The organism is Pseudomonas sp. WS 5146 (assembly GCF_012985495.1).
Taxonomy (GTDB): Bacteria; Pseudomonadota; Gammaproteobacteria; order Pseudomonadales; family Pseudomonadaceae; genus Aquipseudomonas; species Aquipseudomonas edaphica.
Window position 1 is genome coordinate 287,210 of record NZ_JAAQWL010000002.1, and the last position, 56,810, is coordinate 344,019.

52 protein-coding genes (2 of these 52 running past the window's edge) are annotated in these 56,810 nt (G+C 60.8%); 28 read left to right on the plus strand and 24 right to left on the minus strand.

Going from position 1 to position 56,810, the window contains the following annotated elements:
* Together livH and HBO41_RS05810 are read right to left on the minus strand one after the other, a co-directional pair.
* Nucleotides 1-117, minus strand: the start of a protein-coding gene (gene livH / locus HBO41_RS05805; RefSeq protein WP_017137212.1) for a high-affinity branched-chain amino acid ABC transporter permease LivH. The gene continues 807 nt to the left of window position 1, outside the view; only the first 117 of its 924 coding nucleotides appear in the window; the start codon lies at nucleotides 115-117; the stop codon falls past the left edge of the window.
* Nucleotides 118-345: 228 nt separating this feature from the next.
* The gene (locus tag HBO41_RS05810; RefSeq protein ID WP_017137213.1) at nucleotides 346-1,473 is read right to left on the minus strand and encodes a branched-chain amino acid ABC transporter substrate-binding protein; all 1,128 of its coding nucleotides are present in this window, start codon (nucleotides 1,471-1,473) and stop codon (nucleotides 346-348) included.
* Nucleotides 1,474-1,611: 138 nt separating this feature from the next.
* Here HBO41_RS05810 and HBO41_RS05815 point away from each other — a divergent pair, with 138 nt between their 5' ends.
* Together HBO41_RS05815 and HBO41_RS05820 are read left to right on the plus strand one after the other, a co-directional pair.
* Nucleotides 1,612-1,818 (plus strand): hypothetical protein, encoded by a 207-nt coding sequence (locus tag HBO41_RS05815; protein ID WP_138453093.1) that lies wholly within the window; start codon nucleotides 1,612-1,614, stop codon nucleotides 1,816-1,818.
* Complete coding sequence (locus tag HBO41_RS05820) at nucleotides 1,815-2,135, plus strand: DUF2288 domain-containing protein (RefSeq protein ID WP_017137214.1); 321 nt, start codon at nucleotides 1,815-1,817, stop codon at nucleotides 2,133-2,135. Before HBO41_RS05815 ends, HBO41_RS05820 begins: the two co-directional genes overlap by 4 nt.
* Nucleotides 2,136-2,511: 376 nt before the next feature.
* Here the strand turns inward: HBO41_RS05820 and HBO41_RS05825 are convergent, their stop codons facing one another.
* Nucleotides 2,512-4,776, minus strand: coding sequence for a bifunctional diguanylate cyclase/phosphodiesterase (locus tag HBO41_RS05825; protein WP_169985430.1), 2,265 nt, complete (start codon nucleotides 4,774-4,776; stop codon nucleotides 2,512-2,514).
* A 138-nt stretch (nucleotides 4,777-4,914) separates the two neighbouring features.
* Nucleotides 4,915-5,280: a YkgJ family cysteine cluster protein gene (locus tag HBO41_RS05830; protein WP_017137216.1), complete on the minus strand. Its 366-nt coding sequence runs from the start codon at nucleotides 5,278-5,280 to the stop codon at nucleotides 4,915-4,917.
* Nucleotides 5,281-5,531: 251 nt separating this feature from the next.
* On the opposite strand from HBO41_RS05830, the gene HBO41_RS05835 reads away from it, so the two are divergent.
* The gene (locus HBO41_RS05835; protein ID WP_017137218.1) at nucleotides 5,532-6,878 is read left to right on the plus strand and encodes an MFS transporter; all 1,347 of its coding nucleotides are present in this window, start codon (nucleotides 5,532-5,534) and stop codon (nucleotides 6,876-6,878) included.
* 128 nt (nucleotides 6,879-7,006) lie between these two features.
* On the opposite strand, the gene rapA is transcribed toward HBO41_RS05835, so the two are convergent.
* Complete coding sequence (rapA, locus tag HBO41_RS05840) at nucleotides 7,007-9,853, minus strand: RNA polymerase-associated protein RapA (protein ID WP_169985432.1); 2,847 nt, start codon at nucleotides 9,851-9,853, stop codon at nucleotides 7,007-7,009.
* A 217-nt stretch (nucleotides 9,854-10,070) separates the two neighbouring features.
* Between rapA and HBO41_RS05845 the strand changes: the two genes are divergently transcribed.
* Nucleotides 10,071-10,412 carry a hypothetical protein gene (locus HBO41_RS05845; RefSeq protein WP_017137220.1) on the plus strand — a complete coding sequence of 114 codons (342 nt, stop codon included), beginning with the start codon at nucleotides 10,071-10,073 and terminating at the stop codon, nucleotides 10,410-10,412.
* Here the strand turns inward: HBO41_RS05845 and HBO41_RS05850 are convergent.
* The 3 genes from HBO41_RS05850 to HBO41_RS05860 all read right to left on the minus strand — a co-directional run bounded on the left by HBO41_RS05850 (nucleotide 10,409) and on the right by HBO41_RS05860 (nucleotide 13,020).
* Nucleotides 10,409-11,590: an aminotransferase class V-fold PLP-dependent enzyme gene (locus HBO41_RS05850; RefSeq protein ID WP_169985434.1), complete on the minus strand. Its 1,182-nt coding sequence runs from the start codon at nucleotides 11,588-11,590 to the stop codon at nucleotides 10,409-10,411. The two genes, HBO41_RS05845 and HBO41_RS05850, sit on opposite strands and share 4 nt — an antisense overlap.
* On the minus strand, nucleotides 11,587-12,057 hold the full coding sequence (locus HBO41_RS05855) for a RidA family protein (protein ID WP_099548591.1): 471 nt from the start codon (nucleotides 12,055-12,057) through the stop codon (nucleotides 11,587-11,589). The genes HBO41_RS05850 and HBO41_RS05855 overlap by 4 nt, the downstream gene beginning before the upstream one ends.
* A gap of 90 nt (nucleotides 12,058-12,147) precedes the next feature.
* Complete coding sequence (locus HBO41_RS05860) at nucleotides 12,148-13,020, minus strand: LysR substrate-binding domain-containing protein (RefSeq protein WP_169985436.1); 873 nt, start codon at nucleotides 13,018-13,020, stop codon at nucleotides 12,148-12,150.
* A gap of 158 nt (nucleotides 13,021-13,178) precedes the next feature.
* On the opposite strand from HBO41_RS05860, the gene HBO41_RS05865 reads away from it, so the two are divergent.
* The 3 genes from HBO41_RS05865 to ccoM all read left to right on the plus strand — a co-directional run bounded on the left by HBO41_RS05865 (nucleotide 13,179) and on the right by ccoM (nucleotide 14,187).
* Nucleotides 13,179-13,664, plus strand: coding sequence for a lipocalin-like domain-containing protein (locus HBO41_RS05865; RefSeq protein ID WP_017137224.1), 486 nt, complete (start codon nucleotides 13,179-13,181; stop codon nucleotides 13,662-13,664).
* A 68-nt stretch (nucleotides 13,665-13,732) separates the two neighbouring features.
* Nucleotides 13,733-13,927, plus strand: coding sequence for a hypothetical protein (locus tag HBO41_RS05870; RefSeq protein WP_138452551.1), 195 nt, complete (start codon nucleotides 13,733-13,735; stop codon nucleotides 13,925-13,927).
* 143 nt (nucleotides 13,928-14,070) lie between these two features.
* On the plus strand, nucleotides 14,071-14,187 hold the full coding sequence (gene ccoM, locus HBO41_RS29660; protein WP_017137226.1) for a cytochrome c oxidase subunit CcoM: 117 nt from the start codon (nucleotides 14,071-14,073) through the stop codon (nucleotides 14,185-14,187).
* 198 nt (nucleotides 14,188-14,385) lie between these two features.
* On the opposite strand, the gene HBO41_RS05875 is transcribed toward ccoM, so the two are convergent.
* A complete protein-coding gene (locus HBO41_RS05875; protein WP_017137227.1) occupies nucleotides 14,386-15,861 on the minus strand; it encodes an inorganic phosphate transporter in 1,476 nt (491 codons plus the stop codon).
* 334 nt (nucleotides 15,862-16,195) lie between these two features.
* Nucleotides 16,196-16,396 carry a hypothetical protein gene (locus HBO41_RS05880; protein ID WP_003189295.1) on the minus strand — a complete coding sequence of 67 codons (201 nt, stop codon included), beginning with the start codon at nucleotides 16,394-16,396 and terminating at the stop codon, nucleotides 16,196-16,198.
* A 505-nt stretch (nucleotides 16,397-16,901) separates the two neighbouring features.
* Here HBO41_RS05880 and pcaR point away from each other — a divergent pair.
* The 11 genes from pcaR (at nucleotide 16,902) to pcaC (ending at nucleotide 27,903) form a co-directional block, all read left to right on the plus strand.
* Nucleotides 16,902-17,744, plus strand: coding sequence for a pca regulon transcriptional regulator PcaR (gene pcaR / locus HBO41_RS05885; protein ID WP_017137228.1), 843 nt, complete (start codon nucleotides 16,902-16,904; stop codon nucleotides 17,742-17,744).
* 144 nt (nucleotides 17,745-17,888) lie between these two features.
* A complete protein-coding gene (locus HBO41_RS05890; RefSeq protein WP_017137229.1) occupies nucleotides 17,889-19,229 on the plus strand; it encodes an MFS transporter in 1,341 nt (446 codons plus the stop codon).
* A gap of 243 nt (nucleotides 19,230-19,472) precedes the next feature.
* The gene (locus HBO41_RS05895) at nucleotides 19,473-20,330 is read left to right on the plus strand and encodes a CoA transferase subunit A (RefSeq protein ID WP_017137230.1); all 858 of its coding nucleotides are present in this window, start codon (nucleotides 19,473-19,475) and stop codon (nucleotides 20,328-20,330) included.
* Nucleotides 20,330-21,109 (plus strand): CoA-transferase subunit beta, encoded by a 780-nt coding sequence (locus HBO41_RS05900; RefSeq protein ID WP_017137231.1) that lies wholly within the window; start codon nucleotides 20,330-20,332, stop codon nucleotides 21,107-21,109. The genes HBO41_RS05895 and HBO41_RS05900 overlap by 1 nt, the downstream gene beginning before the upstream one ends.
* Nucleotides 21,106-22,308: a 3-oxoadipyl-CoA thiolase gene (gene pcaF, locus HBO41_RS05905; protein WP_169985849.1), complete on the plus strand. Its 1,203-nt coding sequence runs from the start codon at nucleotides 21,106-21,108 to the stop codon at nucleotides 22,306-22,308. The genes HBO41_RS05900 and pcaF overlap by 4 nt, the downstream gene beginning before the upstream one ends.
* Nucleotides 22,309-22,325: 17 nt before the next feature.
* A complete protein-coding gene (gene pcaH / locus HBO41_RS05910; protein ID WP_017137233.1) occupies nucleotides 22,326-23,030 on the plus strand; it encodes a protocatechuate 3,4-dioxygenase subunit beta in 705 nt (234 codons plus the stop codon).
* 1 nt (nucleotide 23,031) lies between these two features.
* Complete coding sequence (gene pcaG, locus HBO41_RS05915) at nucleotides 23,032-23,598, plus strand: protocatechuate 3,4-dioxygenase subunit alpha (protein ID WP_169985438.1); 567 nt, start codon at nucleotides 23,032-23,034, stop codon at nucleotides 23,596-23,598.
* Nucleotides 23,599-23,787: 189 nt separating this feature from the next.
* Nucleotides 23,788-25,083 (plus strand): MFS family transporter, encoded by a 1,296-nt coding sequence (locus HBO41_RS05920; protein WP_017137235.1) that lies wholly within the window; start codon nucleotides 23,788-23,790, stop codon nucleotides 25,081-25,083.
* Nucleotides 25,084-25,092: 9 nt separating this feature from the next.
* Complete coding sequence (locus HBO41_RS05925; protein WP_169985440.1) at nucleotides 25,093-26,457, plus strand: 3-carboxy-cis,cis-muconate cycloisomerase; 1,365 nt, start codon at nucleotides 25,093-25,095, stop codon at nucleotides 26,455-26,457.
* A gap of 10 nt (nucleotides 26,458-26,467) precedes the next feature.
* Complete coding sequence (gene pcaD / locus HBO41_RS05930; protein ID WP_017137237.1) at nucleotides 26,468-27,259, plus strand: 3-oxoadipate enol-lactonase; 792 nt, start codon at nucleotides 26,468-26,470, stop codon at nucleotides 27,257-27,259.
* A gap of 245 nt (nucleotides 27,260-27,504) precedes the next feature.
* Nucleotides 27,505-27,903: a 4-carboxymuconolactone decarboxylase gene (gene pcaC / locus HBO41_RS05935; RefSeq protein ID WP_017137238.1), complete on the plus strand. Its 399-nt coding sequence runs from the start codon at nucleotides 27,505-27,507 to the stop codon at nucleotides 27,901-27,903.
* Nucleotides 27,904-27,930: 27 nt separating this feature from the next.
* Here the strand turns inward: pcaC and HBO41_RS05940 are convergent, their stop codons facing one another.
* The 8 genes from HBO41_RS05940 to HBO41_RS05975 form a co-directional block, all read right to left on the minus strand.
* Nucleotides 27,931-29,526: a M91 family zinc metallopeptidase gene (locus HBO41_RS05940; RefSeq protein ID WP_169985442.1), complete on the minus strand. Its 1,596-nt coding sequence runs from the start codon at nucleotides 29,524-29,526 to the stop codon at nucleotides 27,931-27,933.
* Between the two features lie 110 nt (nucleotides 29,527-29,636).
* Nucleotides 29,637-30,524 (minus strand): polysaccharide deacetylase family protein, encoded by an 888-nt coding sequence (locus HBO41_RS05945; protein WP_169985444.1) that lies wholly within the window; start codon nucleotides 30,522-30,524, stop codon nucleotides 29,637-29,639.
* A gap of 83 nt (nucleotides 30,525-30,607) precedes the next feature.
* Entirely contained in the window at nucleotides 30,608-31,858 is a 1,251-nt protein-coding gene (locus HBO41_RS05950) for an OprD family porin (RefSeq protein ID WP_169985446.1), read from the minus strand.
* Nucleotides 31,859-32,008: 150 nt separating this feature from the next.
* Nucleotides 32,009-33,694, minus strand: coding sequence for a J domain-containing protein (locus HBO41_RS05955; protein WP_169985448.1), 1,686 nt, complete (start codon nucleotides 33,692-33,694; stop codon nucleotides 32,009-32,011).
* An 11-nt stretch (nucleotides 33,695-33,705) separates the two neighbouring features.
* On the minus strand, nucleotides 33,706-35,403 hold the full coding sequence (locus tag HBO41_RS05960; protein WP_017137245.1) for a molecular chaperone HscC: 1,698 nt from the start codon (nucleotides 35,401-35,403) through the stop codon (nucleotides 33,706-33,708).
* Between the two features lie 164 nt (nucleotides 35,404-35,567).
* Nucleotides 35,568-37,025, minus strand: coding sequence for an AdeC/AdeK/OprM family multidrug efflux complex outer membrane factor (adeC, locus tag HBO41_RS05965; protein WP_017137246.1), 1,458 nt, complete (start codon nucleotides 37,023-37,025; stop codon nucleotides 35,568-35,570).
* Complete coding sequence (locus tag HBO41_RS05970; protein WP_017137247.1) at nucleotides 37,022-40,183, minus strand: efflux RND transporter permease subunit; 3,162 nt, start codon at nucleotides 40,181-40,183, stop codon at nucleotides 37,022-37,024. The genes adeC and HBO41_RS05970 overlap by 4 nt, the downstream gene beginning before the upstream one ends.
* Before the next feature lie 3 nt (nucleotides 40,184-40,186).
* Complete coding sequence (locus tag HBO41_RS05975) at nucleotides 40,187-41,335, minus strand: efflux RND transporter periplasmic adaptor subunit (protein ID WP_017137248.1); 1,149 nt, start codon at nucleotides 41,333-41,335, stop codon at nucleotides 40,187-40,189.
* Between the two features lie 265 nt (nucleotides 41,336-41,600).
* Here HBO41_RS05975 and HBO41_RS05980 point away from each other — a divergent pair, with 265 nt between their 5' ends.
* Complete coding sequence (locus HBO41_RS05980; protein ID WP_017137249.1) at nucleotides 41,601-42,233, plus strand: TetR family transcriptional regulator; 633 nt, start codon at nucleotides 41,601-41,603, stop codon at nucleotides 42,231-42,233.
* Between the two features lie 358 nt (nucleotides 42,234-42,591).
* Here HBO41_RS05980 and HBO41_RS05985 read toward each other — a convergent pair whose 3' ends face one another.
* The 3 genes from HBO41_RS05985 to HBO41_RS05995 are packed head-to-tail and all read right to left on the minus strand — an operon-like array spanning nucleotide 42,592 to nucleotide 45,185.
* Nucleotides 42,592-43,647, minus strand: a complete 1,056-nt coding sequence (locus HBO41_RS05985) for an alkene reductase (protein WP_017137250.1) — start codon at nucleotides 43,645-43,647, stop codon at nucleotides 42,592-42,594.
* Nucleotides 43,648-43,678: 31 nt separating this feature from the next.
* Nucleotides 43,679-44,845, minus strand: coding sequence for an MFS transporter (locus tag HBO41_RS05990; RefSeq protein WP_017137251.1), 1,167 nt, complete (start codon nucleotides 44,843-44,845; stop codon nucleotides 43,679-43,681).
* A 13-nt stretch (nucleotides 44,846-44,858) separates the two neighbouring features.
* Nucleotides 44,859-45,185 (minus strand): helix-turn-helix transcriptional regulator, encoded by a 327-nt coding sequence (locus tag HBO41_RS05995; RefSeq protein WP_017137252.1) that lies wholly within the window; start codon nucleotides 45,183-45,185, stop codon nucleotides 44,859-44,861.
* 154 nt (nucleotides 45,186-45,339) lie between these two features.
* On the opposite strand from HBO41_RS05995, the gene HBO41_RS06000 reads away from it, so the two are divergent.
* Nucleotides 45,340-45,924 (plus strand): ACP phosphodiesterase, encoded by a 585-nt coding sequence (locus HBO41_RS06000; protein ID WP_017137253.1) that lies wholly within the window; start codon nucleotides 45,340-45,342, stop codon nucleotides 45,922-45,924.
* Nucleotides 45,925-45,950: 26 nt separating this feature from the next.
* On the opposite strand, the gene HBO41_RS06005 is transcribed toward HBO41_RS06000, so the two are convergent.
* Both HBO41_RS06005 and olsB read right to left on the minus strand, forming a co-directional pair.
* Complete coding sequence (locus HBO41_RS06005) at nucleotides 45,951-46,742, minus strand: lysophospholipid acyltransferase family protein (RefSeq protein ID WP_017137254.1); 792 nt, start codon at nucleotides 46,740-46,742, stop codon at nucleotides 45,951-45,953.
* On the minus strand, nucleotides 46,742-47,497 hold the full coding sequence (olsB, locus tag HBO41_RS06010; protein WP_017137255.1) for an L-ornithine N(alpha)-acyltransferase: 756 nt from the start codon (nucleotides 47,495-47,497) through the stop codon (nucleotides 46,742-46,744). Before olsB ends, HBO41_RS06005 begins: the two co-directional genes overlap by 1 nt.
* Nucleotides 47,498-47,682: 185 nt before the next feature.
* Between olsB and HBO41_RS06015 the strand changes: the two genes are divergently transcribed.
* Nucleotides 47,683-48,765 carry a serine hydrolase gene (locus HBO41_RS06015; RefSeq protein WP_017137256.1) on the plus strand — a complete coding sequence of 361 codons (1,083 nt, stop codon included), beginning with the start codon at nucleotides 47,683-47,685 and terminating at the stop codon, nucleotides 48,763-48,765.
* A complete protein-coding gene (locus tag HBO41_RS06020) occupies nucleotides 48,762-49,076 on the plus strand; it encodes a hypothetical protein (protein ID WP_017137257.1) in 315 nt (104 codons plus the stop codon). Before HBO41_RS06015 ends, HBO41_RS06020 begins: the two co-directional genes overlap by 4 nt.
* Before the next feature lie 179 nt (nucleotides 49,077-49,255).
* On the opposite strand, the gene HBO41_RS06025 is transcribed toward HBO41_RS06020, so the two are convergent.
* Complete coding sequence (locus HBO41_RS06025; protein WP_099548603.1) at nucleotides 49,256-49,549, minus strand: DUF3077 domain-containing protein; 294 nt, start codon at nucleotides 49,547-49,549, stop codon at nucleotides 49,256-49,258.
* A gap of 804 nt (nucleotides 49,550-50,353) precedes the next feature.
* On the opposite strand from HBO41_RS06025, the gene HBO41_RS06030 reads away from it, so the two are divergent.
* The 6 genes from HBO41_RS06030 to HBO41_RS06055 form a co-directional block, all read left to right on the plus strand.
* A complete protein-coding gene (locus HBO41_RS06030) occupies nucleotides 50,354-51,529 on the plus strand; it encodes a M20 aminoacylase family protein (RefSeq protein ID WP_099548604.1) in 1,176 nt (391 codons plus the stop codon).
* Between the two features lie 59 nt (nucleotides 51,530-51,588).
* Nucleotides 51,589-52,899, plus strand: coding sequence for a citrate-proton symporter (locus HBO41_RS06035; RefSeq protein WP_099548605.1), 1,311 nt, complete (start codon nucleotides 51,589-51,591; stop codon nucleotides 52,897-52,899).
* Nucleotides 52,896-54,338 (plus strand): amidase, encoded by a 1,443-nt coding sequence (locus HBO41_RS06040; RefSeq protein WP_169985450.1) that lies wholly within the window; start codon nucleotides 52,896-52,898, stop codon nucleotides 54,336-54,338. Before HBO41_RS06035 ends, HBO41_RS06040 begins: the two co-directional genes overlap by 4 nt.
* A gap of 64 nt (nucleotides 54,339-54,402) precedes the next feature.
* A complete protein-coding gene (locus HBO41_RS06045) occupies nucleotides 54,403-55,161 on the plus strand; it encodes an IclR family transcriptional regulator (RefSeq protein ID WP_017137263.1) in 759 nt (252 codons plus the stop codon).
* Between the two features lie 173 nt (nucleotides 55,162-55,334).
* On the plus strand, nucleotides 55,335-55,916 hold the full coding sequence (locus HBO41_RS06050; protein ID WP_017137264.1) for a YceI family protein: 582 nt from the start codon (nucleotides 55,335-55,337) through the stop codon (nucleotides 55,914-55,916).
* 1 nt (nucleotide 55,917) lies between these two features.
* Nucleotides 55,918-56,810 carry the 5' portion of a phosphatidylserine/phosphatidylglycerophosphate/cardiolipin synthase family protein gene (locus tag HBO41_RS06055; RefSeq protein WP_099548607.1) on the plus strand. It continues 265 nt past the right edge of the window, so the window shows 893 of its 1,158 coding nt (coding positions 1-893); the start codon lies at nucleotides 55,918-55,920; its stop codon lies beyond the right edge, outside the window.

The window sequence follows — 56,810 nt, forward strand, 5'->3', positions numbered from 1 at the left end:
GTTGATCATTCCAATGATGCCGTAAACCATTGTGTAGCCAATGGCTATCAAGGCATAGGTGCTGCCAACGGTCATGCCGTTAACCAGCGTTTGGAAAAAATGATAGATCTCAGGCATTACAGCGCTCCTAAAAACCCGATACGCATTTCACTGGTGGAGTCATTTCCGGCTCGGTGCCCTGCTCTGTGATCAGGTTGCACGAAGCGTTTGCCAGCGAACCGCTGGTGACGGTTTTAAGATTTTCAGGTGAGCCAGCGCCCGGATCGCGGGTGACATGGCCCATAAACCTCGTAAAACAAAGCCCACTGCTCTCACAGTGGGCTTGTTGGACCAGTAACGCCTGGCTTACTGAGGGGAAACTTCGGTTTTTGGTTTACCGAAGTGCCATTCGTAGACCACGAATTTGAAGTCCTTCAGGTCGCCCTTGGCGTCGAAGCTCAGGTCGCCAGTTGGGGTCTTGAAGGTGCCGGCGTGGATAGCAGCAGCCACTTTGGCGGTGTCTTCGCTTTTCGCGGCGGCGATACCGCCGGCGATCACTTCAACGGCCGAGTAGGCCGGGAACACGAACGGACCGGTTGGGTCCTGCTTGTTCTTGGTGAACTCTTCAACGATGGCCTTGTTGGCCGGGTCGGTGTCGAAGGATTTCGGCAGGGTAACCAGCAGGCCTTCGGAAGCGCCCTGGGCGATTTGCGAGATGGAGTCGTTACCCACACCTTCTGGGCCCATGAACTTGGCGTTCACGCCTTTTTCCTTGGCCTGGCGCAGGATCAAGCCCAGCTCTGGGTGGTAGCCGCCGTAGTAGACGAAGTCGACGTTGGCTTGCTTGAGCTTCTGGATCAGCGAGCCGAAGTCTTTGTCGCCAGCGTTGATGCCTTCGAACAGGGCGACTTTCACGCCTTTCTTCTCGAGGGTCTGCTTGACGGCGGTGGCGATGCCTTCACCGTACTGCTGTTTGTCGTGGATAACAGCAACGACTTTCGGCTTCACGTGGTCGGCAATGTAGTTACCGGCCGCTGGGCCTTGGGCGCTGTCCAGGCCGATGGTACGGAACACCAGCTTGTAGCCACGGGAAGTGATTTCCGGGCTGGTAGCCGCCGGGGTGATCATGATCACGCCTTCGTCTTCATAGATGTCGGACGCTGGCTGAGTGGAGCTGGAGCAGAGGTGACCGACCACGAACTTGACGCCGTCGTTGACCACTTTGTTCGCTACGGCAACGGCTTGTTTTGGATCGCACGCATCGTCGTATTCTTTCGCTTCAAGCATTTTGCCGTCGACACCACCCTTGGCGTTGATGTCAGCGATTGCCTGCTTGGCACCCATGAATTGCATGTCGCCGTATTGCGTCACTGGACCTGTCTTAGGCCCGGCGATACCGATCTTGATGGTGTCGGCTGCGAACGAATGGCCGGCAACCCCAGCCAGGACCATAGCGGCAAACAGTTTGGAAATCTGCTTAGTAGCCTTATTCATAGTGCTCCACTCTTACTGTTGTATTTTTTATAGTTCTAGCGGCCTTGTGAGCTGCAGAACCGGATCAGATATCGCGGATATCCCCCCGGCATCGCCCTGGCAACTGTACCGGTACAGTGTAGAGCGCCGGTTGATCGCTTGAAAAGCTGGCTGCTGGGGGCAAACCTTGGGTGTGTCGCTTTAATGAAAGAAAAAGACAGAATTGCGGCGGGCTTATGCCAGAGTTTCGGGCAATCCTTGGCTTTCCTGACACTTTCGTTCGGTGCCTCATTTGCAACTGGGTTTTTCTGCCTGACGCCTGACGCTATGATTGCGCCGATTTTTTCTTCAGGTGAATTCCCATGACGCAAGAACCTAGCACCCTCTATGCCAAGCTGCTCGGTGAAACCGCCGAAATTTCCTGGAAGGAGCTTGAACCGTTCTTTGCCAAGGGTGCCCTATTGTGGGTCGACGCCGGCCTGGATTTGATCGAAGCGGCCGAAGGAATGGCCGAGGATAACCGCGACAAAGTCGCTGGTTGGCTGGCCGCAGGGAGCCTTGGCGAAGTGTCTGCGACGCGGGCGTTGGACTTGGTTGAGCGTGATCCGAGCCTGTGGGCGGTCGTGGTTTCGCCGTGGATTCTGATCCAGGAAAGGGCGGCGCAAGAAAGGCTCGCACTATAAAGGTGCGCGTTTTCTTGCCGAGCAAGTGTGTAGCCGAGTAACCGCTGGCGCCATGATGGCATCTTGCCGTAGAGAAAGGTCACAGGTGACGGTGACGTAAGCGTCACGGGAACAGTTTTAAAGTGGGCGGAACATCGGGGGAATTGTTTCCGGGTGTGGCAAAGCCAGAGCGTTCCCACGCTCCGCGTGGGAATGCATCCGGCGACGCTCTGCGTCACGAAGAGCGGACGCAGAGCGTCCAAGGCGGCATTCCCACGCAGAGCGTGGGAACGATCAACCCTGACTTTTCAAGAGGAGTACCCGGCGTACTCCGATGATTCGGCCGCTCGTCGGCGTTCATCCAAGTAGATGATGGCTAAATCCCAAAGATACGACGTCATCGAATGGGCCTGACAATCGACGGCGGGCCGATGCGGCCTGCACCAGGGTCCTTCGGCGCGATGGCGTCCTTATTGCCCTCGATGCTGAACGGGTAGAGTGGGTTGCGCATCTGGATGCCCTGGATCACACCCACCACATCGCTCAAAGGCACCGCCGGGCTCAGCAGGTAACCCTGGATAAAGTCGCAGCCGTGCTTGAGCAGCAGTTCAAATTGCGCCTGGGTTTCAACGCCTTCGGTGACCACCTGCAAGTGCAGGGTGTGGGCCATGCCGATGATCGCCTGGACGATCTCGACATCGGCGGTGGACTTGGGAATGTCCTGGATAAACGACCGGTCTATCTTCAGGGTATTGAGCGGCAGGCGCTTGAGGTAGGCCAGGGATGAATAACCGGTGCCGAAATCATCAATGGCCAGCGAAACGCCCAGGGCGCGGATCTGGCGCAACAGTGCCAGGGTGCTGCTGATATTGCCCATCAGCGCGTTTTCGGTGACTTCCAGTTCCAGGCGGCTGGCGGCGATCCCGGCAAAACGCAGGGCGGCTTCGATCTCATCGGCTAGCTCGTCACGGGCCAGGTTCAAGGCCGAGCAGTTCACGGCCATGGTCAGCTCGGTGTAACCGCGGTCAGACAGCAGGCTCAAATCGTGACAGGCCTGACGCAATACCCAGTGGTCGAGTTCGGCAATCAACCCGTTGTTTTCGGCGATGCCGATAAACCGGTCCGGGGCCAGCAGCCCATGTTGCGGATGTTGCCAGCGCACCAGTGCTTCCAGGCGGGTGACCTTGCCCAGCTTCATGTCGAAGATCGGCTGGTAGAACAGCACCAATTCATTGCGGCCGCGCAACGCAGCGCGCAATTGCTCCTCCAGTTGCAGCTCGAGGAAGGCGCGGGTTTTAAGGTTGGAGCTGAAGAAGTTCAAGCTGTTGCGACCGGCATCCTTGGACTGGTACAGCGCCAGGTCAGCGGTTTTAAGCAACTCTTCGCAGGTCAGTCCGTCATCGGGGAACAGGCTGATGCCAATGCTGGTGGTCATCACCATGCGCCGGCCGGCCAGTTCGATTGGTTCTTTCATCTTATGCATGATGCGCTGGGCCAGGTGCCGCGCTTCGTCGCGATGGTGAATGTTGATCAGGATGCAGAACTCGTCGCCGCCAAACCGCGCGACCACATCGCTATGGCTGCGCACCGACCCCTTGATATGCCCGGCCAGTACGGTGAGCAGTTGGTCGCCGGCATCGTGGCCGAGGCTGTCATTGATGCGCTTGAAGTGGTCGATATCGAGGAAGATCACCGCCATCATGCCGTGGCCGGCGGTTTTTTCGGCGACCTTCTCGGCAAAGATCTGGTTGAAGCCGCGACGGTTGAGCAGGCTGGTCAGCGCATCGAAGTGCGCCACTTGTTGCAGCGAGGCACGGGCTTGGTCCAGCTCACTGAGCAGGGCGTTGACCCGGCGCAGGTCACGCTCCTTGTGCTGCAGTTTTTTGTCGGCGAGGGCGGCGCTGACGCTGCTGCCAATCACCAGCAGGGTGATCACGGCCACCGACAGGCCCAGTTGAATCGGGTTGTTATCCAGTGGCAACGACAGGTCAGCACGGGCCGGTACCAGCATTCGCATGGCCGCCATGCCGGTGAAGTGCATGCTGAGGATGCCGGCGCCCAGCACGAGGCTGGCGGCGTACTTGAGCAGTTGATGAAACACGCCGGCGCCAGTGCGCAGGTAGCTCGACAGCAACAGCGCGGCCAGGCTGGCGCCGATGGCAATCGCCACGGAGGCCATGAACAGGTCGGTCTCGAAGTACACATCGGCCTGGGAGCGCATGGCCGACATGCCCACGTAATGCATCAGCGCGATACCCAGGCCCATCCATACCGACGCCAGCAGGTATTGATGGAATCGCAGATGGGTATGACTCAGGGTTTGCATGGCGAACAGCGAAGCGATCAAGGCGATCACCAGCGAGGCGAACGTCATGATCAATTCATAATGAATGGCGATAGGTGCCTGGAAGGCCAGCATGCTGATGAAGTGCGTCGACCAGATGCCACCCGCCAGGCAACCCGCTCCCAGCCAACGCCAATGACGGCGGGCGGTAGGGTCTTCGACATGGCCGACGCGCTCAGCCATGTCCAGCGTGCCGAAGCCGGCCGCGCAAGCAACCAGATACGCCAGTAGCACCAGAAAAGGGTTATGACTGCAATTGAGTAATAAGTGCCCGTTCTCTGGCAGGTCGGTAAAAAAATGCAGACCCAGCCATTCCATAGCAAGCCCCGTCATAGCGTCACGTCACAGCCAACGGCGATGACCTATGAAGTCGAGTATAGAAGCCGCGCAGGATTTTCCATGGATAATGGCACTTTGCTTTCAACCATTTTGGCATGCCTGCCATAGCGTTTGATGCTAAGCGCTGATCGGCAGGTCCAGTTCAAAAGGTGCTTCTAATGGCGGCAGGCCAAAGGCGGCGCGAGCGGTATCGCAGTCGACGTTCTGCTCGCCCTGGCTCCACGACGCATCGAACTCTCGGCAGGGGCTTGAGCGTTGTTCATAGATGGTGCAACGGGTGCCCTTGCCTACCTCACCCTCGAGGCTGCAACACCTGGCGGGTTTCTGGTCGGTACCAATCATCGCCACGCGTGTGGGGTTGATCTGCACCACCAGTTCATCGGGCACCGTGCCGCCCGATGAGGCGCACTCGCCCCAGAAGAAAGACACGCGAAAGTGTGAACAGCAGGCACCGCAACTCAGACACGGACTGGCTTCGGACATGGGCGTCATCGATAAGAAAAGTAGGATGTGGGTGTTACGGAAGGCTCGCCATTCTATCCGTGCCATGGCGGTTGGGAAGGGGGGCGCGAACTTATATTTTCGTAGGGAAAGTCCCGTCGCTGCGGGTGAAATCATGCCCTATCAGCTTTACGAATCATTACAGACAAGCGTGCCTGGCCTGATTATGTTGCAGGTACCGGGCAGGATGCATCGGGCATCGCAGCTCTCATAACAATAAAAGAGACGGACCCATGCAGAACTCGACCCAAGCGGCGAATGCCTGGCGCATTCTGTTCCTGCTGTTCCTCGCCAACCTGTTCAATTTCTTCGACCGCACCATCCCCGCCATCATCATCGAGCCAATCCGCATGGAATGGCACTTGAGCGACTTCCAGCTCGGTATCATCGGCACCGCCTTCACCATCGTCTACGCCATCGCCGGCCTGCCGCTCGGGCGCCTGGCCGATACCGGCTCACGCAGCAAACTGATGGGCTGGGGCCTGTTTGCCTGGAGCGGGCTGACGGCGGTCAACGGCATGGTCGGCAGCTTCTGGACCTTTTTGCTGGTGCGAATGGGCATCGGCATCGGTGAAGCCAGCTACGCGCCGGCGGCCAATTCGCTGATCGGCGACCTGTTTCCCGCCCACCGCCGCGCCCGGGCCATGGGCATTTTCATGTTGGGCCTGCCGTTGGGCCTGCTGCTGGCGTTCTTCACCATTGGCGCGATGGTCAAGGCGTTCGACAGCTGGCGCGCACCGTTCTTTATCGCCGCCGTGCCGGGGCTGATCCTCGCGATCTTTATGTTCTATATCAAGGAACCCAAGCGCGGCGCAGCGGAAACCGTGCAAGTCTCCCAGGAGCGCGTCGACCGCCCGATTCGTCGCGTTCTGGCGGTGCCGACCTTCCTGTGGCTGGTGCTGGCCGGGTTGTGCTTTAACTTCGCCACCTATGCGTGCAATTCATTTTTGGTGCCGATGTTGCAGCGTTACTTCCTGATGCCGTTGCAGGACGCCGCGGTGGCCACCGGCGTGATCGTCGGCATCACCGGGCTGGTGGGCCTGACCCTGGGCGGCTGGATTGCCGACAAGATCCATCAGCGCGTCGCCAACGGCCGGCTGCTGTTTGCCGCGTGCAGCTTGATTATCTCGACCATTACCACTGCCTGGGCCTTGCACGCGGGGCGCATTGAGATTGGCGTGTTTGTGGCGCTGTTCAGTGTGGGCTGGTTGTTCGCCTATAACTTCTACACCTGCGTGTACACGGCGATTCAGGACGTGGTTGAGCCACGCCTGCGCGCCACGGCGATGGCGCTGTTTTTTGCCGGGTTGTACTTGCTCGGCGGTGGCATGGGGCCGGTGGTGGTGGGCGGCCTGTCCGACCATTTTGCCCATTCGGCGATGTACGCCGATGGCGCCTCGCAGATGACCGAGGCGTATAAAGCGGTTGGGTTGCACGACGCCATGTACCTGATTCCGGTGGCGCTGTTCTTGACCATGCTGTTTCTGTTCCAGGCCTCGCGCAGTTTTGTGCGCGATGCCAAGAAGATGAAAGATGGGTTGGGGGCGGTTGAGGTGCCGGCTGCTGCCGCTGTAGCTTGATCGTTCCCACGCTCCGCGTGGGAATGCATCCTGTGACGCTCTGCGTCATGCTTCTAGGAGCGGACGCAGAGCGTCCAGGGCGGCGTTCCCACTCAGAGCGTGGGAACGATCAAAGGCCCGCATGTTGATCAACCCGCCACCAACACTCGAATCGCCTCCAACCGCAGCGCAGCCTTGTCGAGCATGGCCAGGCCTTGCTCGCGTTGGTTGCGCAGCGCCACCAGTTCGCTGTCGCGCACGGTCGGGTTGACCGCTTGCAACGCGGTCAGGCGCGCCAGTTCTTCGTCGGTGTCGGCTGCCAGACGGCGTTTCGCCTCGGCCACACGCTCGGCGTGACGCGGGGTGATCTTCTCTTCGCCGGCGTTGATGCGCGGCGTCAGCTGATCGCGCTGGGCCTGCACGAACTTGTTGGCACTGGCGCGTGGCACGCTTTCCAGTTGGTCGTTCAGGGTTTCAAACGACACGCGGCCGGACAAGTCATTGCCGTTGGCATCCAGCAGGCAGCGCAAGGCGGCCGGTGGCAGGTAGCGGCCCAGTTGCAGCGAGCGCGGCGCAACCACTTCACTGACGTAGAGCAGTTCGAGCAACACGGTGCCTGGCTTGAGCGCCTTGTTCTTGATCAGCGCCACGGCGGTGTTGCCCATCGAGCCGGACAGCACCAGGTCCATGCCGCCTTGCACCATCGGGTGTTCCCAGGTGATGAACTGCATGTCTTCACGCGACAGCGCCTGGTTACGGTCGTAGGTGATGGTCACACCTTCGTCGTCGCCCAGGGGGAAGCTGGCGTCGAGCATTTTTTCGCTGGGCTTGAGGATCAGTGCGTTTTCCGAATGGTCCTCGCTGTCGATGCCGAAGGCGTCGAACAGGGTTTCCATGTAGATCGGCAGGGCGAACTGGTCGTCTTGCTCAAGAATGTCTTCCACCAGCGCATCGCCTTCACCCGCGCCGCCGGAGTTGAGCTCCAGCAAGCGGTCGCGACCGGTGTGCAGTTCCTGTTCCAGACGCTCGCGCTCGGCACGCGCTTCGTCGATCAGGGCTTGCCACTCGCCGTCGTCGGCGTTTTCCAGCAGCGGCAGCAGGCGTGGGCCGAACTGATGCTGCAAGGCGTTGCCGGTCGGGCAGGTGTTGAGGAACGCGTTCAACGCTTCGTGGTACCACTGGAACAGGCGCTCTTGCGGGCTGGTTTCCAGGTACGGCACGTGCAGTTCGATCACATGCTTCTGGCCGATCCGGTCCAAACGGCCGATCCGCTGTTCCAGCAGGTCGGGGTGGGACGGCAGGTCGAACAGCACCAAGTGGTGGGAGAACTGGAAGTTGCGGCCTTCACTGCCGATTTCCGAGCAGATCAGCACCTGGGCGCCGAACTCTTCGTCTGCGAAGTAGGCAGCAGCGCGGTCACGCTCGAGGATGTTCATGCCCTCGTGGAACACCGTGGCCGGGATGCCGGAGCGCACGCGCAGGGCGTCTTCCAGGTCCATGGCGGTTTCGGCGTGGGCGCAGATCACCAACACTTTGGTGCGCTTGAGCATTTTCAGCTGGTCGATCAGCCACTCGACGCGCGGGTCGAAGCGCCACCAGCGGTTTTCTTCTTCAACATCCGGTTGCGATTGGAAGCTGACTTCCGGGTACAGCTCGGCGTGTTCGCCCAGCGGCAGTTCGAGGTATTCGTCCGGGTTCGGCAGCGGGTAGGCATGCAGCTTGCGCTCCGGGAAACCCTGCACGGCGGCGCGGGTGTTACGGAACAGTACGCGGCCGGTGCCGTGGCGGTCGAGCAGCTCACGCACCAGGCGTGCGCTGGCTTCGGTGTCGCCATCGTTGACGGCGCTGAGCAGTGCTTCACCTTCGTCACCGAGGAAACCCTGGATGGTTTTGTGCGCTTTTGGCGACAGGCGGCCCTTGTCCAGCAGTTCCTGCACGGCTTCGGCTACCGGGCGATAGTTCTCGCTTTCGGCGCGGAAGGCATGCAGGTCGTGGAAGCGGTTCGGGTCCAACAGGCGCAGGCGTGCGAAGTGGCTGTCCTGGCCCAGTTGTTCCGGGGTGGCGGTGAGCAGCAGCACGCCAGGGATCACTTCGGCCAGTTGCTCGACCAGCGCGTATTCCGGGCTGGCTTTTTCTTCATGCCACACCAAGTGGTGGGCTTCGTCGACCACCAGCAGGTCCCAGCCGGCGGCGAACAGCGCGTCCTGGGCCTTCTCGTCGTCCACCAGCCATTCGAGTGCAACCAGTGCAAGCTGGGTGTCTTCGAACGGGTTGGCGGCATCGCTTTCGATAAAACGCTCTTCGTCGAACAGCGCAACCTGCAGGTTAAAGCGGCGGCGCATTTCCACCAGCCACTGGTGTTGCAGGTTTTCCGGCACCAGGATCAGCACGCGGTTGGCGCGACCCGACAGCAACTGGCGATGAATCACCAGGCCGGCTTCGATGGTCTTGCCCAGGCCCACTTCGTCGGCCAGCAATACCCGTGGCGCGATACGGTCAGCGACTTCGCGAGCGATGTGCAGTTGGTGAGCAATAGGTTGCGCACGCACGCCGCCCAGGCCCCACAGCGAGGACTGCAACTGACGGCTGGTGTGTTCCAGCGTGTGATAGCGCAGCGAGAACCAGGCCAGCGGGTCGATCTGCCCGGCGAACAGACGGTCGCTGGCCAGACGGAACTGGATGAAGTTCGACAGTTGGGTTTCCGGCAGGGTGACCTGCTCGTTCTGCCCATTGAGGCCGTGGTAGACCAGCAGGCCATCGACGTCGTCGACTTCCTGTACGGTCATTTTCCAGCCTTCGAAATGGGTGATGCTGTCACCCGGCGAAAACCTCACGCGAGTGAGGGGCGCATTCCGTAGCGCATACTGACGAGTGTCGCCAGTGGCCGGATAGAGCACGGTCAACAAGCGCCCGTCCTGTGCCAGAACGGTGCCTAACCCCAGCTCTGCTTCGCTGTCACTAATCCAGCGTTGCCCCGGTTGATACTGCTGCGCCATGCTGCCTGACTCCCGCCGTGAAAAAGCCGACTATTCTAACGGAACACGGCTTCCAGACCAAAAGGAATAGCTGCAGCTTCAAGCTTTAAGCTCCAAGCGGCAAGAAAAAGGGCGATATGTTCGTCGGATAGATGACGATTGGTTCACAAGTTGGGGGCTTGATGCTCAAGTCGCCCCTCCCGCAGCCGACAGTCTGCGCAATAGGAGACTAAAAACCATGCTGCCACCCATACTGCCCTTGAGCGTTGTGCCGGTCACGTCGCAACTTGATCCGGTGCGCCAGAAGCCGGATATCCCGCCCGTGGTGCCCGTGCAGGCCGGCTCCAACGAAAGCACCATCGACCTGAAAAAGGGCGATGCCGAGCAGTCGACCTTGTTACTGCGCGAAGAACAACGCCGCCAGCAAGAACAGCAGAAACGCCGGCGCGAAGCGGATGAAGACCCTGACGCGCACTTGGCGATCCCCGGCGATGAGCTCAACGCCGACAACACCGTGCCGGTAGCGCCGCTGATCGAGGACGCGCCGCGCCAGGGTTTGTGGGTGGACGTCGAGGTTTAATCGCGCAATTCGCGCAGCGCGGCGATCAGCAACTCGATGTCGTGTTCGGTGTTGAGTGGGCTGACAGAAACCCGCGCGATGCTTGTAAGACCCCGCGCCTGCATATCCAGAGGCGTGTAGGCCACACCATTGGCGCCGATGTTGATGCGCTTTAATCCCAGCCGACGTTTGAGTTCAAACGCCTCCCAGCCGGCGAGGTTAAAGGCGATCAATCCTGAGTGAACCGTGCCCAGATCGTGCAGGGAAACACCCGGAATCTGACGCAGCGCGTCGCGGATTCGTCCGCTAAGCTGCAAGACCCTTTCCCATGTCCGCTCCACGCCCAGTCGGTTAACTTCCTGCAACGCATTGCCCAACCCCGCTAATAAGGCGTAGGACACTTCGCTGGTTTCAAAGCGGCGGGCATCGTTACGCAGGTCGAACCCTTCAACGGTCCAGGGCGCCGAGAACACGTCGCGCTGGGCGGGGTTCAGGCGTTGCAGAAAGTCTGGTCGCACATACAGCAGCGCCGTACCCCGCGGCCCGCGCAGGTGTTTACGCCCGGCCGACTTGAGCACATCGCAGTGCAGCGCCTGCACATCCACCGGCAACTGGCCGACCGCTTGGCCGGCGTCGATGAAGTAGGGGATTGCGTGGCGCCTGGCCACTTCGCCGATGGCCTGGGCAGGGTTGATCAGGCCGCCGTTGGCCGGCAGCCAGGTCAGGTCGATCAGCTTGACGTTGGCATCAATCATTGCTTCCAGCGCCAATGGGCAGACTGCGCCGGTTGCATCGCAGGGAATCACCTCCACTCGGGCACCCGCTTGCACGGCCAACTGCATACTCGCCAGGTTGCCGCCCCATTCATGGCGCCCGACCAGGATGCGATCGCCCGGCTGCCACGGCCCCAAGGCCTGGAACGCCAGGCTCCAGGCGGTTGAGCCGCTGCTGGCGAAGGCAATCGAGGAGACGGGCGCATTGAGTAATTGCCCAGCTGCGCGCCGGGCTTTTTCTACCAGGATCGCGCCATGCTCGCCGGCCTCCATCGGGCCATCGCGGGCTTCGCGTTGCAACTGGTCGATGATCGCGTCGAGGGTGGCTTGGCTCGGCAGCGAGGCACCGGCATGGTTGAAGTGCACGATGCCTGATTGGCAGCCAGGTGTGTCGTCACGCAAATGCTGGACCTGCAGCGGGCTCACGACAGCAGCTCGAAAATTGCGTCCACCTCCACGGCGACGCCGGCGGGCAGGCTCGAGACGCCGACGGCGGTGCGCACGTGCCGGCCTTTGTCGCCCAGGGCATTGACCACCAGATTGGATGCGCCATTGGCAACGACGCTTTGGCGCGTGAAATCGCCGCTGCTGGCGATGAACACGCCCAAGCGGAGAATGCGCACTACACGCGACAGGTCATCACCGACGGCAGCACTTAACTGGCCGAGCAAGCCCAACGCCGCCAGCTCTGCTGCCTGGGCACCTTCTTCATCGCTGAGGGATTGCCCCAGCCGGCCGATGTAGGCGGGTTTGCCGTCGAGCATAGGAATTTGCCCGGAGATAAACAGCTGGTTCTGGCTGACCACATGATTGATGTAATTGGCCGCCGGCTGGCTAGGGGTTGGCAGCGTCAGGCCAAGGGCTTGTACGCGTTGGCGGATGGAGTCGCTCATGTTGGATCCTCTTGGGTTAAGAGGTTTGAGCATGTTTGTTGTATCAATGGGCGACAAACGGATAGATCTCACTCGACGTATCGAAATAGCTCATGCATCGGCGCAGGTGTCTTTCAACCATTGACTGAAGCATTCGACCGCTTGGCTCGCAGGGCCTTGAGGCACGATCAGCCAGTAACCGATTTCGCTGTGGTAGGGCGGCCAGTCAAAGGCTTCCACCAGGCTGCCGTCCTTGAGCCTGCGCTCTATCAGGCGGTGACGGCCCATGGCGATGCCTTGGCCAGCCACGGCGGCTTCGACCACGATGTTGTAGTCGTGCAGCAGCACGCGGGAATGGTGGTCGAGGTTGACCTGGTAGTGCGCCGACCAATCCGTCCACTCGAAAGGGCGGTGCGAGGTGGCCATCAACAAGGGCGCATTGTGCAGTTGGCTGGCCTTGAAGGCCGGGCTGCACACCGGTGAAATGACTTCCGCCATCAAACGCGTGGCCTGTACATCGGGCCAGTCGCCCTTGCCATAGCGGATGGCCAGGTCGACCTCGGCGGTGGCGACGTTGGCTAATTGAATCGCGGGCAGCAGTTCCACCTGGATATGCGGGTAGCGGTTGAGAAACCCGGCCAGACGCGGGGCCAGCCACAGGGTGGCAAACGAGGCCAGCAGGCCCACGCGCAAAATTGTGGTCGTGGGGGCGACTTTCTGCGCGCGGGTGGCGGCGGCGATCATATCGAGGGCCGGGCGGATTTCGTCGTAGTAACCTTGGCCGTCGGCGGTCAGATCGATCGCGCGGGTGCGTCGGATAAACAGTGGTTTGCCCAGATACTGTTCGAGCTTTTGCACTTGGTGGCTGAGTGCGCTCTGGGTAACCGACAACTCATTGGCGGCCTTGATAAAACTCAAGTGCCGCGCCACCGCCTCAAAAGCGCGCAGGGCCAGCAGCGGCGGAAGGTCATTGTGCAGTGCCAACTGAGTGCGCCTACAGGGTAAGTTGGAAAGTGTCGATTTTGGGCGATGTGCTTCCTTTTGTCGCCCGCAGATTCTCCTGTCGTAGTTTGGGGATATGCCCTACATCTCCCCGGGCAGCCGTGCGCAAAGCTCTGTGTCTTTTTTGAGACGGTAGAGCGATGAAATTCCCTATAAAGGCAAATGTGATCGGGTTGGCTGTTTCGATGGGCCTTTGCGCGGGCGCAGCAGCGAATGAGTCACCGCTGGTCGGGGCCTGGAAGCTGGTCGGCTATCAGGTCGAGTCCCAGGATACCCGTGAGAAAATTCCGGCAATGGGCAGCCGTCCTTCCGGGCGCGTTATTTTTACCGCGGATCATCGAGTGGCTTTCGTGTTGACCGGTGAGGGAAGAAAGCCCGGCGCTTCCGACGCTGAAAAATCAGCGCTGTTGAATACGCTGGTGGCTTATACCGGTATTGAGCGGGTCGAGGGCAATCAATGGTGCACAGAGGTTGATTCTGCCTGGAATCCGGCGTGGGTGGGGACGGTGCAATGCCGCGATTTTCAGGTCAGGGGCGATACGCTGGAAGTGCTGACGCCCTGGCGCCAAATGCCGAATTGGCCGGGGACTACACGTTCCATCATTACGTTTGAGCGGGATAAATAAGCGCCAGGAAAGAGAAGTACGAGGATTTTCACCCTGGCATTTGCCGTCGAGCGGGAGAGGCCGCATTATTGAGCCATTCCCGCCACGACGTAAGCCCAGCCATGAGTGAAGACGACAAACTGATCGACCTGAATGCCGAACGTGCCAAACGTGTGCATGACTTGAATGACAAGCGCCTGAATGAAGTTCGCCAGGCATTTGAGCAGGCGATGCCGCTTGGCAAAGTTAAGAAAAAACCCAAGAACAAGCCGAAAAAGCGTTGAAACAGCCTGCATTTGTTGATGCAGGTCAGTTATTACCCTTCTTTAAGCCCCGTTGCGGGCGACATTGATCCCGGTCAATTTTCCACTCCGCCTTCTCCATTAACTTAGCCCTATCGCAACAGGGCATGAGCAGGAGGCCGGTCATGTTTTTCGATAATGTGGTGTTTGCCGGGGTGCTGACTGTCAGCCTCATGGTGCTGTTTTTTGTAGGGTTTGGGATTTTTATCTGGAAGGACGCTAATAAGCGTAAAGAACCGTAAGTTCTTCTGGGTTACATGAGCACGCAAGGCATTTTGGGCGACTTCGGTCGCCCTTTTTTTTGCCTGCTATTTAATGTGATCGTTCCCACGCTCCGCGTGGGAATGCCGCCGAGGACGCTCTGCGTCCCGCACCTGTAGTTGCATAAAAAAAGGTGCGATCCTCATCGAGGTCGCACCTTCTTTTTCAACGGTTGGCTATCAACTGCCCAGCGCCTTGGAGGCCAGCCAGAACAACCCGGCCGACAGGCCCACGGTTGCCGGCAAGGTCAACACCCAAGCCATCAGGATGGTCTTCACCGTGCCGCCTTGCAGGCCGCTCTTATTGGCAACCATGGTGCCGGCCACGCCTGAAGACAGTACGTGAGTGGTGGAAACCGGCAGGCTGAAAATGTTGGCCAGGCCAATCATGCTCGCCGTGGTGATCTGTGCCGACATGCCTTGGGCATAGGTCATGCCCTGCTTGCCGATCTTCTCACCGATGGTCAGTACCACACGCTTCCAGCCCACCATGGTACCCAGGCCCAGGGCCAGTGCGACGGCGAGGATCACCCAGAACGGGGCGTACTCGGTGGTGGCGGTCAAGTCTTTGCGCAGCTTGTCCAGGTCGGACTTCTCACGCGCATCCAGGCCCGGCAGCTTGCCGACTTTCTTCGCGGTGTCGTCCAGGCACAGCAAGTAGCGGCGCACTTCAATGCGGTGCTCGGCAGTCAGCGAGTGGTAGTCGGAAACGCCTTTCAGGGTTTCCATCAATGCATTGATAGTCGGCTCGGTCTGCTGCGGGTTGCACCGGAACTTGCCCGGCAGGTCGTCCTTCACGCTTTTGCCCAGTGCCAGGAACTCGCCGAGCGTGGCGTTATTGCGCTCGTAAAACTGGCTCAAATGCACGGTGGCATCGCGAGTACGTTCAATCTGGTAAGTGGTGCTTCCCAGGTCGAGTACGAACTGCGCCGGTACGATACCGATGAGCACCAGCATGATCAGGCCGATGCCTTTCTGGCCATCATTGGAGCCGTGTACGAAGCTCACGGCCATGGCCGAGATCACCAGTACCAGACGGTTCCAGAACGGTGGGTGCTTCTTGTCGTCAAGTTTGCGGCGCTGGTCCGGGGTCTTGTGCATTTTCGACAGTGGGCGCCACCATTTCAGGCCGATCAGCACCAGAGCTGCGACCAGGAAGCCGGCCATCGGCGAGAACACCAGGGAAGCACCGATATCGATGGCTTTCTGCCAGTTCACACCGTCAGCCAATGGGATGTCGTTGATCAGGGCATTGGCCAGGCCGACACCAAGGATCGAGCCGATCAAGGTATGGGAGCTGGAGGCCGGGATACCGAAGTACCAGGTGCCCAGGTTCCAGGTGATCGCCGCTGCCAATAAAGAGAAGACCATTGCCAGGCCATGGCCGGTGTTCACATTGATCAGCAACTCCACCGGCAGCAAGTGCACGATGGCGTAGGCGACGCCGACACCACCGAGCAACACGCCGAGGAAGTTGAACACCCCGGAGAAGAACACGGCCAGGTGCGGCGGCATGGCTTTGGTGTAGATGACTGTGGCCACCGCGTTAGCGGTGTCATGAAAGCCATTGATGAACTCGAAGGCGAGGACAAAGGCCAGGGCGAGCAACAGGCTCACTAGAACCCAAGCATCCAGTCCGCTGAATAAATCGATCATGAAGGTTTTCTGACCCGGTCGTAAGGGGGCGCGATTATGCCAGAAAACCTCAGTAATCGATGCATTAGCTGCTCATCGGTAACAATCTTCACTGAAAAAACACCGGGCAAAGCGGCGCATCCCAGGGTTTTCGGGGCTTTGGCAAGTCTTTGATTTATAAAGTGCGGGGCCGAAAAGACACGGATTTGTCATGCAAACGTCATGTCTGAAACATTTGTATGAAATTTCGTTGGCGGCAGCAGGACGCTGACCAATGGTGAGCCAATGCACGGTGCCTTCCGCCGGCGCTGGGCCGGCAGAGACAGCAAGACCCTGGAAACTCTGAGCGAAGGGCTTATGGCTCTTCGGTCTTGAGTTCCTGTTCAATCTTTTGAATTTCCTGGGCAAATGCCTGATCCAGCAAACTGGCCCGTTTGCGCCAGGGTTTGCGCTCGGGTTCAGGTTGCGCGGCGTAGGTGGTGACTTCCCCGCCGTAAACGTCCTTGTAACGTTGTTCCTGGCGCTCAAGTTCCGCGCGCAGTTCGTCTTTCGTCACAGTGTTACCTAATTAAGTTGAGTGTATTGACGGTGCAGCGTCATGCCTGAAAGTCGTCCTCGGGTTGTTCAAAATTGAACAGTAGAACCATTCAAGTTTGAAAAAGGGCCAAAGGGCAGATCTTATAAACAGGTATGTGTGACCGATGATGCCTGTAACGCGCATCGCCTCGTGAGCTCCACTCCCGATGATAATGAAATCGGGCTGACCTCTGCACAAGCTGCATTATAGCGGCGCATTTGGATAAAACTATCAGCATTAAGTTAAAAAGCGTCAACTTCGTGTGAGACTTTTGTTACATGACGGTGTGAGTCATTTGCGTGTTTTGCGCATGACTGTAGTGGTCTACCCGGCTGTCGGGTTCCATCGGCAAAATTGCGATAATCGCATGGCTGTCCGATAATCGCCCGATGTTGCGGGCGCAACCTTGTGCATCCCGGCCGGCACGGCTTGTAATGGCGGCCAACCCTCCCTGCGGTTGAAAACAAGAGAAAGGACCCTGGAAATGAACGATCAATTGCGCAACTCCTTCGCATCAGTGGCGCCGCCGATCGTGGCTTCACCGGCCAAGCGTATCCAGGCGTTTACCGGTGATCCGGACTTCATGACCTCCCTGGCGCGCGGCCTGGCCGTGGTGCAGGCGTTTCAGGAGCGCAAACGCCACCTGACCATCGCCCAGATCAGTCATCGCACCGAAATCCCGCGTGCCGCCGTGCGCCGTTGCCTGCACACCTTGATCAAGCTCGGTTATGCCACCACCGATGGGCGCACCTATTCGCTGCTGCCCAAAGTCTTGACCCTGGGGCATGCGTATTTGTCCTCCACGCCATTGGCCGTATCGGCCCAGCCTTACCTGGACCGTATGAGCGAGCAATTGCACGAGGCTTGCAACATGGCGACCCTGGAAGGCGACGACATCCTTTATATCGCCCGCTCGGCCACCACCCAGCGCCTGATCTCGGTGGACCTGTCGGTGGGCGGGCGTTTGCCGGCGTATTGCACATCGATGGGGCGCATCCTCCTGGCGGCGCTGGACGATGCCTCGCTCAAGGACTATCTCGACCACGCCGACCTGCAAACCAAGACCAGCCGCACCCTGACCACGCCCGAAGCCTTGTTCGAATGCCTGCAACAAGTGCGTCAACAAGGCTGGTGCATCGTCGATCAGGAGCTGGAGCAGGGTTTGCGCTCCATCGCCGTGCCGGTGTACGACGCTTCCGGCCAGGTGTTGGCCGCGCTCAATGTCAGCACCCACGCCGGGCGTGTCAGCCGCAGCGAGCTGGAGCAGCGGTTTTTGCCAAGCATGCTCAGCGCCAGCCGCGAGTTGAGTGCGCAACTGTTTGCCTAAGTGTTCGGTGACCGCACAGATCCCGGCTTGATCAATTGACGCTGTTTCCCCCGACTTATTACTGTGCGGCAGCGCTCTGAAGAGCCGCCCAATAATAATGACGACCCCAGGTCGTTGGCCCGCCATCGGTGTGGAATAAAAATAATGAATCAGCCTTCTGTCGGTACCACCCTGGACGTGCAGTCCTTTATCAACGCCCAGCCACTCTCGCGTTACCAGTGGCGTGTGGTAATCCTGTGTTTCCTGATTGTCTTCCTCGATGGCCTCGACACCGCTGCCATGGGCTTTATTGCGCCTGCGCTGTCCCAGGACTGGGGCATCGACCGCGCCAGCCTTGGCCCGGTAATGAGTGCCGCGTTGATCGGCATGGTGTTTGGTGCGCTCGGTTCCGGCCCGCTGGCGGACCGTTTTGGCCGCAAAGTGGTGCTGGTGAGTGCGGTGTTGGTGTTTGGCGCATTCAGCCTGGCCTCGGCCTACAGCAGCAACGTCGACCAACTGCTGGTGTTGCGCTTCCTGACCGGGCTGGGCCTGGGCGCAGGGATGCCGAACGCCACGACGCTGCTGTCCGAATACACCCCCGAGCGCCACAAATCGTTGCTGGTGACCAGCATGTTCTGCGGTTTCAACCTGGGCATGGCCGGCGGCGGGTTTATCTCGGCCAAGCTGATCCCGGCGTTTGGCTGGCATAGCCTGCTGCTGATCGGCGGCATTCTGCCGTTGATTTTGGCGGTGGTGCTATTGGTATGGCTGCCGGAATCGGCGCGTTACCTGGTGGTGCGCAACCGCGGCACCGACAAGGTGCGTAAAACCTTGTCTCCCATCGAACCTACGATCGTTGCCCAGGCGAGCAGCTTCAGCGTGCCCGAGCAAAAAACCGTCAAGGCGCGCAACGTGTTCGCGGTGATCTTCTCCGGCACCTACAGCGCCGGCACCCTGCTGCTGTGGCTCACCTACTTTATGGGCCTGGTGATTGTTTACCTGCTGACCAGTTGGCTGCCGACCCTGATGCGCGACAGCGGCGCCAGTATGGAACAGGCAGCCTTTATCGGCGCGTTGTTCCAGTTCGGCGGCGTGCTGAGTGCGGTCGGCGTGGGCTGGGCAATGGACCGCTTCAATCCCCACAAGGTCATCGGCACTTTCTACCTGTTGGCCGGGGTGTTTGCCTACGCCGTGGGGCAGAGCCTGGGCAATATCACCGTACTGGCGACCTTGGTGTTGATCGCCGGAATGTGCGTCAACGGCGCGCAATCGGCCATGCCATCCCTGGCCGCGCGCTTCTACCCGACACAGGGCCGCGCGACCGGTGTGTCGTGGATGCTCGGCATCGGTCGCTTCGGCGCGATCCTCGGCGCGTGGATGGGCGCCACCTTGCTGGGCCTGGGCTGGAACTTCGAGCAGGTGCTGACGGCGCTGGTGATTCCGGCGGCGTTGGCCACGGCTGCCGTGGTGATCAAGGGTATGGTCAGCCATGCGGATGCTACCTGATCCCCGCGCGATTCAAGTGGGCGCTAAATTGTGTGGGAGCTGGCTTGGGTGGGAGCTGGCTCCCACATAAGCCAGGCCCTCAGACTGAGCGAGTTTTCGTAAACGATTAGCTAGACAACAATCCGTTCGATAATCGAACGCTGAGTCGATTATCGGATTGTTTGGCCCATTTGCCCGGCTTAATCTTCAAGCACTTCGGCGCCACCTCAGCGCCTTTTTCGATCAACACCGGGAGCCCAACCCATGGCTGAAATTCTCACCCTGCGTGATGCGGTCAAGCGCTTCGTTAACGACGGCGATACCGTCGCCCTCGAAGGCTTCACTCATCTGATCCCTACGGCAGCGGGTCATGAAATCATTCGTCAGGGCAAGAAAGACCTGACGCTGGTGCGCATGACGCCTGACCTGATCTACGACCAGTTGATCGGTGCCGGCTGCGCGCGCAAGTTGATTTTCTCCTGGGGCGGCAACCCGGGCGTGGGTTCCCTGCATCGCCTGCGCGACGCCGTTGAAAAGCAATGGCCGCAGCCGCTGGAGATCGAAGAACACAGCCACGCCGACCTGGCCAATGCCTACGTTGCCGGAGCCTCGGGCCTGCCGTTTGCGGTGCTGCGCGCCTATGCCGGCTCCGACCTGCCCAAGGTCAACCCGCTGATCAAAACCGTGACCTGCCCATTCACTGGCGAAGTGCTGGCGGCCGTGCCGTCGGTGCGTCCGGACATCACCGTGATCCACGCACAAAAGGCCGACCGCAAGGGCAATGTGCTGCTCTGGGGCATTCTCGGTGTGCAGAAGGAAGCGGCCCTGGCGGCCAAGCGTTGCATCGTCACCGTCGAAGAAATCGTCGATGACCTGAATGCACCGATGAACAGCTGCGTGCTGCCGACCTGGGCCTTGACTGCGGTGTGCCATGTACCCGGTGGTGCGCACCCGTCCTACGCCCATGGCTACAACGAGCGCGACAACCGCTTCTATCAGGCGTGGGACCCCATCGCCCGCGACCGTGGGACCTTTACCGCGTGGATCGACGAATATATCCACGGCACCGCTGACTTCAGTGAATTCCAGGCCAAGCTGGCCCACGCGCAGGAGGCCAAGTAATGGCTTACTCGACCAATGAAATGATGACCGTCGCCGCCGCGCGCCGCCTCAAGAACGGCTCGGTGTGCTTTGTCGGTATCGGCTTGCCTTCCAAGGCCGCCAACCTGGCACGCCTGACCTCGTCGCCGGACGTGGTGCTGATCTACGAATCCGGCCCGATTGGCGCCAAGCCAAGCGTATTGCCGCTGTCGATCGGTGACGGCGAACTGGCAGAAACCGCCGACACGGTAGTACCGACCGGTGAGATTTTTCGCTACTGGCTGCAAGGCGGGCGCATCGACGTCGGCTTTCTCGGCGCCGCCCAGGTCGACCGCTTCGGCAACATCAACACCACCGTGGTGGGCGATTATCACCAACCCAAAGTGCGCCTGCCGGGTGCCGGTGGCGCGCCGGAGATTGCCGGTTCCGCCAAGAGCGTGTTGATCATCCTCAAGCAGTCGGCGCGCTCGTTTGTCGACAAGCTGGACTTCATCACCTCGGTCGGCCACGGCGAAGGCGGTGACTCACGCAAGCGCCTGGGCCTGCCTGGCGCCGGCCCTGTAGGGATTATTACCGACCTGTGCATCATGGAACCGGAGGAGGGCAGCCATGAGTTTGTGGTCACCGCGCTGCACCCTGGCGTCACCCGTGAACAAGTGGTGGCAGCCACCGGTTGGGCAATTCGTTTTGCCGACCACGTAAGCACCACCGCCGAGCCGACCGAGGTGGAGCTGACCGCGCTGCGTGATCTCGAAGCGCGCACTGCCGCCGCCCACGGCCAAGCACCGGGAGAAGCCTGATGCGTGACGTCTTTATCTGTGATGCCATCCGCACGCCCATCGGCCGTTTCGGCGGTGGCTTGTCCACGGTGCGCGCCGATGACTTGGCAGCCTTGCCAATCAAGGCACTGATCGAGCGCAACCCGTCGGTGGACTGGAGCGCGGTCGACGAAGTATTCCTCGGCTGCGCCAACCAGGCCGGTGAAGACAACCGCAACGTCGCGCGTATGGCGTTGCTGTTGGCGGGCTTGCCGCAAAGCATTCCGGGCGTGACCCTCAACCGCCTGTGCGCCTCGGGCATGGACGCGATCGGCACGGCCTTCCGCGCCATCGCCAGCGGCGAAATGGAGCTGGCGATTGCCGGTGGCGTCGAGTCGATGTCCCGTGCGCCGTTCGTGATGGGCAAGGCTGACGCGGCGTTTTCGCGCAACATGAAACTGGAAGACACCACCATCGGCTGGCGTTTTATCAACCCGTTGATGAAGGCCCAATACGGCGTGGATGCGATGCCGCAAACGGCCGATAACGTCGCCGACGACTACAACGTGTCCCGCGCCGATCAGGACGCCTTCGCCCTGCGCAGCCAGCAACGCACCGCCGCCGCGCAAGCCGCCGGGTTCTTTGCTGAAGAAATCGTGCCGGTGCGCGTCGCCCATAAAAAAGGCGAAACCGTGGTGGAGCACGACGAGCATCCACGCGACACCACCCTGGAGGCCCTGGCCAAACTCAAGCCGGTCAATGGCCCGGATAAAACCGTCACCGCCGGCAATGCGTCGGGCGTGAATGACGGTGCGGCGGCGCTGATTCTGGCGTCTGCCGAAGCGGTCAAAAAGCACGGCCTCACCGCCCGCGCTCGCGTATTGGGCATGGCCAGCGCCGGCGTTGCGCCGCGTGTAATGGGCATCGGCCCGGTGCCGGCGGTGCGCAAACTGGTGGAGCGCCTTGGTTTGGCGGTCACCGACTTTGACGTGATCGAACTCAACGAAGCCTTCGCCAGCCAAGGCCTGGCGGTGCTGCGTGAACTGGGGATCGCCGACGATGCCGCGCAGGTCAACCCGAACGGCGGCGCCATCGCCCTTGGCCACCCGTTGGGCATGAGCGGCGCGCGGTTGGTGCTGACGGCACTGCATCAGTTGGAGAAAACTGGCGGCCGCAAAGGCCTGGCGACCATGTGTGTGGGCGTCGGCCAAGGCCTGGCCCTGGCGATTGAACGCATCTGATAAGAGAGGATTGCTCCATGAGTGACAAGCCCGGTTACCGGCGCCCGCAAGCGGGCACCCAACCTGATTACCTGCACCCGGCCTACCAGTCGACGAACCTGCGTTCGCCGTCTCAGCCATTGGTGTTTCTGCCGCACTCCTTGTCGGAAATCACCGGCCCGACCATCGGCGCCGAGCGGATCAACGAGAAGGACAACGACCTCACCGCCCAGCACGAAGGCGAGCCCCAAGGCGAGCGCATCATCATCCACGGCCGTGTGCTGGATGAAAACGGCCTGCCGGTACCGGGCATTCTGGTGGAGATCTGGCAGGCCAACGCCGCCGGTCGCTACAACCACAAGCGCGACCTGCACGACGCGCCGCTGGACCCGAACTTTACCGGCACCGGCCGCACCGTCACCGACGCCGACGGCTGGTATCAGTTCCAGACCATCAAGCCCGGCGCCTACCCGTGGGGCAACCACCACAACGCGTGGCGCCCGGCGCATATCCACTTCTCGCTGTTTGGCCCCAGCGTACTGACGCGGCTGGTCACGCAGATGTATTTCCCCGGTGACCCGCTGCTGGAATACGACCCGATCTACAACTGTGTACCGGACACCAGCGCCAAGCAGCGTCTGATCGCGCGTTTTGATCTGGAAAAAACCATTCCGTCCTATGCCCTCGGCTATCGCTGGGACATCGTTTTGCGCGGCCGCGACGCCACGCCGATGGAGAAATGAGATGACCCTCAATGCGACCACGTCCCACACCGTCGGGCCGTATTACCACATCGGCCTGACCTGGCTGAACCGCGAAGACCTGACCGTGCCGGCCACCTTGGGCGAGCGCGTGGCAATCAGCGGGCAGGTGGTGGACGGCAACGGTGATGTCGTCAACGACGCCATGCTGGAAGTCTGGCAAGCCAATGCCGCCGGCAAGTACGACCACCCCGAAGACGAGCAGGCCAAGGCCGTCGATCCCACCTTTGAAGGGTTTGGCCGGGTGCCGGTGGATGCCGAAGGCCGCTTTCGGTTTACCACCATCAAGCCGGGCAGTGTGCCGGGCCTGCAAGGCACGACTCAGGCGCCGCATCTGGTGGTGCTGGTGTTTGCCCGTGGTTTGGTCAAGCACCTGCTGACGCGGATCTATTTCGATGGCGAAGCGTTGAATAGCGATGACCCGTTGCTGGCGTGTGTGCCTGCGGAGCGTCGCGCTACGTTGATTGCCAAGCCGGATGCGCAAGGTGTGCATCAGTGGAATGTGATTTTGCAGGGCACAGACAAGGAAACGGTGTTCTTCGACTATTGAGTTGAGCTGGCGGGCGCCATCGCGGGCAAGCCCGGCTCCCACATTTTGAACGGTGAACAGGTTCAAAGGTGGGAGCTGGCTTGCCTGCGATGGCGCCCTCAAGGCCGCACCTATGCAAAAGTCTGCTTGCGGAACATGGTTGTTGCAAAGTATGTCTAGGCTATAACCGTTCCCACTGAGTAAAAAAACATGACAACAAAAACGAGTCACTACACCGGAGAAGAACGCAGCAAACGGATTTTTGCGATTGTCGGGGCCTCCTCCGGCAACCTGGTCGAATGGTTCGACTTCTACGTCTATGCCTTCTGCGCGATTTATTTTGCCCCGGCGTTTTTCCCCTCGGACGATCCCACGGTCCAGTTGCTCAACACCGCCGGGGTGTTTGCTGCCGGATTCCTGATGCGACCCATCGGTGGCTGGCTGTTTGGCCGAGTGGCCGACAAGCACGGGCGCAAAAACTCGATGATGATCTCGGTGCTGATGATGTGCGCCGGTTCGCTGGTCATCGCCTTTTTGCCCACCTACAAAGATATCGGCGCCTGGGCGCCGGCCTTGCTGCTGGTGGCGCGCCTGTTCCAGGGCCTGTCGGTGGGTGGCGAATACGGCACCACGGCGACCTACATGAGTGAAGTGGCACTCAAGGGCCAGCGCGGCTTTTTTGCGTCATTCCAATACGTGACCCTGATCGGCGGCCAATTGCTGGCGGTGCTGGTGGTGGTGATCCTGCAACAGATCCTGAGTGAAGAAGAACTGCGCGCCTGGGGCTGGCGGATTCCGTTCGTGATCGGTGCCATTGCTGCGGTGATCTCCCTGCTGCTGCGTCGCACCTTGAAAGAAACCACCAGCAAGGAAATGCGTGAAGACAAAGACGCCGGCAGCATCGTCGCGCTGTTCCGCGACCACGGCAAAGCCTTCATTACCGTGCTGGGCTACACCGCCGGTGGCTCGCTGATTTTCTACACCTTTACCACGTACATGCAGAAATACCTGGTGAACACCGTGGGCATGCACGCCAAGACGTCGAGCTACATCATGACCGGCGCGCTGTTCCTGTACATGTGCATGCAGCCGCTGTTCGGCATGTTGGCGGACAAGATCGGTCGACGTAATTCGATGCTCTGGTTCGCAGGCCTGGGCACGCTGTTCACCGTGCCGATCCTGCTGACCCTGAAAACCGTCACCAGTCCGTTCCTGGCCTTTGTGTTGATCACCCTGGCCTTGGCGATCGTCAGCTTCTACACCTCGATCAGCGGCCTGGTCAAAGCGGAGATGTTCCCGCCGCAGGTGCGCGCACTGGGTGTGGGCCTGGCGTATGCGGTGGCGAATGCGATTTTTGGTGGTTCGGCCGAAGTCGTTGCGTTGAGCCTGAAATCCATTGGCATGGAAAATACCTTTTACTGGTACGTCACCGCGATGATGGCGGTTGCTTTCCTGTTCAGCCTGCGTCTGCCCAAACAGGCGGCTTATCTACATCACGACCTCTAGGGATGAGTTATGACACTGCGCACGAGCAATCAACTGTTCGACGCTTACTTCACCGCTGACAGCATGGCCGAGGTGTTCTGCGACCAGGGACGTTTGCAGGGCATGCTGGATTTCGAAGCGGCGCTGGCCCGGGCCGAGGCCCGGGTCGGGTTGATTCCGCAAGCCGCCGTCGCACCGATTGCCCAGGCGTGCCTGGCTTCGCTTTACGATGTGGACGCCCTCGGTGAGGCGATTGCCTCGGCGGGGAACTCGGCGATTCCACTGGTGAAGGCCTTGGGCAAATTGATTGCCGCTGAAGATGCCGGCGCCGAGCGTTACGTGCACCTGGGCGCGACCAGCCAGGATGTGATGGACACCGGGCTGGTGTTGCAACTGCGCCAGGCGTTGACGCTGATTGAAGCGGACCTGGCGCAATTGGGCGAGGTGCTTGCTGTGCAGGCCCAGCGTTATGCCGACGTGCCCCTGGCCGGGCGAACCTGGTTGCAGCATGCGACGCCGGTCACCCTCGGAATGAAAATCGCCGGTTGGCTGGGCGCGGTGACGCGCAGTCGCCAACGCCTGGCCGAGCTGAAGCCGCGCTTGCTGGTGCTGCAGTTTGGCGGCGCGTCCGGCACCCTGGCGGCACTCGGTGAGCACGCCATGCCGGTGGCGCAGGCCTTGGCGGCTGAGCTGCAACTGGGCCTGCCCGAGCAACCCTGGCACACCCAACGTGATCGACTGGTGGAGTTTGCCGGCGTGCTCGGCCTGATCGCCGGCAGCCTCGGCAAGCTGGGGCGCGACCTCAGCCTGTTGATGCAGACCGAAGCGGCGGAGGTGTTCGAGCCATCGGCGCCGGGCAAGGGCGGCTCATCGACCATGCCGCATAAGCGCAACCCGGTGGGCGCCGCCGTGTTGATCAGCGCCGCCACCCGCGTGCCGGGGCTGGTGGCGACGATGTTCAGCGCCATGCCCCAGGAGCATGAGCGCAGCCTGGGCCTGTGGCACGCCGAGTGGGAAACCCTGCCAGAGATTTGTCGGCTGGTGTCGGGTGCCTTGAAACAGGCGCTGCTGGTGAGCCAAGGCTTGGAGGTCGACCCCGAGCGCATGGCGCACAACCTCGATTTGACCCAGGGCCTGGTGCTGGCCGAAGCCGTGAGTATCGTGCTTGCCCAGCGCCTGGGCCGCGAGACCGCTCACCATCTATTGGAGCAATGTTGTAAACGCGCCGTCGCCGAACGGCGACATCTGCGCGCGGTTCTGGCGGACGAAGCACAGGTCACCGCCGAGTTGTCGGCGGTGGAACTGGACCGCCTGCTCGATCCGGCCCACTACTTGGGCCAGGCTCAAACCTGGGTTACCCGTGCGGTGACCGACCATTTTGCTTTGACTGCGTAAGGAGACCGCCGTGGCATTTGTACAACTGGCCGAAGGCCCATTGCATTACCAACTGGACGGGCCTGAGGGCGCGCCGGTGCTGGTGTTGTCCAACTCGTTGGGCACCGACCTGCATATGTGGGACATCCAGATCCCGGCCTTCACCCAGCACTTTCGCGTACTGCGTTTCGATACCCGTGGCCATGGCAAATCCCTGGTCACCGAAGGGCCGTACAGCATCGAGCAGCTGGGTCGCGATGTGATTGCGTTGCTCGATGCGCTGGATATTCAGCGTGCGCATTTTTGCGGGCTGTCCATGGGCGGCCTGATCGGCCAATGGCTGGGCATCCACGCAGGTGATCGCCTGCTGCGCCTGGTGGTGTGCAACACCGCCGCCAGGATCGGCACGCCGGAGATCTGGAACCCGCGAATCGAGATGGTTTTGCGTGACGGTGCGGCGGCCATGGTAGCGCTGCGCGATGCGTCGATTGCACGCTGGTTTACCGCCGATTTCGCCGCTGCCAACCCGCACCAGGCCCAGCAGATTACCGACATGCTTGCCGCCACGTCGCCCCAAGGTTACGCCGCCAACTGCGCAGCCGTACGCGATGCGGATTTGCGCGAGCAACTGTCCACGATCCAAGTGCCGACCCTGGCGATTGCCGGCACCGAAGATGCCGTTACGCCGCCGGCCGGCAGCCGCTTTATCCAGAATCAGATCAAGGGCGCCGAGTACGCCGAGTTCTACGCGGCGCACCTGTCCAACGTACAGGCCGGCGCCGCGTTCAGCGACCGCGTGCTGGCGTTCCTGTTGGCTGATTAAACCTGTGGCAGCGAGCTTGTTCTGGAGAGCTGACGTGTTCTGTATAGCAGGCTTGTTGTGACAGACAGGTTTGTTGTGGTGAGCAGGCTTGCCCTGCGTTGGGCGGCGAAGCGGCCCTGATACAGCCATCGCGTTCTTCCCGATGAACCGCATCGCCAGGTTTTGGGGCCGCTTCGCGCCCCAGCGCAGGGCAAGCCTGCTCGCCACACGTGTTCGAGCTTCTATCAAATGTTTAAGGAGTTTTTGTGGACGAGAAACAACGTTATGCCGATGGCCTGCAAGTGCGTCGCGAAGTGCTGGGCGATGCCCATGTCGACCGCAGCCTCAATGCCCTGACCGAGTTCAACAGCGAGTTCCAGGAAATGATCACCCGCCACGCCTGGGGTGATATCTGGACCCGCCCCGGCCTGCCTCGGCATACCCGCAGCCTGATCACCATCGCCATGTTGATCGGCATGAATCGTAGTGAAGAATTAAAACTTCACCTGCGTGCCGCCGCCAGCAACGGCGTGACACGCGCCGAGATCAAGGAAGTGCTGATGCAGAGCGCGATCTACTGCGGGATACCGGCAGCCAATGCGACGTTCCACTTGGCCGAGTCGGTGTGGGATGAGCTGGGCGTCGAGTCACGGGAGTCGGTTTGATCAACCCACTCCCTCGCTCAATACCCCTCAGGTGTAGGTAGTGCGTAACGGACGGCGCATCTCCTCTCGAAACCCATTTTCGGAAAACGGCTTGGGGTTTGTTGTACTCGGTTCGGTCGCGGGGTGACCTACAAAATTAAATGGCTGAGCAACGGTAAACAGTCCTACGGCTTGCCGTTCATCATTGGGTTCACCGTCGGGGTTCTCCGGTATGGCGGTGCTGCCTGCGAGGAACGTTCCCGAGGCGCCATTATAGGCGTGGGCCATTTCGTGATAGAGGGCGTTGACGGGTGCGCTGTCTGCATCCAGCGAATACGAGGGGTTGTATTGTATCTGCGCACCCGTTGCGACGGCGCCAGCTTGTTGGTGTGTGATGAAGCCTTGGGCCGCAGGTGCCAGCGTATCCATAGAGTGACCTGCTTCGAGGTGGTTGCGAATGGCCGCATTACTGAAGTAGTAGCTGCCGTTGTCCTCCGTCAATTCAGTAATGCGTACCGGGGAATCATTCCGCTGAGCCGCGGCGTCGGCAGTACCGAGCATTCTCTTGCCTTGCCGGGATATTCTTAGCAGCTCCATATCGTCTTCTACGTTTTGTACGAACTCGGCAGAGCCCTCAATCACATAGCCACTTTTGCCCACCTCGCTGTGTTGCGTGTGAACGCGCTGGGAGCCCGGGGTACGATGAACCTCGTCCGACGGTTTGGCGTAGATGACGGTATTGTCGTTATCAGACCTGACGATGTTTTTGTCGCGCCCGGTGTAAATTGTGGCGGGGCCATTTGTGACGATCAGGTTTTCACCTTTGCCACCGTGCAGGACTGTCGGGATTTGAGTGTCGTTGCGCGTGACAATCATGAAGTCGTGACCGTCGCCGCCGTCCATGAACAGGCGACGATCAGCCGAGCCTTTTCCTGCCTGCATACGGTCATTGCCATTGTTGCCTTTCAGGACACCGTTCCCGGTGCCGGCGATCAACACGTCATTGCCATCGTTACCGAATGCGATGCCGTCGCCGCTCCCAAGCTTGAGCATATCGTCTCCCGCACCGCCATAGAGGCGGGTGTCTCCTGCGCCGGCACGCGCGTAATCATTGCCGGCGCCGAGCTCGATGCGAATGGCGTTTTTAACTTCAGGATCGATCAGAACACAATCGTCGCCCCCGTTGGTCCTGATGCGTAAGGGTTGCGATTCACTGCCGTCAGGGGACGTCAGCAGGTTCAGTTGATAGGGCTTATTGTTGATGGTCGCGATCAGACTATGACCCGGGCCTTTTTTAATGGTTACCTTGTCGGCACGGTTACCGGTCTCGATTACAAGTTCGTTGGAGGACGAGCCTATCGGCTTGCCGTTTTCGCTCATGTAGGCGATTTCCTGGTAGAACTTCACGTGCTTGTCGTGTCGCAATACGTCGGTGTTGATGTATTTTTTTTGGGTACTGTCCAGCGGATGCTGATCGGGAGTGAGTTTGGAATGCGAGGATAGGTATAGAAAATCTATCGGTCTGTCGCGCCCCACGTAGTAGGAACGCCGGGCACTGATCTCAATGGGCGCTTGCGATGCTGTTGGCGTTGTATCCGGGAGGGCAATCGAATGCTGATTAAGCGATGGCGAAGTGACGTTCATGGGATTCTCTTTTTTATTGACGTCCCTATGTGTGTTGGCGGCGTGAACTTGAGTTCCCCATGAGCGGCAAGCGCAAGTAGCAGCAAATATAACCGGTCGTCGCAGAGCGACTAATGCGAGTCCGCATCCCACACCCAGTTCCACACCCCCGGCAGATGCACTACTTCATTCATATCCTTGACTGTGCGTGCCAGCGCTGCGCGTTCCAGCGTGGCGTGGTCGGTGTAGAACGGCTCGGCTGCGACCTTCATGCCATTGATTCGAGCGCTGTCCATCAGGATTTGCAAGTACTCCTGCATGTGTCGCGCGGTGTAACGGTTGATATCGTGGAAGGTCACCACCACGGGTATCACGCCGTCCACCGTTGGCAGTTCGCCCAGAGCAATGCGTTCGCGCACCACAGACAGTTGCCGATACAAGTTCGCTCGCCGGCGTGGGCTGCCATTGAAACCCCAGATTTTTCCGTCATTGGCACTCAGGTCAGTCAGCAGCACATGCATGCCGTGGCGCTGGTAGGCGGCGAAGGTGCGCCTGTCGTAGTTCCAGAAGGGTGGGCGTACCAGCGTGGGCGCAGTGCCAGTGATCGACGCAATGTCGGCTGCGCCCTCGGTGAGGGTGCTTTCCAGCTCGGCGTCATTGAGCCAACGGTGGTTGGTGTGAAACGCCGTGGCTGTGTGAAAGGCCAACACATGCCCGGCGGCGTATTCGCGCTCCATGGTCTTGCGACCCCGCAGGCTGCCACCGGAGCGGGACGCTTCGGTCTGCAGGAAAAATACCGCCTTGATGTTCGGCAGAATCGGGTTGTGCAGCAAATCGGCCATCACCGACCGGCTGGGGTTGTTATAACCCGAGGCGCTGGGGCCGTCATCGAAGGTCAACAAAAAGCGGATGGGCGCCTGAGCCTGCAAGCGTTGCGCCGTCTGCGGCGTCAGGACGACAGGTGCGCCGATGCAGCCGCAAAGGCTCAGAGCCAGGACCAGCATGGCGAAGAATTTCATGGTGTACATGCGCTCGAATAGAGGCCGCTGCTGGGCGGATCAGCAGCGGCAGGCGCGCACCATACAGTAAGTCCGACGCTGGTTTACAGCAGACTTATCGGGTAGCTGACGATCAACCGGTTCTCATCAAATTCGTTGTTGCTGTAATCACGACGCATCGTGGAATTGCGCCAGCGCACATTGAGGTTCCTGAAGGTGCCGCTTTGCACCGTATAGCCCACTTCACTCTCGCGGCCCCACTCCTTACCATCAGTAATGGTGCCCGTATGCACGTTGCTACCGCTGATATAACGGTTCATCAAGGTCAGGCCCGGTATGCCCAGCGCGGCGAAGTTGTAGTCGTGGCGCACTTGCCAGGACTTTTCCTGGGCGTTGTCGTAGCTGGAGTTATAGCTGTCGTTGGCCAGGGTGCCGCCGCTGGTGCCGTTGACGCGCATCCAGGCACTGTTGCCGGTGAGTTTTTGCAGGCCGACATAGAAGGTGTTGCCGCCGTAACGGGCGGAGAACAGGCCGGACCAGGTCTTGTTGTCCAGCTCGCCTGCGCGGGCGCTGCCGTCGTCCTTGCCGTAGAAGAACCCGAGGTTGGCGCCCAGGGTCCAGCTGCCCACAGCTTGGCTGTGGGTCAGGTTGATGTATTGCTGGCTGTAAATGTCCTTGAGTTGGGCGTTCCACACACCGATCTGAGTGTGTTTGTCGTTGAAGGCGTATTCACCGCCCTGGAAGTTGAAGCGGTCGGAGGTGAAGGCGGTTTTACCGACCATCGACATGTCGGTCATGCTGCTGTCGTCGCGCGGGCTGTTGGCGCGGAACTGGCCGCCGTAGAGGGTCAGGCCGTCGATTTCCCTGGAAGTGATCTGCCCGCCACGCAGGGTTTGCGGCAGGGAGCGGCCGTCGTCCGAGCGCAAAATCGGCAGCACCGGCATCCATTCGCCGACCTTGACTTCGGTCTTGGAGATTCGCGCCTTGAACGCGACCCCAAGACGCCCGAAGTTATCCGCCGGGCGGCCGTCGCGGTCCAGCGGCAACAGCTGGGTGCCGCCGGTGCCGCGCCCGCCATCGAGCTTTTGCGAGTACATGCCCAATACATCCACACCGAAACCCACCGTGCCCTGGGTGAAGCCGGAGCGGGCATCGAGGATAAAACTCTGCGTCCACTCCTGCGCGCCACCCTGGGTTTTGGTCGGGTTGGTGTAATTGCGGTTGAAGAAGAAGTTGCGCAGGTTGAGGTTGGCGCTGGCGTCTTCGAGAAAGCCGTGTTCTTCGGCGGCGACGGGCAGGGCAAGGCTGGCGACAGCAGTTGCCAGCAATAGCTGGCGCGGGCGGAACGTGCTCATGGTGTTGGACCTGTTGTTATTGGGTTTATGCAGGTGCCGGCCATGGTGCGGGGCGGTGCGGGGGCGATGAAAGTGGGGGAGGGCGGGTTGTGGGCGATGATCGAACGCAAGTTGCGGGCCAGCGCACTACGCTCAGGCCCGATCTTCTTGTTACCGTTTTGGCAGGTCGATATGTGTCCATGGCACAGTTGGCAGGTAATGCTGCGCGACGATGATCACCGCCACCATCACCACCAGGAATACCACTTGCAGCGGGCTCCAGAAGGCCCAATGCAGACCATTGAGCCACGGATAGTTGAGGCTTTTCTCACCCATGTGGCCGATGCGTTTGCTGTGCAGCAGGTTGATCAGCAGCATCCCGGCATAAGTAATCGCCCCCAGAATCCCCAGCATCAGCCCGCAAGCCACGAGCATGGCCAATTGCGGGATGCCGTGGCGTAACACCAGCCAGTACTGGTTGGGGTTGACGCGCTTAGGGATCAAATACTGGCTCAGCCACAGGTCCGCAACCATAAAGGACGAACTCATCCAGACCCACACCTGCGTGATCCGAAAGAAAACCGCGGCCGGCAAGATCGCCAATACCACTAAGATGAGTACGACCCCGAAGTCCAGCTCTTCGGTTTGAACGTGAGCGAGGTTCAGGACAGCGGCCAAGGCAAAGATCGCCCAGAGCCGGATAAGCACTTGGACGTAAATCGGTCGTGGGACGAATTTGCGCCAGAAGAACAGGTCGCTTTGGGGCAGGCGTTCGATCAACTGCGGATAACGCCAGGTCAGGGTTTCGCCCAGATGCTGGCAAGCGTTCCATTCGTTTTGGCCAAACGTGCCGATGATGCTCATCTGTTGGGTTGCGGTCATGGGCGTGAGCAACAAGCGCGCGGCCAGGGCGTCGGCGCTGGTGCGCCGGGTGTCCTGGGCTTTGTCCTGGAGGTTGATATAAAAGCTTTCCTGCTCGCAACGCGACACCAAGCCACGCCACATCCACTCAGGTTCCGGGTACACGCCTTTCTGGTCGTCCCAGCCAAAGGCCTGGCACACGCGTTCAAACAGCGGCACGCTCCATTGGGTGTCGTGCAGCAGTTGCAGAATAATGCGCTGCCACTGTTGCTGCTGATCGAACACCCGCAGCCAGGCTTGCTCGTTGTAGTGCGTCAGTTGGGTGATGAACTCGCGCTCGGCCTTTTGCTCCAGCAGTTCCTGCAAGGTGCGGCGGTAGTCCTGCAGCAGCTCGCTGGTGAGGGCTTCGTGCTGCCACGGGGTCATCACCACCTGTTGCCAGGGCGTCAGCCATTCCAGGTGTTGCATCGCCCAACCGGCAATTGCACTGCGCTCGCCGGGGGCTTCAAAGCAATGGCGCAGCAGGCCGGCCTGGAATGTTTCTTCGCAGCTCTGCTGTTGGGCCTGGGCCCAGCGTTCATCGAGGTTGTGCAGGTTCACGCCGGCGAGCAGCGCGTGGGCCGGGTCGGGCTTTGGCGCTTCAAACGCGGCGGGGCTGAGTGGGCTGATGTTCATCAGCTCGGCGAGGTCATACGCGTTTTTCGCCATGGGCGGTTCGAACGACGCAGGACTCAAGGGGCGAACGTCCATCAGTTCAGCCAGATCGTTGAGATTGCCGTGTGCCTGTTCGGCCATCGGCGCCTCGACGGTTTCCACTTCCTCGTTGTCGGCCCGCCAGCGCGCGATGTTCAGCGCCTGTTCATAGGCCTCGCGCAGGCGCTGGAAACCCTCGGCGTCATCGTCCGGGCGGCAGCTTTTCAGCAGTCGCGCGTAGGTGCGCTTGATGGTCCGTTCGTCGGCATCGTCTGCCAGTTGCAACACTGTCCAACAGTCCATGTGGATTTCCTTCAGCGCCAGAACCCGTTATCGAGTTGCTCAAGTTGTCGGGTCAGCTCGCTGCGGGCCTCACGGATGCGGCGTTCGTCCTGGGTGTCGAGCACTTGCTGGAACTGCGCGGCCCAGTGTCCGAGTTGCTCACGCAATTCGCCGAGGTTTTCCTGGTAGAGCCGCTCGAGGCGGGCGGTCAGCACGGTGTTGACCTGCTGGTCGCGCGGGTGAATTTTCAACAATGCCAACGCTTGCAGGCGTTGCTGGATCTCTTGCGGGCTGAGCACGCCGGGGTTGTTCTCGATCACCAGCGAGTGCTGCTCGCCGGTCAGCGGAATGTTCACCTGAGCTTCGAGCAAACCGTTGTTGTCGTAGGTGAAGCGCACGTCCAGCGAGACTTCGCCAGCCTTGCGCTTGGGCACGGGGATTTCCAACTGGCCCAGTTCGATATTGTCTTTCACCAGGCGACTTTCGCCTTGGTAAATTTTCAGCAGCACGCGGGGCTGGTCGTCGTAGAGCGTGACCACGCTTTTGACCCGGCTCACCGGCACGCTGCTGTTGCGTTCGATCAACGGCAGGTAATGCCCGCTCTCGATATGGCCGCCGTACTGGTTCGAGGTTTCGATACCCAGGGTGTAGGGGCAGACGTCGGTCAGCACGATTTCTTCCAGCGCCGCCGAGCGGGCCTTGAGCGCGGCCTGGATCGCCGCGCCGTGGGCGACCACCTGGTCCGGGTCGAGGCTGATGGACGGGAAACGCCCGAACAAACCTGCGGCCAGTTTGCGCACCAGCGGCATGCGCGTGGTGCCGCCGACCAGCAGGATTTCATCGAGGTCGCCGACCCGAATCCGTGCGTCGCGCAGGGCGCGTTCAATCGGTGCGCGCAGGCGTTCCAACAACGGCGTGTAGAGCTTGGCGAGTTCGGCCTGGGTGATGGTTGTGACCCACTGTTGGCCATCTATACGCAGGGCGAACTCGGCGCTGTCGTCCTGACCCAAGGCTTTGCGCACACGCTCGGCTTCGCGGCGCAGGGCTTGCAGTACACTGCTGGTGGGCGGGAAACCCTGGGCATTGCGCTGGCTGTCGACGAAGTGTTCCAGCAACAACGTGTCGAAGTCTTCGCCACCCAGGAAGTTGTCGCCGGCGCTGGCGCGTACTTCCATCACACCGTCGAACAGCTCGATGATCGACACGTCAAAGGTGCCGCCGCCGAGGTCGAAGACCAGGAACGAGGTTTCCTTGTCACGCTGGTGCAAGCCATAAGCCAAGGCGGCGGCGGTGGGTTCGTTGATCAGTTTTTCAACATTGAGCCCCGCCAGTTCACCGGCAATGCGCGTGGCTTTGCGCTGGCCGTCGCTGAAGTAGGCGGGCACGCTGATCACTGCTTCGGTGACGGTTTGGCCGTAGGTGCGCTCGATGTCTTCTTTGAGGCTTTTGAGGACCAGCGCCGACAGCTCTTCGGGGCGGAACGAGCGGTCGCCCAGGCGCACTTCGGTGGCACTGCCCATGTAGCGCTTGAACAGCGACGTGGTCAGGAGTGGGTGAGTATGCAGGCGTTCCTTGGCGGCTTGGCCCACCAGGATACGGCCTTGATCATCCAGGCCGACCACGCTGGGGGTCAGCAACTGGCCAAGCGCATTGGGCACCATTTCGGCCGCATCGCCGCGCCACACGGCGGCCAGGCTATTGGTCGTCCCCAGGTCGATTCCTACGATCATTACGACAAGCTCCCTCTGTGGTCTGTAAGAATCTGTTACTAATTTTACCCTGAAAGGTTGAAGGGAAGGCAAGCCAGCGCCCACCTTTGATTCGCGCTGATTAACGACATGGCAAAAAAAAACCGCTTCCGGTAAGGGAAGCGGTTTTATCTACATCAGCACGATCAGAACAACTTCAGCGCCGGTGCTTCTTCTTTCAACGGCTCGTTCTTCGCGGTCTGCTCGTTCCAGCCGCCGCCGAGGGCCTTGTACAAGTTGACCTCGCTGTTGAGCTGCGCCAGGCGGTCGGTGATCAGCGATTGCTGGGCACTGAACAGTTGGCGCTGGGCGTCGAGGAAGGTCAGGTTGCTGTCGACACCAATGCGGTAGCGACGCTCGGCCAGGCGGTAGTAATCCTGGTTGGCCGCAACGAAGCCGCGCTGAGCATCCAGCTGCTGCTTGTAGGTCTCGCGGGCGGCGAGGCCGTCGGAGACTTCCTGGAAGCCGGTCTGGATCGCCTTCTCGTAGTTGGCCACGTTGATCTCTTTCTGGATCTTCGAGTAGTCCAGGCTTGCGCGCAGGCTACCGGCGTTGAAGATCGGGATGTTGATCTGCGGGGCAAACGACCAGGTGCCCGAACCGCCTTTGAACAGGCCACCCAGGGTAGGGCTGGCGGTACCGGCGCTGGCAGTCAGGCTGATGCTCGGGAAGAACGCAGCACGGGCCGCGCCGATATTGGCGTTGGCGGCCTTGAGGTTGTACTCGGCCTGCACAATGTCGGGACGACGTTGCAGCAGGTCCGAGGGCAACCCGGCAGGCACTTCGCTGAGCAGGTCATCCGACAGCGGCTTGCTGGTGATATTGGCTGGCAGGCCAGTGCCCAGCAACAGGGTCAGGCTGTTTTCGTCCTGTGCCACCTGACGCGTATAGCGCGCCAATTGAACACGGGCGTTTTCCACCGAGGTGCGTGCCTGGCTGAGGTCGAGCGCCGAGGCCACGCCGACTTCGTTGCTGCGCGAGGTCAGCTTGAAGCTCTGCTCAAACGCGCCGAGGGTGTCCTGGGTCAGTTTGAGCAGTTCCTTGTCGGCCTGCCAGGTCAGGTAGGCATTCGCCACACTGGCCACCAGGCTGATCTGGGTGCTGCGCCGCGCTTCTTCAGTGGCGAAGTACTTTTGCAGCGCTTCTTCACTCAGGCTGCGCACGCGGCCGAACAGGTCCAGCTCATACGAACTGATACCCAGGCCGGCCGAGTACTGGCTGGAGATGCTCGATTCGCCGGTCTGTGACAACTTGGCCGGGGTGCGCGAGCGGCTGCCGCTGCCGGTGGCCGAAACCGCCGGGAACAGGTCGGCACGCTGGATCTGATACTGCGCCGCATAAGCGTCGATGTTCAGGGCAGCGACACGCAGGTCACGGTTGTTGACCAACGCGGTCTGGATCAGCTGTTGCAGGGCAGGGTCATGGAAAAACTGCTTCCAGCCTTGCTCGGCAGCGGCCTGGCTCGGCGCCTGGGCCGACGAGTACGCCGGCCCCTGCGGGAACTGGGCTGCTACCGGCGCTTCAGGGCGCTGGTAGTCAGGGATCAGCGAGCAGCCACTGAGCACGAATGCGGTGACGGCTAAGGAAAGTAGCGACTTGCTCATTGGCCAGCCTCTTTAGGAGTTTCAGTAGTGTCTTTCTTTTTGCGTTCGCCAGCGGCGGATACGGTTGCGTAGAACAGCGGCACCCAGAAGATCGCCAGCACAGTGGCCGTGATCATACCGCCGATCACGCCGGTACCGATCGCATGCTGGCTGCCTGAGCCGGCGCCCGTGGAGATCGCCAGCGGCAATACGCCGAGCATGAACGCCAACGAGGTCATGATGATCGGGCGCAGACGCATGCGGGACGCTTCAATAGCCGCCTCGACGATGCCTTTGCCTTGCTCATGCAGCTCTTTGGCGAACTCCACGATGAGGATGGCGTTTTTCGCCGCCAGGCCCACCGTCACCAACAGGCCCACCTGGAAGAACACGTCGTTGGACAAGCCGCGCAGGCTGGTGGCGATCAACGCACCGATCACCCCTAAAGGTACCACCAGAATCACCGCGATCGGGATCGACCAGCTTTCGTACAGTGCCGCCAGGCACAGGAACACTACCAGCAGCGACAGTGCGTACAGCGCTGGCGCCTGGGAGCCGGAAAGGCGCTCTTCGTACGACAGGCCTGTCCAGGCATAACCAACACCGGCCGGCAGTTCTTTGGCAATGCGTTCGACTTCGGCCATTGCATCACCGGTACTGTAGCCAGGTGCCGGGGTACCGAGGATTTCCATCGCCGCTACACCGTTGTAGCGCGAAAGCTTGGGCGAACCGTAGATCCACTTGCCCGACGAGATGGCCGACAGCGGCACCATTTTCCCGTCGTTGCTGCGCACGTACCATTTGTCCAGGTCTTCCGGCGACATGCGGCTGGCGGCGTCACCTTGTACATACACCTTTTTCACGCGACCACGGTCGATGAAGTCGTTGATGTAGCTGCCACCCAAGGCAATGGCCAGTGTCTGCTGGATATCCGCTAGGCTGATGCCCTGGGCACTGGCCTTCTCGTCGTCAACGGTCAGCTCGTACTGCGGCTCGTCGTTCACGCCGTTAGGACGTACGCCGGCCAGCACCTTGCTTTGTGCCGCCGCACCCAGGAACTGGTTACGTGCAGCCATCAGCTTGTCGTGGCCGACGCCACCCTGGTCTTGCAGGAACACGTCGAAACCAGTGGCGTTACCCAGCTCCAGTACCGAAGGCGGCACGATGGCGAAGACCATGGCGTCCTTGAAGGCCCCGAAGAAGTAACCCTGCGCACGCTTGGCCACTTCGAATACCGATTGGGTAGAGTCACGCTCATCCCACGGCTTGAGCATCACGAATGCAAGCCCCGAGCTCTGGCCACGACCGGCGAAGTTAAAGCCGTTCACGGTAAACACCGACTTCACCGCCTTGCCTTCGCCTGGCTCGCCTTCCTTGTCGTTCAGCAGGAAGGCGCGCATGTCGTCGACGACTTTTTGCGTGCGCTCAGCCGAAGCACCGACCGGAGTCTGCACTTGGGCGAAGATCACACCCTGGTCTTCCTCAGGCAGGAACGCGCTTGGAATACGGGTGAACATCCAGATCATGCCGGCCAGGATCAGCGCATACACCAGGAATGCCGGAATCTTGTGCTTGATCATGCCGCCCACGCCGCGCTCGTACTTGAGTACGCCACGGTCGAAGGTGCGGTTGAACCAGCCGAAGAAGCCGCGCTTGGGCTGGCCGTGTTTTTCCGGATCAATCGGCTTGAGCATGGTGGCGCACAAAGCCGGGGTGAAGATCAGGGCAACCATTACCGACAAGGCCATCGCCGAAACGATGGTGATGGAGAACTGCCGGTAGATCACACCAGTGGAACCACCGAAAAACGCCATCGGCAGCAGTACCGCCGACAGTACCAGGGCAATACCCACCAGGGCGCCCTGGATCTGGCCCATGGACTTGATCGTCGCTTCCTTGGGCGACAGGTGCTCCTCGGCCATCACCCGTTCGACGTTTTCCACCACGACGATGGCATCGTCCACCAGCAAGCCGATGGCCAGGATCATGCCGAACATGGTCAGGGTGTTGATGGTGAAACCGCACGCCGCCAGGATCCCGAAGGTACCCAGCAATACCACCGGTACGGTCATGGTGGTGATGATGGTGGCACGGAAGTTCTGCAGGAACAGGAACATCACCAGGAACACCAGCACGATCGCTTCGACCAGGGTGTGAACCACACCGGAGATCGATTCGGTCACTACCGGGGTGGTGTCATATGGCACCACCGCCTTCATGCCAGGCGGGAAGAACGGCTCCAGGGACTTCACTGTTTCGCGGATGGCCTTGCCGGTGTCCAGTGCGTTGGCACCGGCCGCCAGCTTGATCGCCATACCCGAAGCCGGCTTGCCGTTGAACTGCGCACTGATGCTGTAGTTCTGGCCGCCCAGTTCGATGCGTGCGAGGTCACCCAGGCGAACCTGCGAGCCGTCGGTGTTCACCTTCATCAGGATCTTGGCGAATTCCTCGGTGCTTTGCAGGCGCGTCTTGCCGATGATCGTGGCGTTCAGCTGGGTGCCGGGCAGGGCAGGCAGGCCGCCCAATTGGCCGGTGGCCACCTGCACGTTCTGGGCCTTGATGGCATTGCTGACGTCCACTGGCGTGAGCTGGTAGTTGTTCAGCTTGGCCGGGTCGAGCCAGATACGCATGGCGTACTGCGAACCGAACACCTGGAAGTCACCCACCCCCGCGGTACGGGAGATCGGGTCCTGGATGTTGGACACGATGTAGTTGGAGAGGTCGTCCTTGGTCATGCTGCCGTCTTCCGACACCAGACCGATCACCATCAGGAAGTTCTTCACCGATTTGGTCACGCGGATACCCTGTTGCTGCACTTCTTGCGGCAGCAGTGGGGTCGCCAGGTTCAGCTTGTTCTGTACCTGGACCTGGGCGATATCCGGGTTGGTACCCTGGTTGAACGTCACGGTGATGGTCATGCTGCCGTCGGAGTTACTGTCCGAGGAGACATAACGCAGGTTGTCGATACCGTTGAGCTGTTGTTCGATCACCTGCACCACGGTGTCCTGCACGGTTTGTGCGGACGCGCCTGGGTAGGTCACCTGGATGTCGATGGCGGTCGGCGCAATGGCCGGGTATTGGTTGATGGGCAACTTCAGGATCGAGAGTGCCCCGACCAGCATGATCACCAGGGCAATTACCCAGGCGAAAATGGGACGGTCGATAAAAAATTTCGACATGGATTACTCCCCTTTACCAGCATCGGCAGCAGGCGCTGCGGCAGTGCCGGCGGGTTTGGCGTTGTCAGCGTCTTTAACCTTGACTTCGATGCCCGGCTTGATGAACTGCAGGCCTTCGGTGATCACGCGGTCACCGGCATCCAGGCCCTTTTCCACCAGCCAGTAGGCGCCGGCAGTGCGGTTGGCAACCAGTTGACGCTGCTCGACCTTGTTGTCCTTGTTCACGATCAGCGCAGTCGGGATGCCCTTGAGGTCACGGGTCACGCCTTGCTGAGGTGCCAGGATGGCCTTGCTGTTCACACCGGCTTGCAGCTGGGCGTGGACGAACATGCCCGGCAGCAGGGTGTGGTCAGGGTTGGGGAACACCGCGCGCAGGGTCACGGAGCCAGTAGTCTGGTCCACCGACACTTCGGAGAACTCCAGCTTGCCGTCCTGGGCGTAGGCGGTGCCGTCTTCCAGGGTCAGCTTGACCTTGGCAGCGTTGTCGCCGGCTTTTTCCAACTGGCCGCTTTCCAGGTCGCGGCGCAGTTTCAGCATTTCTGCCGAAGACTGGGTGACGTCGACGTAGATCGGGTCCAGTTGCTGGATCACGGCCATGGCATCGGCCTGGCCATTGCTGACCAGCGCGCCTTCGGTGACCGAAGAACGACCGATACGCCCGGAGATCGGCGCGAACACTTTGGTGTAGCGCACGTTGATCTGGGCGGTTTGCACGTCGGCTTCAGCCGTCATGCGGTTGGCCACGGCGGTGTCGTATTCCTGACGGCTGACGGCTTGCTCATCGACAAGTTGCTTGTAGCGGTCGGTGATGGACTTGGTCTGGGTCAGTTTCGCTTGAGCGCTTTTGAGGGTGGCGTCATACACCGACGGGTCGATCTGGTAGAGCTGTTGCCCTTCCTTCACGTCGCCGCCTTCCTTGAACAGGCGCTTGAGAATGATGCCGTTCACCTGGGGACGAACTTCCGCGATGCGGTAGGCAGTGGTGCGGCCTGGCAGCTCGGATGTCAGGGTAAAGGCTTGCGGTTGAATAGTGACCACGCCGACCTGAGGGGTTTGAGCGGGCGGAGCCGCTTCTTCCTTTTTACATCCGCTGAGCAGCGATGCCAGGGCGACGGCAGTGACCAGAGCGGTAACAGCTGGCTTAAGTTGCATGAAGATCCTCGGGTCAGGCGCGCAAAATGCGCACAAGAAGTGTGGAAGGGTAAAAAACAAGCCGTGAGTGGATAAGTAGCTTGCTACGCAATATACTTACGTTCACGGTTGTTTGTAAACTCTTGACAGGCTTCGCGGATTGTTGACAAAGCAAGCGCCAAAGCCTCGATTTTAGTACGTTCGGCGTCCAAGACGACGTCGTCCCACAATTATTCAGATGTTGCTCAAGCACCATCCAAAGTGTCCTGATTGAGGTTTTACTGCCATGGTTCGTCGCACCAAAGAGGAAGCTCAGGAAACGCGCAGCCAGATTCTCGACGCCGCCGAGCAAGCCTTTTATCAACGCGGTGTGGCGCGCACCACGCTGGCGGACATCGCCGCGTTGGCCGGGGTGACGCGCGGGGCTATCTATTGGCATTTCAGTAACAAGTCCGATTTGCTCCAGGCACTGCTCGACACGCTGCACGAACCCCTGGACGAATTGGCCCGGGCCAGTGAAAGCGAGGATGAAGTCGACCCGCTGGGCTGTATGCGCAAGCTGTTGATCCATCTTTATCATCAAGTGGCCCTGGACCCGAAAACCCGGCGCATCAACGAAATCCTGTTTCATAAGTGCGAGTTCACCGATGAAATGTGCGACATGCGGCGCCAACGCCAGACCCATAGCCTGGAGTGCAACCTGCGTATCAGCCTGACACTGCGCAACGCGGTCCATCGCGGGCAACTTCCGGAAAACCTCGACACCACGCGTGGCGCGGTGTGCATTCATGCCTATATTCACGGCCTGATTGGCCAATGGCTACTAGTGCCCGACAGCTTCCAACTGCATCAGGACGCCGAACGCTGGGTTGACGCAGGGCTGGACATGCTGCGCTTGAGCCCTAGCCTACGCAATTAAGACAAAATGCGTAATTGCATCCAGTTGTGTCAACAGTAAAGTCCAGAGACAGTCAATCGTCCCTTCGCAGGATTTGCGGGGTGACTTTATATACGGGCTGGCGGGCGGTTGATAGGTAGCCGCCTAAGTATTTTGTAGCGATTTTGTTGCAAGGCTGTGAAGGAGTGTTTCCCAGCTACTGTGCGATCGTTCCCACGCTCCGCGTGGGAATGCATCCTGTGACGCTTCGCGTCACGCTTTAGGGGCAGACGCAGAGCGTCCAGGGCGGCATTCCCACGCAGAGCGTGGGAACGATCAATCAGCCGAAAAAAAGCCCCGGTTCCTGCGAACCGGGGCTTTTTCGTTTCAGCGAATTACATTACAGCGCCAGCGTGGGGTAGTCGATGTAACCCACTGGGCCTTTGCCGTAGAAGGTTTCCGGGTGCGGTTCGTTCAACGGCGCATCGGCCTTCAGGCGCGCCGGCAGGTCCGGGTTGGCAATGAATGGCACGCCGAAGGCTACTGCATCGGCCTTGCCGGCCGCCAGCCAGGCGTTGGCGCTGTCTTTGGTGAAGCGCTCGTTGGCGATGTACGGGCCACCGAAGGCTTTTTTCAGTTGTGGACCGAGGCTGTCGCCGGCTTCTTTTTCACGGGAGCAGATGAAGGCGATGCCACGCTTGCCCAGCTCGCTGGCGACGTAGGTGAAGGTTTCCGCCAAATTGTCGTCGCCCATGTCGTGGGAGTCGGCGCGTGGTGCCAAATGCACACCCACACGGCCGGCGCCCCAGACTTCAATGGCGGCGTCGGTCACTTCCAGCAGCAGGCGAGCACGGTTTTCCAGGGAGCCACCGTAGTTGTCGGTGCGCTGGTTGGTGCTGCTTTGCAGGAACTGGTCGAGCAGGTAGCCGTTGGCGCCATGGATCTCCACGCCGTCAAAGCCTGCGGCCTTGGCGTTTTCAGCGCCGATGCGGTAAGCGTCAACGATGTCGGCGATTTCAGCGGTTTCCAGGGCGCGTGGCGTCGGGTAGTCGGCCAGCGGGCGAACCAGGCTGACGTGGCCTTTAGGCTGGATGGCGCTCGGTGCCACCGGGGTTTCGCCGTTGAGGTACGACTCATGGGAGATACGGCCCACGTGCCACAATTGCAGGAAAATCTTGCCGCCCGCGCCGTGTATAGCCTTGGTTACATTGGCCCAGCCGCGAACCTGGTCGTTGGACCAGATACCCGGTGTGTCCGGGTAGCCAACGCCCAGCGGCGTCACGGAGGTGGCTTCGCTTAAGATCAGCCCGGCGGAAGCGCGTTGCACGTAGTACTCGGCCATCAGCGCGTTGGGTACGCGGCCTTCATCGGCGCGGCAGCGGGTCAGCGGCGCCATGATGATGCGGTTGGACAATTGCAGGTCGCCCAGTTTGATCGGATCGAAAATAGTCGTCATGGGAAAACACCCTTCTCTTTAAGTGGATTGATCAGTTGGTCGCAGGGGCCAGGTCGGCATCGCCGCTCTGACGGAAAGTAATCAGGGTCACCAGCAGGGCCAGAATCGCCAGGGCCGCCGCGGCCAAAGGCACGCTGGTCAGGCCGAAACCGTGGGCAATCACGCTGCCACCGACCCAGGCGCCGAGCGCGTTGCCGATGTTGAAGGCGCCGATATTCAAGGTGGACACCAGGTTTGGAGCGGCCTTGCCGAAGGTCACCACGTTGATTTGCAGCGCCGGTACGGCGGCGAACGAAGCGGTGGCCCACAGGAACAGGGTGATTTCCGTCGGGATCACCGCGACGCTGGTCCAGGTCAACACCGTGGAGACCACTGCCATGCTGATGAACACGCCGATCAGGGTGGCGGCCAGGCGTTTGTCCGCCAGCTTGCCGCCGATGATGTTGCCGACGGTAAGCCCCAGGCCGATCAGCAGCAGGGTCCAGGTCACGCCTTTGGGCGACACGCCGGTGACATCGCCGAGCAGCGGTGCGACGTAAGTAAAGAGGGTGAACATGGACGCGGCGAACAACGCAGTCATGGTCAGCGACAGCCAGATGCCGGCGCCCTTGAGCGCGGCCAGTTCGGCGCGCATGTCGAGTTTTTCTTCGTCACGCTTGGCCGGCAGGAAGCGGATCAGACCGATCAAGGCGACTACGCCAATCACCGTCACCGCCCAAAAGGTCGAGCGCCAGCCGGCTTCCTGTCCCAGTGCGGTACCCAGCGGCACGCCGAGCACGTTGGCCAGGGTCAAACCGGTGAACATCAAGGCAACGGCCGAAGCCCGTTTGTTGGCCGGCACCAGGTTGGCCGCTACCACCGAACCGATCCCGAAGAACGCACCGTGGCACAGCGCGGTGACCACACGGGCAAACATCAGCACGTTGTAGTCACTGGCCAGGGCGCAGAGCAGGTTGCCGACAATAAAGATGCCCATCAACGCTACCAGGGCGGCCTTGCGTGGCAGCTTGGCGGTGGCCAGTGCCATGAACGGCGCGCCGATGGCCACGCCCAGGGCGTAGCCGGTGACCAGCCAGCCGGCGCCGGGGATCGACACGCCCAGGTCCGCCGCCACATCGGGCAGCAAGCCCATGATGACGAACTCGGTGGTGCCGATGGCGAAGGCGCTGAGGGCCAGTATGAGTAGCGAGAGGGGCATTGGCGTTTCCTTGTTACAGCGCTGCGTTTTCGTCAGCACTGAGTTCGGTGATGAGCGCCGCGAGGAAGGCCTGGATGGTTGCCTCGTTGCGTTTGAAAAAATGCCACTGCCCGGCCTTCTGGCTGCTGATCAACCCGGCGCGTTGCAAGGTGGCCAAATGGGCCGACACGGTCGACTGCGACAAGCCGCAGCGCTGGTCGATCTGCCCGGCACAGATCCCGTATTCGTGGTTGTGCACTTGCTCGGGAAACTGCACCTTCGGGTCTTTCAGCCAGGTGAGGATGTCTCGTCGTACTGGGTGTGCCAGGGCTTTTATTATTTCGTCGAGGTCAATGGACATGGCGGTTGCTCGGTTTCGTACAGCGTTATATCGCGATGAGGCGAACTTTAAATCGGTCTATCCCGATATACCAATATGATTTTGATCTGAGATCAGGCTATTTCGGTATATCGGGTTATAACGATACGTAATCGGCAGTGGTAGACTGCGCGGCATGAATTATCTCGCACATCTGCACCTGGGCGGCCAACTTCCTGCTCAATTGCTCGGCAGCCTGTATGGCGACTTTGTAAAAGGCCGCCTGCAAGGCCAGTTCAGCCCGCAAATCGAGTCGGCGATTCAGTTGCATCGCTCAATCGACCGCTTTACCGACAGCCACCCGCTGGTGGATGAGGCGTTGTCACGCTTCAGCCTGACCCGCAAGCGCTACGCCGGGATTGTCCTCGATGTGTTTTTCGACCACTGCCTGGCGCGGGATTGGGCGCTGTACGCCGAGCAGCCGCTGGAACGCTTCACTGCGCAGGTGTACCGCGTGCTGGCGGCCGAGCCGCAACTGCCGGGGCGGCTGGCGCAGATTGCGCCGTATATGGCGGCGGATGATTGGCTGGGCTCATACCGTGAGTTCGCGGTGATGGAGCAGGTGTTGCGCGGGATTTCGCGGCGGCTGACCCAGCCTCAGGAGCTGGGCCATGCGATGCAGGAGTTGCGGGTTTTGTATGAGCCGTTGAGTGAAGATTTTCGGTTGTTTTATCCAGAGCTACAGAAGTTTGCACAGCTCCAACTGACTACTGAGATCTAAATGTGGGAGCTGGTGTTCAGTTCATCTCAGGCCGCAAATGCAGGTCGAGCCGCCACCTGCTCAACTTCCGGCAACGGCCCAAACAACGCTTTCTGCACCGCCTGCTGCGCCTGATACGCCAGCGCCGCACGTTCCTGCCCGGCACAGGCAATCGGCTGGAGCACATGAATCTCCACATCACCCTGGTCATTACTGAACAGACGCATCAAGTGCGAGAGCAAATCATCATCGCCAATAAACGGTGCCAACGCATCCACCTGCCCATCACGCAAATAACGAATCGCTACCGGTTGCAGCGACACATCCGCATCAATCGCACTGGCCAGCAAACGCCCGTGGAACGTACGCAGGCTGCGCCCATCAGTGGTGGTGCCTTCGGGGAACATCAGCAGCGGATGCTGTTGCTCCAGATGGCGAGTCATCTGCTTGCGGATCAACTGGCTGTCGCCTGAGCCGCGGCGAATAAACAAGCTGCCGGCCTTGGCCGCCAACCATCCAGCCACCGGCCAGGTGCGCACTTCGGCCTTGGACAAAAACGACATCGGCGCCACCGCGCCGAGCAGCGGAATGTCGGTCCAGGACACGTGATTGCTTACCCACAGCATCGGCTGCGTCGGCAACTCACCGTGTACCGTCACGCGAAAGGGCAGGGCGTTAGTCAACCGTGCCATAAAAAACCGCGACCAACGCTGGCGCCGCACCATCGAGTTGGCAATGCCCATGCGTTCGAATACACCAAACACACTGGCCATGCTCAACCCCAGCGCCACCACCAGCAGCACCCGGGCAATGCGCCCGTACACGCGCAGGCGGCTCATCACATGGCCGCCTTGAAGTGGCGGGCGTAGCGCGGGCACAACTCATCGCGCTTGAGCAGGATGAACACGTCGGCCACCTGGAAGTCTTCATCCCAGCACGGCTCGCCGCAGATCTTCGCACCCAGGCGCATATAGGCTTTGAGCAGCGGCGGCATTTCCGCGATGACGTTGGACGGCAGGTCCAGCGCCGGCAGTGGTTTTTTCGGTTCGGCGCGCAGGTGCTCGTTGCACAGGTAGCGTTCGCGCAGGCGCTGCATGATCGCGTGAGCCTGGATGCCACCGTCGTGCATCGGGATGCTCGCGCAACCCATCAGGTAGCTGTAACCGCCCTGGTTGAGGACTTCGGCCAACTCGCCCCACAACACCGCGATGGTGCCGCCGTTGCGATAGGCCGGGTCGACGCAGGTGCGGCCGATCTCCAGGATCGGGCCTTGCAAGTGCAGCAAGCCGTGCAGGCTGAATTCTTCTTCGCTGTAGAACCGGCCCAAGGTGCTGGCGGCCTGGTGGTCGAGCAAACGGGTGGTGGCCACCAGTCGACCGCTGTTCAAATCCCGCACGCCTATATGGCTGCAGTGAACATCATAGTCATCCATGTCCAGACCCTGTTCCGCGCCTTTCAGCTTGGCGTTGAACTCGCCGCTGAACACGTTGAAACGCAGGGCCTGGGCTTCCTGCAAAGCCTTGGCGCCAACCAGGCGTTCGGCTTGCAGACGGCGTTCATTGCCGGTGTCGCTGATGCGGGCGATCTGAGTCATGGCGAATCTCCGAGTGCCGGCCACTTACCGGCCGGTCGACTTGTTTGTCCAAACTCAGGCTATGTAGGCTCGGTGTCAGCTCCATGAAGTTATGGTGACGCTTGGATGACAGGCCTTCCTGTCGCAAATCTGTCATGCGCCTGGGCTAGGCTCGCGGGCTTGAAAGCCCCCTTGAGTTTGCGTCCATGGTCCGAGGCCTGTTGTGCGTTGCCCTGCTGTTAGTCACCGCTGCCGCCCACGCCGACACCTGGCCGGACAAGGAATGGGCCAAGGGCGCGCCGCTCGAAGGCCCGGCGGTCGATGCACTGAATGCCTATGCTTTTCCACCCCGTGACGACGCCACTCGTAAAGGCATCCGCACCGACGCGCTGCTGGTGATCCGCGATGGCGTGATCATCTATGAACGCTACGGCGCGCCTAACACCGCCAGCACGCCGCACCTGACCTGGTCAGTGAGCAAAAGCCTGATGGCCACTGTGCTCGGCGTGGCCTACGGCGAAAATCGCTTCAAACTGAATGACCCGGCCGCGCGTTTTTACCCGCCGATGAAACAGCACCCCAAAGTCACCATGGCCGACCTGCTGCACTGGGCCTCGGGCCTGGACTGGCAGGAAGACTACGAATACGCCCCACTCAATTCCTCGGTGGTGGCGATGCTCTACACCCGTGGCCGCAGCGACATGGCCGAGTTTGCCGCAGGCACCGAGGCCGCCGCCGCACCGGGCCAGGCCTTTCGTTATTCCAGCGGCGACAGCAATATTTTGTCCGCCGCCCTCAAAGGCATGCTCGGCCACAAGGCCTATATGAGTTACCCGTGGGACGCGCTGTTCAAGCCGCTGGGCATTCACAACGCCACGTGGGAAACCGACGCCGACGAAACCTTCGTCGCCTCGTCCTATGCCTACCTGACGGCTCGCGATTTAGCGCGGGTCGGCCTGCTGATGGCGCGCGACGGTCGTTGGGGAGAGCAGCAGTTGCTGCCTAAAGAGTGGGTCGCCTTCAACCGCCAGCCATTCGATAAATACAAGGCCGGCCAGGACGACGCCGTCCCCGGCGGGCAATGGTGGCTCAACCTCGACGTACAAGGTGCCCCAAGACCCTGGCCCGATGCGCCTGCCGACACCTTCGCCGCCCTCGGCCATTGGGGCCAGGCGCTCTATGTGCTGCCCGACGAACACCTGGTGATCGTGCGCTACGGCGATGACCGTGACGGCACTTACCGTCACAACGAACTGCTCAAGCGCGTACTGGCGGCGGTGCAACCATGATCCGTCGTCATCCGTTTATCAGCGTGTTTTTGCTGCTGTTGCTCGCCCTGTCGGGCTGGGTGTGGCACGAACGCGTCAACCTGCAAGCCTTCCCCGACATCATCGCGGCGTACACGGCCAAGGAATATTGCTCGTGCCGGTATGTGGAAAACAACCCGGCGGAGTATTGCCTGGGGTATGTGAAGCAGTATGTGCCGACCAGTGCGTTCACTGATTCGCCGGAACGCAGTGAAGTGACGGCGAGTGGTTTAGGACGCACGCACACGGCGCGCTGGTTGGGTGATCGCCAGGGCTGCCGCCTCAACCCCTGACGCACCAAAGATTCTCTGTGGGAGCTGGCTTGCCTGCGATGACGGCGGCACAGGCAACAGTGATGTTGACTGACCGGCCGCTATCGCAGGCAAGCCAGCTCCCACATGGATTTGTGCTGATCTTGGGAAATGAGGCAGTCCGGACAGGCGCCCGATGCACTGCACCGGGCGCGGACGACTTACTGCGGGGTTGGGCTGCCAGGCTGCAAGGCCAGCAACAGGTCATCGATGATCGCCTTGCCCATTTCCCCCAGGTAATGCGAGGCGAATGCAAACTTCTCCGCCTTGGGGTCCATGGCAGCTTCAAGGGAGAGCATTTTTGCGTAATAGAGCACATGGGATGCGTGTTCGAGGGCTTCTACGAGCGGAACCCCGGCGTTGACGCGGAAGAGTTTCAGGTGGCTTTTGTTTTCTCCGCAGTCTGCGAAGGTGGCGGCGCCGATGGTTTCGGCTGAGGGTATTTCGTACGGCATAAGCTTGCTCCTTTGGTACAACCAAAAAGAGCTGCCAGTCACGATTCCAAGCATGAGGGTGGCAGCTGTACGCAGGTTGGAATCCGAGAAGAAGCGACTCGGCAGGCACAAGGCCTCCCACGCACAGCCGCCATAAAGCACAAACAGCGGGCACAAAAAAGCGCCGACTGATTGTATGACGACGCTGTAGCGTCTTCTTTCTCGGGATTCCACGCCCGGTCACTGATGAGCAGCGACGGAAGCGAGGTTAACCTTATGCACGCGCCGTCGCAACCGGTGGCAAATGGCTGTGCGCTTTCTGTGGCGAGGGAGCTTGCTCCCGTTTGACTGCGCAGCAGTCACCGGCTTATGGGGGCGCTTCGCACCCCAGCGCAAGCAAGCTTGCTCGCCACAGGGTTATGCGCAGTCGCAACCGGTAGCAAATGGCGGTGCGCTTTATGTGGCGAGGGAGCTTGCTCCCGTTTGACTGCGCAGCAGTCACCGGCTTTTTGGGGGGCGCTTCGCACCCCAGCGCAAGCAAGCTTGCTCGCCACAGGGTTATGCGCCGTCGCAACCGGTGGCAAATGGCGGTGCGCTTTGTGTGGCGAGGGAGCTTGCTCCCGTTTGACTGCGCAGCAGTCACCGGCTTTTTGGGCGCGCTTCGCACCCCAGCGCAAGCAAGCTTGCTCGCCACAGGGTTATTAGGTGTCGGCCTCAGGTTCCACCCAGTGGAACCACCTTTGATTGTCCTCGTGCCCACATCGCGCTTAGCTGTCGATGTGCCGCCAACAAGAACGGGACCACCCGCCTGTGAGGAGAATCACCATGCGCCCACACCAGCACATTCTGGATTGGCTCAGCGATGTCGCCAGCGACTTGCACGCTGTGCGCCACGATATCCATGCCCATCCCGAACTCGGCTTTGAAGAAAACCGCACCAGCGCGCTCGTTGCGCAGTCCTTGAAAGAATGGGGCTACGAGGTGCACACCGGCATCGGCAAAACCGGTGTGGTCGGCGTGCTGCGCAATGGCAGCAGCTCGCGCACGCTGGGCATTCGCGCCGACATGGACGCCTTGCCCATCATCGAGAACACCGGCGCGGCCTACACCAGCCAGCACGCTGGTTGCATGCACGCCTGCGGGCATGACGGCCACACCACCATGCTGCTCGGCGCCGCGCGTTACTTGGCGGCGACGCGGCAATTTGACGGCACCTTGAACCTGATTTTCCAACCCGCCGAAGAAGGCCAGGGCGGCGCCGAGGCGATGCTGGCCGATGGTTTGCTCGAGCGCTTCCCGTGCGATGGCCTGTTCGGCATGCACAATATGCCGGGCTTGCCGGCGGGGCATCTGGGCCTGCGGGTCGGGCCGATGATGGCCTCGCAGGACTTGCTCACGGTGACGCTGGAAGGCGTCGGTGGCCACGGTTCCATGCCGCATCTGACGGTGGATCCGCTGGTGGCGGCGGCGAGTATGGTCATGGCGTTGCAAACGGTGGTGGCGCGCAATATCGACACCCAGGAAGCCGCCGTGGTCACGGTCGGTGCGCTGCAAGCGGGGCAGGCCGCCAACGTGATTCCTCAGCAAGCGCTGTTGCGCCTGAGCCTGCGCGCACTGAACCCCAAGGTCAGGGAACAGATGCTCGAGCGCGTCAACGCCATCATCCAGACCCAAGCCGCGAGCTTCGGCTGCACGGTGCAGGTCGAACACCGCCCGGCCTACCCGGTGCTGGTCAACCACGCCGAAGAAACCGAGTTCGCTCGCCAGGTCGGCATTGCCTTGCTCGGCGCCGACGCGGTGGACGGCAACACCCGCACGCTGATGGGCAGTGAAGACTTCGCCTGGATGCTGCAACGCTGCGCCGGCAGTTACCTGTTTATCGGCAACGGCGTGTCGCGGCCGATGGTGCATAACCCTGCCTATGACTTCAACGACGACATCCTGCTGACCGGCGCCGCCTACTGGGGCGCGCTGGCCGAGAGCTGGCTCAAGCCTGCCTGACGACCTCTTTTTTTCTGCCGCTGGACCCTTGCCCTTATCGGTTGAATGGAGTGTTCCTCATGCAGACTTCAAACACAGGCGTATCGCGCACCCGCCAGGTGGTGGCGGCTGTGATCGGCAATGCGCTGGAATGGTATGACTTTATCGTTTACGGCTTTCTGGCCAGCATCATCGCGCGGCAATTCTTTCCGTCGCAGGATGAATACGCCTCGCTGCTGATGGCCTTGGCCACCTTCGGCGTGGGCTTTTTCATGCGCCCGGTGGGCGGCATCCTGCTCGGCATTTATGCCGACCGCAAAGGCCGCAAAGCCGCGATGCAGTTGATTATCCGGCTGATGACCGTGTCTATCGCGCTGATCGCTTTCGCGCCCAATTACGCCGCCATCGGCATGGGCGCGCCGTTGCTGATTGTGGTGGCGCGCATGCTCCAGGGCTTTGCCACCGGCGGTGAGTACGCGAGTGCCACGGCGTTTCTGGTGGAAAGTGCGCCGGCCCATCGCAAGGGCTTGTATGGCTCCTGGCAGTTGGTGGGGCAATGCCTGGCGGTATTTGGTGGGGCGGCGATGGTGGCGTTGGTCACGCACTTCTTTTCGCCGCAAACCCTCGACCTGTGGGGCTGGCGCGTGCCGTTTGTGCTGGGCTTGCTGATCGGCCCGGTGGGGTTGTGGATTCGCAGGAACCTGGAAGACCCGGAAGAATTTATCCAGGCGCGCAAGCAGGCCACCGGCCCGGCGCCGAGCCTGATGGATGTGCTGCGTGAGCATCGGCGCAGTATCCTCGTGTCCATGGGCTTGGCCTGCGGCGCGACGGTGTCGTTCTACGTGGTGCTGGTGAATATGCCGACCTTCGCGCACAAGAGCCTCGGTTTGCCGCTGGACCAGGTGCTGATGGTGCAGATGTTCGCAGTGGCGCTGATGACCGTGGTGATTCCGCTGTCCGGCATGCTCTCGGACCGGCTGGGGCGGCGGCCGGTGTTGATGGCTTTCACCCTGGCATTCTTTGTGATGGTTTACCCGTTGTATGTGTGGGTGGCCGCGGCACCGTCCATCGAGCGCTTGCTGGTGATGCAAGTGCTGCTGTGCACGGTCATCGGCGGCTTTTTCGGCCCGGCACCGACGGCCCTGGCCGAGCAGTTTCCGATTGAGGTGAGGTCAACGGGTGTGTCGGTGGCTTATAACGTCGCGGTCATGGTGTTCGGCGGTTTCGCACCGTTGATCGTGACTTGGCTGACCAAAGTACTGGGTACGCCAGTGGCGCCGTCGTTTTATGTACTGTTCGCTTGCGTGCTGACGTTGATGGGCACTTACTGCATGCACGAAGCCCCACGGGCGAAAAAACCGCTGCCCTTTTCCAATGAGGTGAAGCCTTGAGCCGTGTTGATTGGGATGCCACGCAGCTGTCGCAAGCGATCCATGCGCGGCAGGTGTCGTGTGAAGACGTGATGGGCGATTACCTGGCGCAGATCCAGCGTTTTAACCCGAGTGTGAATGCGCTGGTGTCGTTACGTGATGCCGATGAAGTGCTGGCCGAAGCGCGTGCCTGTGATCGTGAGTTGGACCAGGGCCAATCGCGAGGCTGGATGCACGGCATGCCCCAGGCGATCAAGGATTTGGCGGCCACCAAGGGCTTGCGCACCACCTTGGGCTCGCCGCTGTTCGCCGAGCATGTGCCCGCCGAAGATGCGATCAGCGTGTCGCGCGTACGGGCCAGCGGCGCGATCATCATCGGCAAGACCAACGTGCCGGAATTCGGCCTCGGCTCGCAGACCTACAACACGCTGTTCGGCACCACCGGCAATGCCTATGACCCACGTTTGGTGGCCGGAGGCAGCAGCGGCGGGGCGGCGGTGGCGCTGGCGTTGCGCATGTTGCCGGTGGCCGATGGCAGCGACATGATGGGTTCGCTGCGCAACCCGGCGGCGTTCAATAATGTGTTTGGTTTGCGCCCTTCACAGGGGCGCGTGCCCCACGGGCCGGTGCCGGAATTGTTTGTGCAGCAACTGGGCACCGAAGGCCCAATGGGCCGCAGCGTCACGGATGTGGCGAAGTTATTGAGTATCCAGGCCGGTTACGACCCTCGGGTGCCGCTCTCATCCAAGGACGATCCGTCGGTGTTCGGCTTGCCGTTGCAGCGCGATTTTAAAGGCGCGCGCCTGGGCTGGCTGGGGGATTACAACGGCTACCTGCCGATGGACGAGGGTGTGATGAGCCTGTGCGAGTCGGCTCTCGGCGATTTTGCTGCGCTGGGCTGCGAGGTGGAAAGCTGCCAGCCGGAATTTTCCCTGGCGCGGCTATGGCGCTGCTGGCTGGTGCATCGCCATTGGTTGGTGCACGGCAACCTCGGTGCGGCCTACGCCAACCCGCAAAAACGCGCGTTGCTTAAACCCGAAGCGCAATGGGAAGTGGAGGGCGGGCTGGGCTTGAGTGCGCAGCAGGTGTACCAGGCGTCGGTGGACCGCAGCGAGTGGTATCGCGCCTTGGCCAAGCTGTTTGAACGTTACGATTTCCTGCTGTTGCCCACCGCCCAAGTGTTCCCTTTTGATGCACAACAGGCGTGGCCGCGCAGGGTGGGTGGGCGTGAAATGGACACCTATCACCGGTGGATGGAAGTGGTGATCGGCCCTACATTGGCGGGCTTGCCGAGCATGAGCATTCCGGTGGGCTTCAATCCTCAAGGCTTGCCCATGGGCTTGCAGATCATCGGCCCGGCCCAGGCGGACCGCGCTGTCTTGCAGCTGGCTTATGCTCATGAACAGCTGACGCAATGGGTACAACGCCGCCCGCCTGCGTGCCTTGAATCGATGAGTTGACCTGCGATCGGGCCTGTATCTTGCTGTGAAAAATGATCATCCACCGGCAACAGGGAGATCGAACATGGAGACAGGCACGGTACGGTCGGTTGAGCGCGCACTCGCCATCGTCGAACTGCTCGGCGAACACCAGGCCTTGGGGTTGGAGGAGTTGCACTACCTCACACGACTGCCCAAGGCGACGGTGTCGCGCATGTTGCTGACCTTGCAGGAACAGGGGTGGGTCTATCGCGGCCTCAGCGACCGTCGTTACCGCCTGCGCGCCCAGCGCTTGTTCGGCGACACCCAGCAACGTTTCAAGCGCCAGGTGGTGGAAAGCGCCGCGCCCTGGCTGCTGGAACTCAGCGAGCGCACCGGGCTGGTGGTGGATTTATCCTGCTTTGATGGTGAGCGCCTGGAAGTCATGGAAAGCGCGATCCCCAGTGTGTTGCGCAAGCTGTACCCCAACAACTGCCAGATCGTCGGCCAGCACGCCAGCCTGTTTCACTCGGCGATGGGCAAGGCATGCCTGACGCAATTGCCGGTTGAGGAGGTGCAGCGTCTGGCGGGCCGCGATCATGTGGCCGCGGACGAGCAGGTGCATACCTGCGAGCAAACCCAGCACCAGGGGTTTGGCCAGCGCACTGAAGGCTATTGGGAATACCCGGTGCGCCTGCCGTTTCTGATTCGCGCGGTGGCCTTGCCGGTGCAGGCCAATGGGCGGCTGGTGGGCAGTATGGCGTTGCACTGGCCGATGCATCAGGCGCCGGTGGAGCGCGTATTGAACCTGCACATGGCCAGCCTCGAAGCGACGGTGCGCGATGTGCAGCGGGCGCTGATCTGAAGGCAACCACCGAACTCTGTGGGAGCTGGCTTGCCTGCGATAGCGGCAGGTCAGTCACCCTTGCTGCTGGCTGTGCCGCCGTCATCGCAGGCAAGCCAGCTCCCACATTGGATTTGCGCCGCTTGTGAGATTGCGCTTAAGGTTCGTGCAGGTTTTTTGCCCCATGAGTTTCTATGTTCAATCTCAAACCCCTGGCCTTCACGCTGTTGACGTGCGCCGCCTTGCCTGCCCACGCCGACTGGTACCTGGATAACGAATCCTCGCGCCTGTCGTTCGTCACTACCAAGAACACCGAGATTGCCGAGGTGCATCGCTTCCTGGTGTTGCACGGCAAGGTCGACAGCAAAGGCGCGGCGCAGCTTGAGGTCGAGATGGAGTCGATCAACAGCGGCATCCCGCTGCGCGATGAGCGCATGCGCAATGACCTGTTCCAGATCAAGGCCTTCCCCGAAGCGCTGATCAGCGCGCAGATTAATCTGCAACCGATCAATGACCTGGCCCCAGGCGCGCAAATTGAGTTGCGCCTGCCACTGTCGGTGACTTTGCACGGCAAGACTCAAACCTACAGCGCCGAACTGCTCGCCACACGTCTGGATGACCGGCGTTTCCAAGTGGTAACCCTGGAACCTGTGGTGCTGCATGCCGAGGATTTCGATTTGGTGCCGGGTGTGGCGGCACTGCGCAAGGCGGCCGGCTTGGCGTCGATCAGTTTGTCGGTGCCGGTCGGTGCGGTGCTGATTTTCACGGCGCGCTGACGTGAGCGGCGCAGTGTTCCCATGGCGCAGCGCCAACCGCTTCGAGTTGCTGATCGACGGCCCGAGTTTCTTCCCGCAGATGCTGGTGGGTATTGCCCGGGCCGAGCGCCAGGTCGATCTGGAGTTGTACCTGGTGGAGGCGGGTGCTTGCGCTGAAGCCATGGTGCAAGCGTTGGTGCAAGCCGCCGAGCGCGGCGTGCAGGTGCGCTGCCTGTTTGATGATTACGGCAGCCTGGCCTTCACGCTGGGCCTGCGTAAGCGCCTCACCGACGCGGGCGTGCAACTGCGCTTCTACAATCGCCTGAGCTGGCGCCGTTGGATGCGTAACCTGTACCGCGACCATCGCAAACTGTTGCTGATTGATCAGGGCATCGCCGTGGTCGGCGGCACGGGCGTTACCGATGAGTTCTGGACGCCAGGGCAAGACACCGCCGACTGGCATGAAGTGATGGTGCAGATCAGCGGCCCGTTGGTGCTGGACTGGCAGGCGTTGTTCGACCGCCAATGGCACGCCAACGCGGCGCGCCGCGAGTGGAAACCCGCCACCCATTTCGGTTTGCCGCGCTTGCCCAAGGTGCCGGCCACCGGGCCTGGCCTGGGGCGCGTGGCGTATGCCGATGCTCGTCAGCACCGCGATATTTTGCAGTCGCTGATCCGCGCGCTGAACAGCAGCAAGACGCGCATCTGGCTGGCCACCCCGTATTTTCTACCGACCTGGAGCGTACGCCGTGCGTTGCGCCGCGCAGCCGGGCGTGGCGTGGATGTGCGTTTATTGCTGACCGGCCCGCGCACCGATCACCCTTCAGTGCGCTACGCCGGGCACCGTTATTACCCACGGTTGTTGCGTGCAGGCGTGCAGATCTTTGAATACCAGCCGTGTTTTTTGCACCTGAA

Excerpts from the sequence above, each read along its gene's own strand:
- HBO41_RS05810 (WP_017137213.1), bottom strand. The coding sequence starts at position 1,473 with ATGAATAAGGCTACTAAGCAGATTTCCAAACTGTTTGCCGCTATGGTC.
- HBO41_RS05820 (WP_017137214.1), top strand. The coding sequence starts at position 1,815 with ATGACGCAAGAACCTAGCACCCTCTATGCCAAGCTGCTCGGTGAAACC.
- HBO41_RS05825 (WP_169985430.1), bottom strand. The coding sequence starts at position 4,776 with ATGGAATGGCTGGGTCTGCATTTTTTTACCGACCTGCCAGAGAACGGG.
- HBO41_RS05830 (WP_017137216.1), bottom strand. The coding sequence starts at position 5,280 with ATGTCCGAAGCCAGTCCGTGTCTGAGTTGCGGTGCCTGCTGTTCACAC.
- HBO41_RS05835 (WP_017137218.1), top strand. The coding sequence starts at position 5,532 with ATGCAGAACTCGACCCAAGCGGCGAATGCCTGGCGCATTCTGTTCCTG.
- rapA (WP_169985432.1), bottom strand. The coding sequence starts at position 9,853 with ATGGCGCAGCAGTATCAACCGGGGCAACGCTGGATTAGTGACAGCGAA.
- HBO41_RS05845 (WP_017137220.1), top strand. The coding sequence starts at position 10,071 with ATGCTGCCACCCATACTGCCCTTGAGCGTTGTGCCGGTCACGTCGCAA.
- HBO41_RS05855 (WP_099548591.1), bottom strand. The coding sequence starts at position 12,057 with ATGAGCGACTCCATCCGCCAACGCGTACAAGCCCTTGGCCTGACGCTG.
- HBO41_RS05865 (WP_017137224.1), top strand. The coding sequence starts at position 13,179 with ATGAAATTCCCTATAAAGGCAAATGTGATCGGGTTGGCTGTTTCGATG.
- ccoM (WP_017137226.1), top strand. The coding sequence starts at position 14,071 with ATGTTTTTCGATAATGTGGTGTTTGCCGGGGTGCTGACTGTCAGCCTC.
- HBO41_RS05875 (WP_017137227.1), bottom strand. The coding sequence starts at position 15,861 with ATGATCGATTTATTCAGCGGACTGGATGCTTGGGTTCTAGTGAGCCTG.
- pcaR (WP_017137228.1), top strand. The coding sequence starts at position 16,902 with ATGAACGATCAATTGCGCAACTCCTTCGCATCAGTGGCGCCGCCGATC.
- HBO41_RS05890 (WP_017137229.1), top strand. The coding sequence starts at position 17,889 with ATGAATCAGCCTTCTGTCGGTACCACCCTGGACGTGCAGTCCTTTATC.
- HBO41_RS05895 (WP_017137230.1), top strand. The coding sequence starts at position 19,473 with ATGGCTGAAATTCTCACCCTGCGTGATGCGGTCAAGCGCTTCGTTAAC.
- HBO41_RS05900 (WP_017137231.1), top strand. The coding sequence starts at position 20,330 with ATGGCTTACTCGACCAATGAAATGATGACCGTCGCCGCCGCGCGCCGC.
- pcaH (WP_017137233.1), top strand. The coding sequence starts at position 22,326 with ATGAGTGACAAGCCCGGTTACCGGCGCCCGCAAGCGGGCACCCAACCT.
- pcaG (WP_169985438.1), top strand. The coding sequence starts at position 23,032 with ATGACCCTCAATGCGACCACGTCCCACACCGTCGGGCCGTATTACCAC.
- HBO41_RS05920 (WP_017137235.1), top strand. The coding sequence starts at position 23,788 with ATGACAACAAAAACGAGTCACTACACCGGAGAAGAACGCAGCAAACGG.
- HBO41_RS05925 (WP_169985440.1), top strand. The coding sequence starts at position 25,093 with ATGACACTGCGCACGAGCAATCAACTGTTCGACGCTTACTTCACCGCT.
- HBO41_RS05940 (WP_169985442.1), bottom strand. The coding sequence starts at position 29,526 with ATGAACGTCACTTCGCCATCGCTTAATCAGCATTCGATTGCCCTCCCG.
- HBO41_RS05945 (WP_169985444.1), bottom strand. The coding sequence starts at position 30,524 with ATGAAATTCTTCGCCATGCTGGTCCTGGCTCTGAGCCTTTGCGGCTGC.
- HBO41_RS05950 (WP_169985446.1), bottom strand. The coding sequence starts at position 31,858 with ATGAGCACGTTCCGCCCGCGCCAGCTATTGCTGGCAACTGCTGTCGCC.
- HBO41_RS05955 (WP_169985448.1), bottom strand. The coding sequence starts at position 33,694 with ATGGACTGTTGGACAGTGTTGCAACTGGCAGACGATGCCGACGAACGG.
- HBO41_RS05960 (WP_017137245.1), bottom strand. The coding sequence starts at position 35,403 with ATGATCGTAGGAATCGACCTGGGGACGACCAATAGCCTGGCCGCCGTG.
- adeC (WP_017137246.1), bottom strand. The coding sequence starts at position 37,025 with ATGAGCAAGTCGCTACTTTCCTTAGCCGTCACCGCATTCGTGCTCAGT.
- HBO41_RS05970 (WP_017137247.1), bottom strand. The coding sequence starts at position 40,183 with ATGTCGAAATTTTTTATCGACCGTCCCATTTTCGCCTGGGTAATTGCC.
- HBO41_RS05975 (WP_017137248.1), bottom strand. The coding sequence starts at position 41,335 with ATGCAACTTAAGCCAGCTGTTACCGCTCTGGTCACTGCCGTCGCCCTG.
- HBO41_RS05980 (WP_017137249.1), top strand. The coding sequence starts at position 41,601 with ATGGTTCGTCGCACCAAAGAGGAAGCTCAGGAAACGCGCAGCCAGATT.
- HBO41_RS05985 (WP_017137250.1), bottom strand. The coding sequence starts at position 43,647 with ATGACGACTATTTTCGATCCGATCAAACTGGGCGACCTGCAATTGTCC.
- HBO41_RS05990 (WP_017137251.1), bottom strand. The coding sequence starts at position 44,845 with ATGCCCCTCTCGCTACTCATACTGGCCCTCAGCGCCTTCGCCATCGGC.
- HBO41_RS05995 (WP_017137252.1), bottom strand. The coding sequence starts at position 45,185 with ATGTCCATTGACCTCGACGAAATAATAAAAGCCCTGGCACACCCAGTA.
- HBO41_RS06000 (WP_017137253.1), top strand. The coding sequence starts at position 45,340 with ATGAATTATCTCGCACATCTGCACCTGGGCGGCCAACTTCCTGCTCAA.
- HBO41_RS06005 (WP_017137254.1), bottom strand. The coding sequence starts at position 46,742 with ATGAGCCGCCTGCGCGTGTACGGGCGCATTGCCCGGGTGCTGCTGGTG.
- olsB (WP_017137255.1), bottom strand. The coding sequence starts at position 47,497 with ATGACTCAGATCGCCCGCATCAGCGACACCGGCAATGAACGCCGTCTG.
- HBO41_RS06015 (WP_017137256.1), top strand. The coding sequence starts at position 47,683 with ATGGTCCGAGGCCTGTTGTGCGTTGCCCTGCTGTTAGTCACCGCTGCC.
- HBO41_RS06020 (WP_017137257.1), top strand. The coding sequence starts at position 48,762 with ATGATCCGTCGTCATCCGTTTATCAGCGTGTTTTTGCTGCTGTTGCTC.
- HBO41_RS06025 (WP_099548603.1), bottom strand. The coding sequence starts at position 49,549 with ATGCCGTACGAAATACCCTCAGCCGAAACCATCGGCGCCGCCACCTTC.
- HBO41_RS06030 (WP_099548604.1), top strand. The coding sequence starts at position 50,354 with ATGCGCCCACACCAGCACATTCTGGATTGGCTCAGCGATGTCGCCAGC.
- HBO41_RS06035 (WP_099548605.1), top strand. The coding sequence starts at position 51,589 with ATGCAGACTTCAAACACAGGCGTATCGCGCACCCGCCAGGTGGTGGCG.
- HBO41_RS06045 (WP_017137263.1), top strand. The coding sequence starts at position 54,403 with ATGGAGACAGGCACGGTACGGTCGGTTGAGCGCGCACTCGCCATCGTC.
- HBO41_RS06050 (WP_017137264.1), top strand. The coding sequence starts at position 55,335 with ATGTTCAATCTCAAACCCCTGGCCTTCACGCTGTTGACGTGCGCCGCC.